The organism is Aliivibrio sp. S3MY1 (assembly GCF_028765575.1).
Lineage (GTDB): Bacteria > Pseudomonadota > Gammaproteobacteria > Enterobacterales > Vibrionaceae > Aliivibrio.
In genome coordinates this window covers 1-57,671 of sequence record NZ_JARACO010000017.1, presented here as the reverse complement: position 1 = coordinate 57,671, position 57,671 = coordinate 1, and the positions used below count along the sequence as shown (strand labels likewise).

General features: G+C 40.4%; 50 protein-coding genes, 6 tRNA genes and 1 rRNA gene (1 of these 57 running past the window's edge). 18 read left to right on the top strand and 39 right to left on the bottom strand.

The window, feature by feature from the left end:
- A protein-coding gene (gene recG / locus PVK62_RS12160; RefSeq protein WP_274444706.1) for an ATP-dependent DNA helicase RecG crosses the window boundary here: on the top strand, positions 1 to 1,337 show its 3' portion. The gene continues 745 nt to the left of window position 1, outside the view; 1,337 of the gene's 2,082 nt are visible here — the last part of the coding sequence; its start codon lies beyond the left edge, outside the window; it ends in the stop codon at positions 1,335 to 1,337.
- A gap of 93 nt (positions 1,338 to 1,430) precedes the next feature.
- Here recG and nfuA read toward each other — a convergent pair whose 3' ends face one another.
- The 15 genes from nfuA to gspC all read right to left on the bottom strand — a co-directional run bounded on the left by nfuA (position 1,431) and on the right by gspC (position 14,934).
- Positions 1,431 to 2,015 (bottom strand): Fe-S biogenesis protein NfuA, encoded by a 585-nt coding sequence (gene nfuA, locus PVK62_RS12155; RefSeq protein WP_045103146.1) that lies wholly within the window; start codon positions 2,013 to 2,015, stop codon positions 1,431 to 1,433.
- A 150-nt stretch (positions 2,016 to 2,165) separates the two neighbouring features.
- Positions 2,166 to 2,984 (bottom strand): 3'(2'),5'-bisphosphate nucleotidase CysQ, encoded by an 819-nt coding sequence (gene cysQ / locus PVK62_RS12150; protein ID WP_274444703.1) that lies wholly within the window; start codon positions 2,982 to 2,984, stop codon positions 2,166 to 2,168.
- 5 nt (positions 2,985 to 2,989) lie between these two features.
- Positions 2,990 to 3,541 (bottom strand): ADP compounds hydrolase NudE, encoded by a 552-nt coding sequence (gene nudE, locus PVK62_RS12145; protein ID WP_274444702.1) that lies wholly within the window; start codon positions 3,539 to 3,541, stop codon positions 2,990 to 2,992.
- A 9-nt stretch (positions 3,542 to 3,550) separates the two neighbouring features.
- Complete coding sequence (locus tag PVK62_RS12140) at positions 3,551 to 4,312, bottom strand: type II secretion system protein N (protein WP_274444701.1); 762 nt, start codon at positions 4,310 to 4,312, stop codon at positions 3,551 to 3,553.
- A 2-nt stretch (positions 4,313 to 4,314) separates the two neighbouring features.
- Complete coding sequence (locus PVK62_RS12135) at positions 4,315 to 4,800, bottom strand: type II secretion system protein M (RefSeq protein WP_274444700.1); 486 nt, start codon at positions 4,798 to 4,800, stop codon at positions 4,315 to 4,317.
- The gene (gspL, locus tag PVK62_RS12130; protein ID WP_274444699.1) at positions 4,800 to 6,062 is read right to left on the bottom strand and encodes a type II secretion system protein GspL; all 1,263 of its coding nucleotides are present in this window, start codon (positions 6,060 to 6,062) and stop codon (positions 4,800 to 4,802) included. The genes PVK62_RS12135 and gspL overlap by 1 nt, the downstream gene beginning before the upstream one ends.
- Complete coding sequence (gene gspK, locus PVK62_RS12125) at positions 6,031 to 7,071, bottom strand: type II secretion system minor pseudopilin GspK (protein ID WP_274444698.1); 1,041 nt, start codon at positions 7,069 to 7,071, stop codon at positions 6,031 to 6,033. The genes gspL and gspK overlap by 32 nt, the downstream gene beginning before the upstream one ends.
- 1 nt (position 7,072) lies before the next feature.
- The gene (gene gspJ, locus PVK62_RS12120; RefSeq protein WP_274444697.1) at positions 7,073 to 7,747 is read right to left on the bottom strand and encodes a type II secretion system minor pseudopilin GspJ; all 675 of its coding nucleotides are present in this window, start codon (positions 7,745 to 7,747) and stop codon (positions 7,073 to 7,075) included.
- A complete protein-coding gene (gspI, locus tag PVK62_RS12115) occupies positions 7,734 to 8,111 on the bottom strand; it encodes a type II secretion system minor pseudopilin GspI (RefSeq protein WP_274444695.1) in 378 nt (125 codons plus the stop codon). Before gspI ends, gspJ begins: the two co-directional genes overlap by 14 nt.
- Positions 8,101 to 8,703 (bottom strand): prepilin-type N-terminal cleavage/methylation domain-containing protein, encoded by a 603-nt coding sequence (locus tag PVK62_RS12110; RefSeq protein WP_443111775.1) that lies wholly within the window; start codon positions 8,701 to 8,703, stop codon positions 8,101 to 8,103. The genes gspI and PVK62_RS12110 overlap by 11 nt, the downstream gene beginning before the upstream one ends.
- Positions 8,704 to 8,728: 25 nt before the next feature.
- Positions 8,729 to 9,181 (bottom strand): type II secretion system major pseudopilin GspG, encoded by a 453-nt coding sequence (gene gspG / locus PVK62_RS12105; RefSeq protein WP_274444694.1) that lies wholly within the window; start codon positions 9,179 to 9,181, stop codon positions 8,729 to 8,731.
- Between the two features lie 64 nt (positions 9,182 to 9,245).
- Positions 9,246 to 10,463, bottom strand: a complete 1,218-nt coding sequence (gene gspF / locus PVK62_RS12100; protein WP_274444693.1) for a type II secretion system inner membrane protein GspF — start codon at positions 10,461 to 10,463, stop codon at positions 9,246 to 9,248.
- On the bottom strand, positions 10,464 to 11,963 hold the full coding sequence (gene gspE / locus PVK62_RS12095) for a type II secretion system ATPase GspE (protein WP_274444692.1): 1,500 nt from the start codon (positions 11,961 to 11,963) through the stop codon (positions 10,464 to 10,466).
- Positions 11,963 to 13,948: a type II secretion system secretin GspD gene (gene gspD / locus PVK62_RS12090; RefSeq protein WP_443111776.1), complete on the bottom strand. Its 1,986-nt coding sequence runs from the start codon at positions 13,946 to 13,948 to the stop codon at positions 11,963 to 11,965. The genes gspE and gspD overlap by 1 nt, the downstream gene beginning before the upstream one ends.
- Before the next feature lie 77 nt (positions 13,949 to 14,025).
- Positions 14,026 to 14,934 carry a type II secretion system protein GspC gene (gene gspC / locus PVK62_RS12085; RefSeq protein WP_443111774.1) on the bottom strand — a complete coding sequence of 303 codons (909 nt, stop codon included), beginning with the start codon at positions 14,932 to 14,934 and terminating at the stop codon, positions 14,026 to 14,028.
- 279 nt (positions 14,935 to 15,213) lie between these two features.
- Between gspC and hslR the strand changes: the two genes are divergently transcribed.
- The 4 genes from hslR (at position 15,214) to PVK62_RS12065 (ending at position 20,651) form a co-directional block, all read left to right on the top strand.
- Entirely contained in the window at positions 15,214 to 15,615 is a 402-nt protein-coding gene (gene hslR, locus PVK62_RS12080) for a ribosome-associated heat shock protein Hsp15 (RefSeq protein ID WP_274444688.1), read from the top strand.
- A 40-nt stretch (positions 15,616 to 15,655) separates the two neighbouring features.
- Positions 15,656 to 16,531 (top strand): Hsp33 family molecular chaperone HslO, encoded by an 876-nt coding sequence (gene hslO / locus PVK62_RS12075; RefSeq protein WP_274444686.1) that lies wholly within the window; start codon positions 15,656 to 15,658, stop codon positions 16,529 to 16,531.
- A 338-nt stretch (positions 16,532 to 16,869) separates the two neighbouring features.
- Positions 16,870 to 18,495: a phosphoenolpyruvate carboxykinase (ATP) gene (gene pckA, locus PVK62_RS12070; RefSeq protein ID WP_274444685.1), complete on the top strand. Its 1,626-nt coding sequence runs from the start codon at positions 16,870 to 16,872 to the stop codon at positions 18,493 to 18,495.
- A gap of 179 nt (positions 18,496 to 18,674) precedes the next feature.
- Positions 18,675 to 20,651 carry an AsmA family protein gene (locus PVK62_RS12065; protein WP_274444684.1) on the top strand — a complete coding sequence of 659 codons (1,977 nt, stop codon included), beginning with the start codon at positions 18,675 to 18,677 and terminating at the stop codon, positions 20,649 to 20,651.
- Positions 20,652 to 20,755: 104 nt separating this feature from the next.
- Here the strand turns inward: PVK62_RS12065 and PVK62_RS12060 are convergent, their stop codons facing one another.
- Entirely contained in the window at positions 20,756 to 21,979 is a 1,224-nt protein-coding gene (locus tag PVK62_RS12060; protein ID WP_274444683.1) for an EAL and HDOD domain-containing protein, read from the bottom strand.
- Between the two features lie 337 nt (positions 21,980 to 22,316).
- On the opposite strand from PVK62_RS12060, the gene PVK62_RS12055 reads away from it, so the two are divergent.
- Both PVK62_RS12055 and PVK62_RS12050 read left to right on the top strand, forming a co-directional pair.
- Positions 22,317 to 23,294: an alpha/beta fold hydrolase gene (locus PVK62_RS12055; protein ID WP_274444682.1), complete on the top strand. Its 978-nt coding sequence runs from the start codon at positions 22,317 to 22,319 to the stop codon at positions 23,292 to 23,294.
- Between the two features lie 121 nt (positions 23,295 to 23,415).
- Positions 23,416 to 24,213 carry a Cof-type HAD-IIB family hydrolase gene (locus PVK62_RS12050; protein ID WP_274444680.1) on the top strand — a complete coding sequence of 266 codons (798 nt, stop codon included), beginning with the start codon at positions 23,416 to 23,418 and terminating at the stop codon, positions 24,211 to 24,213.
- A gap of 170 nt (positions 24,214 to 24,383) precedes the next feature.
- Here PVK62_RS12050 and xerC read toward each other — a convergent pair whose 3' ends face one another.
- The 5 genes from xerC to lptM form a co-directional block, all read right to left on the bottom strand.
- On the bottom strand, positions 24,384 to 25,295 hold the full coding sequence (xerC, locus tag PVK62_RS12045) for a tyrosine recombinase XerC (protein ID WP_274444678.1): 912 nt from the start codon (positions 25,293 to 25,295) through the stop codon (positions 24,384 to 24,386).
- On the bottom strand, positions 25,288 to 25,989 hold the full coding sequence (locus PVK62_RS12040; protein ID WP_274444677.1) for a DUF484 family protein: 702 nt from the start codon (positions 25,987 to 25,989) through the stop codon (positions 25,288 to 25,290). Before PVK62_RS12040 ends, xerC begins: the two co-directional genes overlap by 8 nt.
- On the bottom strand, positions 25,986 to 26,816 hold the full coding sequence (dapF, locus tag PVK62_RS12035; protein WP_274444676.1) for a diaminopimelate epimerase: 831 nt from the start codon (positions 26,814 to 26,816) through the stop codon (positions 25,986 to 25,988). Before dapF ends, PVK62_RS12040 begins: the two co-directional genes overlap by 4 nt.
- 78 nt (positions 26,817 to 26,894) lie before the next feature.
- On the bottom strand, positions 26,895 to 28,148 hold the full coding sequence (gene lysA, locus PVK62_RS12030; protein WP_274444674.1) for a diaminopimelate decarboxylase: 1,254 nt from the start codon (positions 28,146 to 28,148) through the stop codon (positions 26,895 to 26,897).
- Between the two features lie 69 nt (positions 28,149 to 28,217).
- Entirely contained in the window at positions 28,218 to 28,337 is a 120-nt protein-coding gene (gene lptM, locus PVK62_RS12025) for an LPS translocon maturation chaperone LptM (RefSeq protein WP_080889821.1), read from the bottom strand.
- An 81-nt stretch (positions 28,338 to 28,418) separates the two neighbouring features.
- Here lptM and cyaY point away from each other — a divergent pair, with 81 nt between their 5' ends.
- Complete coding sequence (cyaY, locus tag PVK62_RS12020) at positions 28,419 to 28,733, top strand: iron donor protein CyaY (RefSeq protein ID WP_274444672.1); 315 nt, start codon at positions 28,419 to 28,421, stop codon at positions 28,731 to 28,733.
- A 154-nt stretch (positions 28,734 to 28,887) separates the two neighbouring features.
- Here the strand turns inward: cyaY and prlC are convergent, their stop codons facing one another.
- On the bottom strand, positions 28,888 to 30,930 hold the full coding sequence (prlC, locus tag PVK62_RS12015) for an oligopeptidase A (protein WP_274444671.1): 2,043 nt from the start codon (positions 30,928 to 30,930) through the stop codon (positions 28,888 to 28,890).
- A 152-nt stretch (positions 30,931 to 31,082) separates the two neighbouring features.
- Between prlC and PVK62_RS12010 the strand changes: the two genes are divergently transcribed.
- Positions 31,083 to 31,922 (top strand): 23S rRNA (adenine(2030)-N(6))-methyltransferase RlmJ, encoded by an 840-nt coding sequence (locus tag PVK62_RS12010; protein WP_274444670.1) that lies wholly within the window; start codon positions 31,083 to 31,085, stop codon positions 31,920 to 31,922.
- A gap of 224 nt (positions 31,923 to 32,146) precedes the next feature.
- The gene (gorA, locus tag PVK62_RS12005) at positions 32,147 to 33,502 is read left to right on the top strand and encodes a glutathione-disulfide reductase (protein ID WP_274444669.1); all 1,356 of its coding nucleotides are present in this window, start codon (positions 32,147 to 32,149) and stop codon (positions 33,500 to 33,502) included.
- 86 nt (positions 33,503 to 33,588) lie between these two features.
- On the opposite strand, the gene PVK62_RS12000 is transcribed toward gorA, so the two are convergent.
- The 3 genes from PVK62_RS12000 to PVK62_RS11990 all read right to left on the bottom strand — a co-directional run bounded on the left by PVK62_RS12000 (position 33,589) and on the right by PVK62_RS11990 (position 35,450).
- A complete protein-coding gene (locus PVK62_RS12000) occupies positions 33,589 to 34,176 on the bottom strand; it encodes a hypothetical protein (RefSeq protein WP_274444668.1) in 588 nt (195 codons plus the stop codon).
- A gap of 145 nt (positions 34,177 to 34,321) precedes the next feature.
- Entirely contained in the window at positions 34,322 to 34,585 is a 264-nt protein-coding gene (locus tag PVK62_RS11995) for a hypothetical protein (RefSeq protein ID WP_274444667.1), read from the bottom strand.
- Complete coding sequence (locus PVK62_RS11990; protein WP_274444666.1) at positions 34,569 to 35,450, bottom strand: SPOR domain-containing protein; 882 nt, start codon at positions 35,448 to 35,450, stop codon at positions 34,569 to 34,571. The genes PVK62_RS11995 and PVK62_RS11990 overlap by 17 nt, the downstream gene beginning before the upstream one ends.
- Before the next feature lie 186 nt (positions 35,451 to 35,636).
- Between PVK62_RS11990 and PVK62_RS11985 the strand changes: the two genes are divergently transcribed.
- Both PVK62_RS11985 and PVK62_RS11980 read left to right on the top strand, forming a co-directional pair.
- The gene (locus tag PVK62_RS11985) at positions 35,637 to 37,517 is read left to right on the top strand and encodes a DUF294 nucleotidyltransferase-like domain-containing protein (RefSeq protein ID WP_274444665.1); all 1,881 of its coding nucleotides are present in this window, start codon (positions 35,637 to 35,639) and stop codon (positions 37,515 to 37,517) included.
- 9 nt (positions 37,518 to 37,526) lie between these two features.
- Positions 37,527 to 38,243, top strand: a complete 717-nt coding sequence (locus PVK62_RS11980) for a 3'-5' exonuclease (protein ID WP_274444744.1) — start codon at positions 37,527 to 37,529, stop codon at positions 38,241 to 38,243.
- A gap of 57 nt (positions 38,244 to 38,300) precedes the next feature.
- Here the strand turns inward: PVK62_RS11980 and PVK62_RS11975 are convergent, their stop codons facing one another.
- The 10 genes from PVK62_RS11975 to PVK62_RS11930 form a co-directional block, all read right to left on the bottom strand.
- A complete protein-coding gene (locus PVK62_RS11975) occupies positions 38,301 to 39,887 on the bottom strand; it encodes a BCCT family transporter (protein ID WP_274444664.1) in 1,587 nt (528 codons plus the stop codon).
- A 238-nt stretch (positions 39,888 to 40,125) separates the two neighbouring features.
- A complete protein-coding gene (locus PVK62_RS11970; RefSeq protein ID WP_122036458.1) occupies positions 40,126 to 41,067 on the bottom strand; it encodes an ABC transporter permease in 942 nt (313 codons plus the stop codon).
- Between the two features lie 2 nt (positions 41,068 to 41,069).
- On the bottom strand, positions 41,070 to 42,047 hold the full coding sequence (locus PVK62_RS11965) for an ABC transporter permease (RefSeq protein ID WP_274444663.1): 978 nt from the start codon (positions 42,045 to 42,047) through the stop codon (positions 41,070 to 41,072).
- 142 nt (positions 42,048 to 42,189) lie between these two features.
- Positions 42,190 to 43,743 carry an ABC transporter substrate-binding protein gene (locus tag PVK62_RS11960; RefSeq protein ID WP_274444662.1) on the bottom strand — a complete coding sequence of 518 codons (1,554 nt, stop codon included), beginning with the start codon at positions 43,741 to 43,743 and terminating at the stop codon, positions 42,190 to 42,192.
- Positions 43,744 to 43,807: 64 nt separating this feature from the next.
- On the bottom strand, positions 43,808 to 45,523 hold the full coding sequence (locus tag PVK62_RS11955; protein WP_274444661.1) for a dipeptide ABC transporter ATP-binding protein: 1,716 nt from the start codon (positions 45,521 to 45,523) through the stop codon (positions 43,808 to 43,810).
- 546 nt (positions 45,524 to 46,069) lie between these two features.
- A tRNA-Pro gene (locus PVK62_RS11950) sits at positions 46,070 to 46,146 on the bottom strand.
- A gap of 71 nt (positions 46,147 to 46,217) precedes the next feature.
- Positions 46,218 to 46,293: transfer RNA gene (locus PVK62_RS11945), tRNA-His, on the bottom strand.
- A gap of 42 nt (positions 46,294 to 46,335) precedes the next feature.
- Positions 46,336 to 46,412, bottom strand: a tRNA-Pro gene (locus PVK62_RS11940).
- A gap of 84 nt (positions 46,413 to 46,496) precedes the next feature.
- Positions 46,497 to 46,572, bottom strand: a tRNA-His gene (locus PVK62_RS11935).
- A 34-nt stretch (positions 46,573 to 46,606) separates the two neighbouring features.
- Positions 46,607 to 46,683, bottom strand: a tRNA-Arg gene (locus PVK62_RS11930).
- Between the two features lie 279 nt (positions 46,684 to 46,962).
- On the opposite strand from PVK62_RS11930, the gene PVK62_RS11925 reads away from it, so the two are divergent.
- Positions 46,963 to 47,370 carry a c-type cytochrome gene (locus PVK62_RS11925; protein WP_274444660.1) on the top strand — a complete coding sequence of 136 codons (408 nt, stop codon included), beginning with the start codon at positions 46,963 to 46,965 and terminating at the stop codon, positions 47,368 to 47,370.
- A gap of 74 nt (positions 47,371 to 47,444) precedes the next feature.
- On the opposite strand, the gene rep is transcribed toward PVK62_RS11925, so the two are convergent.
- On the bottom strand, positions 47,445 to 49,460 hold the full coding sequence (gene rep / locus PVK62_RS11920) for a DNA helicase Rep (RefSeq protein ID WP_274444659.1): 2,016 nt from the start codon (positions 49,458 to 49,460) through the stop codon (positions 47,445 to 47,447).
- A gap of 186 nt (positions 49,461 to 49,646) precedes the next feature.
- Here rep and PVK62_RS11915 point away from each other — a divergent pair, with 186 nt between their 5' ends.
- The 4 genes from PVK62_RS11915 (at position 49,647) to ubiK (ending at position 54,781) form a co-directional block, all read left to right on the top strand.
- Positions 49,647 to 50,213, top strand: coding sequence for a TetR/AcrR family transcriptional regulator (locus tag PVK62_RS11915; RefSeq protein ID WP_274444658.1), 567 nt, complete (start codon positions 49,647 to 49,649; stop codon positions 50,211 to 50,213).
- Positions 50,214 to 50,231: 18 nt separating this feature from the next.
- A complete protein-coding gene (locus PVK62_RS11910) occupies positions 50,232 to 51,338 on the top strand; it encodes an efflux RND transporter periplasmic adaptor subunit (RefSeq protein WP_274444657.1) in 1,107 nt (368 codons plus the stop codon).
- Between the two features lie 11 nt (positions 51,339 to 51,349).
- A complete protein-coding gene (locus PVK62_RS11905; RefSeq protein ID WP_274444656.1) occupies positions 51,350 to 54,421 on the top strand; it encodes a multidrug efflux RND transporter permease subunit in 3,072 nt (1,023 codons plus the stop codon).
- A gap of 108 nt (positions 54,422 to 54,529) precedes the next feature.
- A complete protein-coding gene (gene ubiK / locus PVK62_RS11900) occupies positions 54,530 to 54,781 on the top strand; it encodes a ubiquinone biosynthesis accessory factor UbiK (protein ID WP_274444655.1) in 252 nt (83 codons plus the stop codon).
- 81 nt (positions 54,782 to 54,862) lie between these two features.
- Here the strand turns inward: ubiK and ilvC are convergent, their stop codons facing one another.
- Positions 54,863 to 56,347, bottom strand: a complete 1,485-nt coding sequence (gene ilvC, locus PVK62_RS11895) for a ketol-acid reductoisomerase (RefSeq protein ID WP_274444654.1) — start codon at positions 56,345 to 56,347, stop codon at positions 54,863 to 54,865.
- Between the two features lie 126 nt (positions 56,348 to 56,473).
- Between ilvC and ilvY the strand changes: the two genes are divergently transcribed.
- Positions 56,474 to 57,358, top strand: a complete 885-nt coding sequence (ilvY, locus tag PVK62_RS11890; RefSeq protein ID WP_274444653.1) for an HTH-type transcriptional activator IlvY — start codon at positions 56,474 to 56,476, stop codon at positions 57,356 to 57,358.
- Between the two features lie 49 nt (positions 57,359 to 57,407).
- Here the strand turns inward: ilvY and rrf are convergent.
- Together rrf and PVK62_RS11880 are read right to left on the bottom strand one after the other, a co-directional pair.
- Positions 57,408 to 57,523, bottom strand: a 5S ribosomal RNA gene (rrf, locus tag PVK62_RS11885).
- Between the two features lie 17 nt (positions 57,524 to 57,540).
- Positions 57,541 to 57,617, bottom strand: a tRNA-Thr gene (locus PVK62_RS11880).
- Positions 57,618 to 57,671: the final 54 nt, after the last annotated feature.

Sequence of the window (57,671 nt, the reverse complement as noted above, 5' to 3'; positions counted from 1 at the left end):
TCCCATTGGCTACTGTGACCAACCTAAAACAAAAATTATTAGACCAATTGCCTTTTACCCCAACGGGAGCTCAGCAACGTGTTGTGGCAGAGATAGAACAAGACTTAGCAAAACCGCATCCGATGATGCGATTGGTTCAAGGAGATGTCGGCTCAGGTAAAACTCTCGTTGCTGCCTTAGCTGCCGTACAAGCGATCGAGCACGGATATCAAGTGGTGCTAATGGCCCCAACCGAATTATTAGCAGAGCAACACGCAGTAAACTTTGGTAATTGGTTTGAAACCATGGGGATCCCTGTTGGCTGGTTAGCAGGAAAGCTCACCGGTAAAGCAAAAGAGAAGGAATTAGCTCGTATTGCCAGTGGTGAAGCCAAGATGATAGTGGGTACTCACGCCCTATTTCAGCAACATGTTGAGTTCAGCCACCTTGCTTTAGTTATTATTGATGAACAACACCGCTTTGGGGTTGATCAGCGTCTAGAGCTACGAGAGAAAGGTAAAAAAGACGGCGCTTACCCCCACCAGTTGATCATGACAGCAACACCGATTCCAAGAACCTTAGCAATGACAGCGTATGCAGATCTAGAAACCTCAGTCATCGATGAGCTTCCTCCTGGTCGAACACCAATTCAAACCATTGCTTTGCCGGATACAAGGCGTGATGAAATCGTCAATAAAGTAAGAAGCGCCTGTGTAAATGATGGACGTCAAGCCTACTGGGTTTGTACTTTAATTGATGACTCCGAAGTACTTGAAGCTCAAGCCGCCTCAGATACGGCTGATGCGTTACGACTACAGTTACCTGAGCTAAATATTGGCTTAGTTCATGGTCGAATGAAATCAAAAGAAAAGCAGCAAATAATGCAGGAGTTTAAAGAAGGGAAACTGCACTTGTTAGTAGCTACTACGGTTATTGAAGTAGGTGTTGATGTTCCTAACTCAAGCTTAATGATTATCGAGAACCCCGAACGTCTTGGTTTAGCCCAACTGCACCAACTACGTGGTCGAGTCGGTCGTGGCTCTGTCGCTAGTCACTGTGTGCTGCTGTATCACTCACCACTCTCCAAAACAGCTCAAAAGCGCTTGAGTGTTCTACGTGAAAGTAATGATGGCTTTGTGATTGCCCAACGAGATTTAGAGATCCGAGGCCCTGGTGAATTATTGGGGACAAAACAGACTGGATTGGCTGATTTTAAAATTGCAGATTTGGTTCGAGATCAGCATTTAATTCCTGAAGTACAACGCATTGCTCGTCATTTACATGACAATTACCCTCGCAATGCTAAAGCGATTATTCTGCGTTGGTTAGGTGAACGAGATATCTACTCAAATGCATAAAAAACATGCCTTTCATCCTAGATCCCAAGAATAACAGACACAAAAAAGGTGAGTACCTACTCACCTTTTTAACTCATTGATTAAGCTAATCTCTTAGTAGTAAGAGTGCTCACCACGATCATGCTCAGTTAAATCTTTAACTGCGGTTAGTTCACCTTCAAATTGAACTAGCAATTCTTTTTCGATGCCTTCTTTTAGGGTCACATCTACCATTGAACAACCATTACAACCACCACCGAACTGAACAATTGCAATGCCTGCTTCAGTGATTTCCATCAGACTAACGTGACCACCGTGACCAGCAAGCTGTGGGTTAACTTGAGTCTGAATTGCGTATTCAACACGTTCAAATAAAGGTGCATCATCGTTTACTTTACGCATTTTTGCATTTGGTGCTTTCAATGTTAATTGAGAGCCCATTTTGTCAGTAACGTAATCGATATCAGCATCTTCAAGGAAAGGTAAGCTCAACTCATCAACATACGCTGATAATTTCTCAAATTTCAGCTCAGTATCATTCGCTTCGATTGCTTCAGGCGGACAGTAAGATACGCCACACTCTGCGTTTTGAGTACCCGGATTAACCACGAATACACGGATGTTTGTCCCTTCTGGCTGCTGTGCTAGAAGTTTTGCAAAATGCTCTTGGGCACTTTCAGTAATATTGATTGAAGACACAAGTAATACCTGACTAAATTAGTATGATTAAGGATTGTACTCTGAAACACAATTTTTTTCGAGTAGAATTCCTTTCGAGTCGTTCTGTTTTCGCGCTAGCTTCTGACATTATAGCAATCTTAATAATCTATTTATCAAGATTAGATCTAATTATTTGCACGTTAATATTTCATTCCAAGGTAAGTTTTCATCACCTAACACAATAAAGTTAGGATTCTCTAATGACTCTCTTTCGTTATAAGAGAGCGCTTCAAGTTCTGTCGATAAAATACGACCACCCGCCTCTTGAACAATGCACTGTGTTGCCGCAGTATCCCACTCACCAGTCGGACCTAAACGTAAATAACAATCCACAGCCCCTTCAGCCACAAGACAGGCTTTTAATGCCGCAGAGCCAAGAGGGACTAAATTGTAATTCCATTCAGAACTCATACAGCGGGTAATATTATTAATGTTTTGGCGACGACTAATTGCGATGGCTATCGGCTGTTTTGCTTCTTCATGCTTAAGGGTGCTGATACGAACGCTTTCGTCCATATCTGGAATTTTCCACGCTCCTTTTCCTTCATAAGCATAATAGGTGACACCCGAAACCGGACCATAAACCACGCCCATCACTGGACGATTATTTTCAACCAAAGCGATAACTGTTGCAAAATCACCACTGCGAGCGATAAATTCTTGAGTTCCATCTAGAGGATCAACCAACCAATAGCGATCCCATTGTGCTCGTTTCGCTAAAGCAATATCCGCATCTTCTTCTGATAAGATAGGGATATTAGGCGTCAGTTGAGCCAATTTTTCCATGATCAACTTATGTGCCGCTAAATCAGCACTAGTCACTGGTGTTTCATCTGACTTAGTAAACTCTTCAAAATCACCCTTCTCATAAATATCGAGAATAAGCTGACCTGATGCACGTGCAATATTGATCACTTCAGGAAGCAGGTGCGAAAGTGTTGAATCCATCAATATTACTCCTTAGATAAAAATTGTTGAGTAAGCAAGAGTGCACAGATACTCCTTGCTTCTGAAAAATCAAGGTGGTGTAAAAGCTCAGAGGCTTGAGCTAAAGGCCATCGAACAATATCTAATGGTTCTGGTTCATCACCTTCCAATCTCTCAGGGTATAAACCTTGAGCAACAAATAACGTCATCTTACTTGAGAAATAAGACGGCGCGAGAACCAACTCTTTTAATCGGGTCAACTGCTCAGCACCAAAACCAATCTCTTCTTTTAATTCACGATTTGCCGCTTCTGCTGGCGATTCACCGTGATCGATCAAGCCTTTTGGGAACCCTAATTCATAGCTTTCAGTTCCCACTGCGTACTCTCGAACTAGCAGTAGATCACCCTGCTCGGTAACAGGTACCATCATAACGGCATGACGACCACTCGGTTTCATTCTTTCATAGGTACGCTCCACTCCGTTAGAGAAGCGTAAATCTACAGATTCAATACAAAACAACTTTGATTTTGCTTCAATGCGTTTATCTAAAATTGTCGGCAATTGTTTTTTAGCCATTGTATTTCCTTACAGACGTCCTGAATAAGTTACTTTATATTGCCCTTTTGCATCAGGCTTGCCTAGCCATTTTAGTTGGCTTCTTAAGCTAGATGGGAAATTTGCTTCAGGTTTGAACCAGCCACTAACCTGATAAGAACGATTTGGATTGAGCACCACATCAAACTGGCTGCCCACATCTTTTGATGATTGCTTACTGATCAAGGTTATCTTGTTATCAACACAAGTAACATCAGCAATGGCTGTATTCGGATCAATGTTACCTAAAGGAGAAATAATCTTACCCGCAGACCAAACCACCTCACCCGTAGCTTGTTTACACCAAGGTTGGCCTTGTTGAAAGTAACTAATATTGACTTCGACTTGCCCTTGTAAAGACACAGGTAATGCCATCGGCACTTTATTCATAATGCTAGCGACAGGAAGTGAGACCACCATATTTTCAGCATACGCCCCTTTGGATACGCTATAGCCGACCGTGCCTTTACCGCGCAACTCTAATTCGCTACCACGACCAAAACGCACCGCAAACACCGCATGCCCCTTTAGTATAGCCATTGGATCTATCTGCCATTGTAATTGTCCATAGTTCACGCGTTGCCACGATAATGAATCAACTTGGCCTTTCCACGGCGTTCCAGATAACCCAGTTAATGCCAACCCTCTGATAGCTGGAGCTTGCTCAACAACCCACTGAATTGGCATATGCAATAATGCACTGGCGGTAAAAAAGGCAGAGAAGACCGTTGCGATTAGTAATTTAAACTTCATGATCACTCTCTACTTAATTGAAGGCGGTTTACTTCAACCATACCTTCTACATCGGTTTTATTTAAATCTAAAAACTGAGCATGAATGCCTTGGGTATCTCTCAAATACGCCAACCAATTAATTAATGAATTAAAAGGCAGGGGTTTAACCCACACCTGCATTTGCTCACCACGAGGTTGCATACGGATCAACTCAATTTTAAATTGGCGAGTACTGCTTGGGATCACTTGATTTATAGGACGATTCGCTACTTGTGCTCCTCCAGATGAGCCACCTCGAAGTGTCACAATCGTATCGGCTTTCTTTTGCACCCAAGTTAATAAACTGCGTTCACTGTTAATCCGATTCTGCGCTAATTCTGCTCGATCATTTAATGGCTTAATACCCCCCCAATAAATAGCAGCAATCAATAACGCAACACTGCCACCACTCACCAAAATTCGTTCTCTTGGTGAGATACTTTGCCACCATGTCATAAAGGCTTTCATTATTTTCTCCTAATAACAATCGCACCAAATACTTGGTTTTGGTTTTTATTCAGTTGGCCTTGCTCAACCTCAAACTTAGCATTTAACTCTGAGGTCAACTTATCAAAATAAGGAAAATCTGACGCACTGGCTTGCAATCGCAGTTCACCTCGTTTGCCATCAAATTTTAGACTTTGTAATTTCACTTGAGGCACTTTTGCTAAGTATGGTGCAAGCTCTGCCATCCAAGCCAATAAATCATCCCCACCCGAACCACCTTGTAAGCGTGCTTCTTCGTTTTTCATTTGAGATTTTAAGTAACTCACCGTTGGTATCTTACGTTTACCAGGGAAGATATCTCTAAAAATTCGTTCGCTTTCAGTTCGAAGCGCAATACTGTGCTGCTCCAGTTTTTGTACTTCAGTAATATGCTGAGCAACAAAAGCCACCATCACTAAACCAAAGGCCAAAATTACTTTCTGCCAGATACGCCAATGCTTGCGCCATGAAGACTGAGGACGATACTTACCACTCAATACGTTCACTTTAGAGCTAAGAGCCCCTTCAGCCAGTAATTGCATCACTAACTCTGGCGCCTCTTTTATATGCTTGGTATTCGCAACGGTAATGTCACAAGGCGAATAACTATGAAGGACATAATTCTTTGAGCCTTCTACATCCTCTATTTCAGTATCTTGCTCTTCCGTATCGGCAACGGATTTAGCGCTATTGGTAACGAGCCCCTCCAATAGCATTGGTAGCCACTCAGATTCCGCAATCGCACCTTGATATTCACTAAAACGCAACAACCATTGTTGATTAAGCTCAACCATGGTCGTTCCATCTTGGTGAAAAGGCAACGCTAATACATCAGGTAAGAAACGTTTAGTTTGAATTCCAGCCTCATTAAGTTGCTCTAACCATTTCACCATTTTTTGATGTTCAACAATGGCAACCTGAGCCATTTTTTTGGTTTTATTCAAAATAACGATATGTAAATCATCGACATCTTGAGCTAAGTCATCTTCAACGATAAAAGGCAGCATCGACGAAAATTGTCGAGCGGCCCCTTCCGGTATCATCACTTCTCGCAATAACACATCACTGCCAGGCAAAAGAGCTGAGACGATACGCTGATCGCTGTATTGCGATAACGATGATAACTCTTCCACAGAGCTTAACTCTCCAGACGCTATCACTTCTTTATTTTCTGGTGACCAGACTATCCATTGAATGGGATCTGATGGCTGACTATTCAGCCTTAGTATCAGATGTTCGCTCATTCATTCCTCCATACTGGCGACGGACAACGTTCACCACCTTTTTATCACTACTGTGTAATAAAGAACGCACACGTACGCGCGAATCTTCTACTAATACTTGAGCATCTAACTCAAAAAACTGACTATCTATCGATAAATACGGTTTTGCTTGTTTGCGTGTATTGGCGTCAACTTGGCTTATTGCCCCTTCCACTAAAAAATCATCAACACTACTCCAACCATCAAAAGGTCTGTTCTCCAATACTTCCCGGGCATTATCTTCGCTCAATCCCGGAGAAAACAAAGCGACTAAAATGTTGGCATTTTCAGGCGCTAAGGTATTTACATTCAAATAAAAATTACTGCTTGGTATTGCACATACTAAAGGTGAAACGGCCTCAACGACTTGAGCTGTTACCCCATTAATGGCTCGCAGCTCACTGGCATCACCAATCCAACCATTTGGCGCTAAGTAGGCCGGTTTAAACGATTGATAAGTACTGTCTTCAACACCCGAGATTGATTGAGCGGTGTCGTTCTCATCCATGAATTCCCAAGTCGAATCCGCAATGACTTCTGCAAGGTAATTTTCAACCTCAACCGACTCTAATAAGTTCATCCATACTTTAACTAAAAATGGACGCTGAGATGGGTCACTACTCGGTTTCACACTGCTCAACGCATTCAAATTAAAACACGCCTGTTTATCTTTCACGCCACCAATGGCTTCGCCATAATCAAGTGGGTAGGTCGTTTCTTCTGTTGCCCATGCTTGGCTCAAATTAATGGTATCACCATCTTTATAGGCTTCTTCGATGCCCGCCTTGGCCAATGCTTCCACTCCTATTGAGTACCAATAAGCCTGTTGATGATTGACTTGATTCTGTGCCCGATGAAACTGAATAAATAAGCGTTCAGACATTTGAGCTGCGATGGTCACCATAATCGCGAGCAGTAACAAAACAACGATCAATGCAACACCTTGTTGCTTTTTTGAACGACACTCTAAGCGCTCTCTTTTATTTCCCATCTCACCCACCTTTATCTTGTGATGAGTCATCGCTTTGGCTTGAGTTTTCTTCGACTTTAAATCCTGAGGTTAAATAGATGCGTTCAACATCACCATAATCTTTAAAAGTAATAATAACCTTAGTGGCTTTCGGTAATTGATTTTTCACATCCCAAATTTTCACCCATTTTTTGCCATCATAAAATTCGAACTTAAGCGCTTCAACCCCATCAATTAACGGGGTAACAACAGGCTTTTGCCCTACAGGAGTATCCGGATAACGCCACCACAAACGCTCAATGACATTTTCAACGAGACGATAACCGACTTTAGTTATCTCTCCACGAGGAAAAGCTTGTTGTGGATTTTTCCATCCTAAACGTACAAATAAAATACCTTGAGATTCAGAGTCCAACAGATACTCATCCGCAGACAATAATTTATCTGTGGCTTTTTCACCATTTGTTCGAAATGGACGAGCTACAATTTGACGAAAATCGTTATCGAGAAAAACCAAGCTGCGTTGAAGTTGCTTAATACGCTCACTCTTTTCTAAGGATAATTCATTACTGCGCTGAACTTGGTTCACCACTTGATACGCTGAAAAACTCAAGGTGGCAAACACCGCAATGGCTACCATCACTTCAATCAGCGTAAACCCTTTGACTGAGCCGCGAGAAAAATTATGGCGCAACATACGTTCGTACCGTGATTAATGAGGATTTTTGATCTTTACTGGTCGATACCGACACATCCACTGACTTTAAAATATCAGAGGTTGTTTTTACCGGAGCGATGGTCCAATACCATGTTTGACCTGCCAACTCTGTTTCACCTTTTTTGGTCGATGTTGGTGGTTTATCTAACATCATCAATGCCATTTGATTATCTACCACCATTCCTGCGAACGTCTTTTCTTCTAAATAACCTAAGGTATTAATATGCTGAGTTACCGATCTTAAAACACTCAAGGCTGCGGTCGCAAAAATAGCAAGCGCCACCAGCACTTCCAATAAGGTCATTCCTTGCTTGGTTTTTCGTAAAGAAAAGTTACTCTTCATCTCGTTCATCTCCCGGAGCAAATAAACGGATCACACCAGACTCATCGGCTTTAACCTCCCACGTTTTATTATCAAGATTACCGTGCTCATTTTCAGGGAAAAAAGTCACCATAAAAGGCGTCACTTCGCCACTCGATAACACCATCACTTGCGGGGGTATTGGTTTTTTGTCTTCTTCGAGATCAGCAAACATCTCTTCATCAAATAAGGATCCCGGTTCAAATAAGCGATCATCATCAGCCCATGCTGAACCACCTAATTCCATCTCAAATTCTACGGATGAGTCATCCATTTTCACTTCAGTAAAAAAGCGGTTTTTCTCAAGAGGCTGCCAGCCATCTACCGTTAACGTCATAAAGCGATATTCTTGTCGCTCTTGATTAAAGTAAATGCCGTAATCCATCCCATTGAGCAAAGCATCTTCATTAAGAAGCTGAACTAACTGATAAAAACGTGAGGCTTGTTCTTCCATTTGGTCATCTTGACTGTCAGGAAGACTCGTTATTACTGCCATCGAACTGACCGATAGTAGTACCAATACCAACATAATTTCGATTAGGGTAAACCCAACCTCACGTTTTATCTTCATCATTGTTTTTATCTATACAATTTATGACTTATTGAAAGTCTTGCATGTTCCAGTTACCAATATCAGCATTTGCACCTTCACCGCCTTCTTGGCCATCTGCTCCTAATGAGAAGATATCAATTGTGCCGTTATCACCAGGACTTAAATATTGGTACTCATTGCCCCACGGGTCATTTGGTAAACGACGAATATAACCATTAGCGCGGTAGTTACGCGGTTCAGGACTTGATGTTGGCTTAGATACTAACGCCTCTAATCCTTGATCTGTGGTTGGATAAACACTGCTATCTAGCTTGTACATATCCAATGAATTTTCTAATGCCACGATATCAGTGATCGCTTTTTGTTGATCGGCTTTCTCTTTGTTACCAAGTAAATTTGGTACGACTACACTGGCTAAAACACCAAGAATAACGATAACAACCATCACTTCTAACAGGGTGAAACCACCTTGTTTACGTTGAGCTGAATTGACTTGCATGGAATGACTCCTGAGATTAAAAATTAATATATTAATAAAATGAAAAAAGGATAGTAACGACTCACTACCCGACTAAATTATTGAGTTCAATGATTGGCATTAATGTCGCGACAACAATGAAAAGCACGATACCGGCCATAAAAACAATCAGTAAAGGTTCAAAAATACCCAGAGCCATATTAACCAGAGATTCAAAGTCACGATCTTGGTTATCAGCCGAACGCGTTAGCATTTGCTCTAATTCACCACTTTGCTCACCACTGGCTATCATATGCAGCATCATTGGTGGAAACAATTTTGTTTGCTCTAACGAAATACGTAAACTCGCCCCTTCACGCACATTATCTGCCGCTTCTAATACCTGCAGCTTAAAGTATTGATTACTCATTACATCTGCTGCGACTTTCATCCCATCCAATAATGGAATCGCACTTGATGTACAGATCGATAACGTACGTGCAAAGCGCGAGGTATTTAATCCACGAACCACCTTGCCAATAACAGGTAATCGTAAGATTTTTTTATCCCACGCTAAACGAAAATGAGGCTTAGTCAGTAACCATTTTACACCAACAATCAATGATACAACGACAATGATAACAACAAGGCCCCAGTTCACTACGAAGTTACTGGCCGCTAATAATACCTCGGTGACAGTCGGTAAGCCTTGTCCCATTTGCACAAATTGATCGACAATTTTAGGAACGACCGTTGCAAGCAAAAAGGAAATCACCGCAATAGCAATTAACGTCAGCATGATAGGATAAATCATCGCTTGCTGTAATTTACTGCGCATCTTTTGACGATTTTCAGCATAATCAGCCAAACGGTTTAACACCGTATCCAAATGGCCTGATTTTTCACCAGCAGCCACCATTGAGCAAAACAGCTCATCAAAGACATGCGGGTAATCAGCAAAGCTTTCTGCTAGCGGATACCCTTCTATCACTTTAGAGCGAACGCCCATTATCATGCTGCGAATATGTGCTTTCTCACCTTGCTCTGCAACGGCTTTTAAACACTCTTCTAATGGCATTCCCGCTTGAACTAAGGTCGCCAATTGGCGAGTGATCAATGATAAATCATTAACACTAATCCCACGTTTGAAACTTAATCCTTGAGAAGCATTCTTTTGCTGCTTTGATTTAGTTTCAATTACTTCAACAGGAATAAGGCCTTGTTCTTTTAAGCGTTGGCGAACTTGGCGCGCATTATCGCCTTCCATGACCCCCTTTTTCTGCTTACCTGTTTTTTCTAGTGCTTTATATTCAAAGGCTGCCATTTACCCTTCCCGAGTGACTCGCATCACCTCTTCCAGTGTTGTGATCCCTTGCTGTACTTTTAATAAACCGTCTTGCTGAATCCCACGAGTGATACTACGAACTTCTTTTTCAATCTCTTGCTCGCCAGCTTCTTTGTGGATCAACTCTTGAACTTTCTCATTTACGACGAGTAACTCATGAATGCCGGTACGCCCACGATAGCCCTTGCCATTACAGTGTTCACAGCCCTTCGGTTTATAAAGAACCAAGCTATCTGAAGCAGATAAGTTAAAGAGTTTTTTCTGCTCGTCATCGGCTTGATAAGGCGTTTTACATTCCTTACATAAAGTTCGAACCAGACGTTGAGCAAGCACACCAAGTAGAGAGGATGAAATTAAGAAAGGTTCAATACCCATATCACGCAGACGAGTGATCGCCCCCACCGCCGTATTGGTGTGAAGTGTCGACATCACTAAGTGACCAGTAAGTGACGCTTGAACCGCGATTTCTGCGGTTTCTAAATCACGGATCTCACCAATCATTACTACATCTGGATCTTGACGAAGAATGGCACGTAATCCACGAGCAAACGTCATGTCTACTTTTGGGTTTACTTGAGTTTGACCAATGCCGTCAATATCAAATTCGATTGGATCTTCTACGGTTAAAATATTCGATTGAGAACTGTCTAACTCCCCTAAACCGGCATATAGCGTGGTCGATTTACCTGAACCTGTTGGGCCAGTAACCAAAATAATGCCATGCGGACGCTTGATGATGTGCTGAAAGTTTTTATGGTTTTCAGCCGACATGCCTAAGCTGTTTAAGTCCAAACGAGTCGCATTTTTATCTAATAAACGCATTACCACACGCTCACCATGGGAAGACGGCATAGTAGAGACACGAACATCAACGGCTCGGCCACCAATACGCAATGAAATTCGACCATCTTGTGGGACGCGTTTCTCCGCGATATCAAGTTTCGACATGACTTTTACGCGCGAAACTAACAGTGGTGCCAACTTACGGCTTGGACTCAATACATCACGCAAAATGCCATCGATACGGAAACGGATCGACAGGACTTTTTCAAAGGTCTCTATATGTATATCTGATGCGCCTTCTTTGATCGCCTCACCTAACATAGCATTGATCAATTTAATAATTGGCGCATCATCTTCTGATTCCAATAAATCATCATTATCGGGCAGCTCTTCTGCCAATGAGAAGAAATCATCATTATCAGCACCAATATCTTCCATCAACTGTTGCGCTTCTGATGAATTACGTTGGTATACTTGAGTGACCTTAGTATCAAACTCTTCTTTGGTTAATTGAATTAACGAAAAGCCGGAGTTGCATACTCGACGAATCTCACATAGCACCATTGGCGAAGGAACCACTGCATAATACAGTATCCAACCTTCAGAGCTTGTTTCTATAACAACCGAATGCCTTTTTGCAAAAGAAAAAGGCAAACGCAGCATTACTGGAGAATCAGGAAATAAGGGGCCTGCCATTATTTTTCCTTCTCTTCACTAAATTGTTCGTAGAACGCCTGGATCTCTGCCGGATGATTAATATCTTTACCAAATTTAGGTAATACCGGAATGTGGGCATCATCCATCAATTTCAAACCTTTCTCCGCGTTATACAATTGCTCTGCTCGAATGTAGTTATATTTACGTTGAGTGATCCCATCAGCCGTCATGCCATCACGAATAATGGTTGGCTTGATGAAGACCATCAAATTCTTCTTCTCAACTTGCGTACTGGTTGATTTAAATAGGTAGCCTAAGATAGGTATATCACCTAAGAAAGGAACTTTTGATTCACTCTCTAGTGCCCTCTCATCAACCAAACCACCAAGAACAAGCATCTTGCCATCTTCAACCATCACAGACGTATTTAGCTGGCGCTTAGCAAAACGCACATCCACGGCACCATTAGCACCCAATACGTTAGAGACTTCTTGCTCGATATCTAAACGAACTGAATTACCTTCATTGATTTGTGGTACAACTTTAAGCTTGATACCAACTTCTTTACGATCAACCGTTTGGAATGGATTATCATTATTTGAACCTGATGTCGCTCCCGTTAATACTGGAACTTCTTCACCGACAATAAATGACGCTTCACCATTATCCATTACGGTAATGCTCGGTGACGACAGAATATTACTGTTTGAATCTGTTGATACGGCAGTAATCAATGCAGCCCAATCCCCCATCATGACACTAACCGCCGCACCTTGAACGCCGCCTAATGCTGAAGCTAGCGCGGTATAATCACCTTCTTCTGTTATGTCTTTATAACCCGTTTGATTACCCGCTGAATCGTAAATTTTCTCAGTGGTTGTTGACCCTTTTGCCTCTTCCAACCCCACCATAGTGGCACCAATCGATGCACCTGTGTTGCTGTATTGGATCATCGCACCAGTTTCTAGATTACCCCATTGCACACCAAGGTTGATGCCATCACCTTCAGCAAGTTCAACAATCAATGCTTCAATTAATACTTGAGCACGACGAATATCTAGTTGAGCAATAACATCCTTCACCGCACGCATTACATCTGGCGGCGCAGTAATAACTAAGGCATTGGTGTCAGCATGAGCAGAGATCATCACATCACTACGATTATTCGCCCCCCCTTTTTGAGCACCTCCTTTGCCTGCCGTTAAGTTATCTGAAACTCCTTTTAATACATCAACTAAATCTTCTGCTTTGGCATAACGTAAATAAACAACTTGGTTATTACCTTTACTCGCCATTTCAACATCAAGTTGATTAATTAATTTTTTAAGGCGATTACGTACTTTTGGGTCTCCCGAAATAAGAATCGAGTTAGTACGCTCATCCGCAACCAATTTAGGCTGTAAAAAGGCAGGGGTATTTTTAGCTTCTGTGGTTTTATTTAGCGCATCGACAATCCGCACCATTTCTGCAGCGGATGCATTTTGTAAATCAACCACTTCAATTTCTTTATCGCCAGCTTGGTCAACACGTTCAATAATTTCAGCCAAGCGATTCACAACTGCCGCACGGCCCGTGATCATGATGATATTGGCAGGGTCATAATGAACAACGTTACCGGCACCCGCATTATCATTAAGTTGACGTAGCAGAGGAGATAACTCACGAACAGAGACATTACGTACCGCAATAACACGAGTAATTACCGCATCACCCGTAATGTTGTCTTTTGCACCAAGTACTGGAACGGCTGAGGTTTTTGCGTCTTTATCTTTAATGACTTTTAAAATACCACTGTCCATCTCTACAACAGCGTAACCATACACTTCAAGTACACTTAAAAAGAACTGATAGTATTGCTCTTCATTTAATAAGTCATAGCTACGAACATCCACTTTGCCACGAACAGAGGGATCTACAATAATGGTCTTTTCTAAGTTTCGACCCACAATATTGATGAACTCTTGAATATCAGTTCCTTTAAAGCTAGCACTAAAGTCATTTGCGATAGCCGATGTCCACATCATGCTGCCCGCAAGTAATAAGGATCCCTTGCCTATCCACTTTTTCACAATATACCCTTATTCATTTTCTTATTTACCCGTTATAAACCGATAAAAATGTCATGTAGTTGGCCGTTACGCTGAACGGTTAAATTAAGCTCTGTCATTTCTGACATATTTTTCCACAATGTACTCATTGCGGCAGGATCGGTTAAATCAATCCCATTTAAACTGGTCGCTATATCACCTGGCTTAAGGCCAACTGAATCAAATAATTTGCGATCTTTACCTGGATTAACACGATACCCTGTAATCTTTCCATTATCAGACACTTGAGAAAGACGAATGTATTTCAATACCGATTGCGGATTTTTAGCCATTTCTCTACGAATATTATCGAGTTCATCTTGATTAGAGTTTTGACGATTATTTCCCAACACGGTGCCAGTACTACCCGTACTATTTCTCTCCGTTGATATTTTAGTGTACTCAATACCTTCTAACATTAAGGTTTCATCACGACCATTATTAGAGATAATTATACGATCGACAATGATCGCTTTTACGGTTGCACGCGTTCCATCAATCGTCTCATCAATACCGTACGTATTCTGTTTTCCTCGATTCGCAATAACCGCTAAACTCAGTATAGGATTAGAACTGGAAACCACTCCTGCTAAGGTTAAATTTAAGCGAGTCTTAGGGGCATCTTTCACTTCAACTACTTTTGGTTTTTCGACTTTTTTCTCTGCATTAAAGCGCCCAAATACTTGGCCATTTAATAAACCAGATAAAGAGTCATCCCCGTTTTTCTTTTGTGTATTCGCGGCAACCACAGTTTTAGGCTGCCATTGAGAAACTGAAGCTTGAGGAGCAAGCATCGACCAAAAGAGAGAGCCAAAAATCCACGCAAAACAAGCAACCAACACAACAGTTAAACTTTTAGATATCGTAGATTGATATACCGACCAATATTGAGAAATTTTTTCTATTTTCATATTAGCTATCATTAGGCTCAGAGCTTCCTTTCTATGTTACAAAGTCAATTAAACAGTTGATGTCTGTATGAATTATAAAATATCGCGGCATAATTACCGAGAATAATGTCGTTTTATTGAATTACTCGCAGCCATATCACGAAATTAAAGAGGGTAACTCGTTATTAGAGCATTATTTCTCATTAATGACTCTAGTTGCTTATGAATTTTGATTAATTCTCCTCAAAAGATTGAAAAAAAAATTCCTGACACCATTAAATAAGCAGAGAAGTAAGACATTAGGTAGACATAATGAGTTCAAAATCTAATACCAACGATGGCATCAGACTCGATAAATGGCTCTGGGCTGCTCGTTTTTACAAGACTCGCTCTATTGCGAGAAACATGGTTGATGGCGGTAAAGTTCATTATAATGGCCAACGAGCTAAACCAAGTAAATTAGTAGAAGTTGGTGCAGAAGTTAAACTTCGCCAAGGCAACAATGAAGAAATCGTCGTGGTTATTGAAATTCTTTCAGATCAACGTCGCGGTGCCCCTGTTGCACAAACGCTTTATAAAGAAACGGAAAGTAGCATTAAGCAGCGTGAAGAGAATGCAAAATTACGCAAACTCAATTCACTTGGCAGTCCACATCCTGATAAACGTCCAGATAAAAAACAGCGACGTGATATCATGAGATTCAAGCAACAATAATCACCGACAACAACCCTTAATACAATTGCTGGAGTATTTCATGGCAAATAACATATTGCATCGTTACCTATTTGAAGATTTATCTGTTCGTGGTGAACTTGTTCAATTAGATGATGCTTACCAACAAATCATTTCTAGCAAGGAATACCCTAAAGCAGTACAAAACCTTTTGGGTGAGCTATTAGTTGCAACCACACTACTCACTGCAACATTAAAATTTGAAGGCTCAATTACCCTTCAACTTCAAGGTGACGGTCCTGTTTCTCTTGTGGTAATTAATGGCGATAACGATCAAAAAGTTCGTGGTGTCGCTCGCTTTGATGGCCAAATTTCTGATGATGCCACACTGCACCAATTAATGGGTAAAGGTTACCTAGTTATTACTATCGCACCAAAAGATGGTGAGCGCTACCAAGGGGTTGTTGCACTTGACGGTAAGGATTTAGCCGCTTGTTTTGAAGGTTACTTTGAGCGTTCTGAGCAATTAAAAACTCGCCTATGGTTACGCCTAGGTGAATTTGAAGGCAAACCTCATGCCGCGGGTATGCTACTGCAAGTTATGCCTGACGGTACTGGCTCTGCAGATGACTTCGAACATCTAGAACAACTGACTGATACCATTAAAAACGAAGAGCTATTTGGCCTAGAAGGCGAAGACGTTCTATACCGTTTATACAACCAAGATAAAGTGCAATTATTTGAACCTCAACATGTTGAGTTCTTCTGTGGTTGTTCTCGTGAGCGCAGCGCAGGTGCAATCGTTACGATTGAAAGAGCTGAAGTTGATGACATCGTAAAAACAGAAGGCAAAGTCTCTTTGCATTGTGATTACTGTGGTACAAGCTACGACTTTGACAGCATCGATGTGGCGAATATTTTTGAAGATGCGACAAAAGGTAATGATACTGTTCATTAATTTTCCATCTAGAATAAGTTACTTATTTTGTCGAAAAGCCAGCCATTAGGTTGGCTTTTTTTATAACTAAATTTGATATCAAACACCTTTTTAATTCCACTTATCCACACTTAATTTTGCTTAAATAATAATCAATCACATCTAGCGCAAACGATTTCTTTAAGAGTAGAATAGGACTATTGCTATTTTGTGATGGCGATTAAATAATCACTACTACTTTGTGGTTAATTTATGATTCATCTCCCTGTTTTCAATTTACCGCATTGTTAGCATGATTAGCAGAAGACAAATAATTAGAAATATTAGAAATCCCTACAAAATTCCTTTAAGGAGCTCCTATGACTGTTATGGAACATAAAAAGGCTGCACAGCTCGATCTTACTCAACATGGTCTAACTAATGTTACTGATGTTCTACGTAACCCAAGTTATGATCAATTGTTCGAAGAAGAAACACGTCCTGACCTAGAAGGTTATGAGCGTGGTGTAATGACAGAGCTTGGCTCAGTTGCGGTAGATACTGGTATTTTTACTGGCCGTTCACCAAAAGATAAATACATCGTAAAAGATGACACGACAAAAGAGACACTGTGGTGGTCTGATCAAGGTAAAAACGACAATAAAGCTATTACTCCAGCAGTTTGGGATGATCTAAAAGCCCTAGTCACAGAACAACTCTCTGGTAAGCGCCTATTTGTTATTGACGGTTATTGTGGTGCAAACCCTGATACTCGTTTGAGTGTTCGAGTGATTACGGAAGTGGCATGGCAAGCACATTTCGTAAAAAACATGTTCATTCGTCCAACAGAAGAAGAGCTAGCAACGTTTGAACCTGATTTTGTGGTAATGAACGGCGCGAAAGTCACAAACCCTAATTATGAAGCACAAGGCCTAAACTCTGAAAACTTTGTCGCCTTCAACCTAACAGAACGTGTTCAAATTATCGGTGGTACTTGGTACGGCGGTGAAATGAAAAAAGGCATGTTCGCAATGATGAACTATCTTCTTCCACTAAAAGGGATTGCATCAATGCACTGCTCTGCCAATGTAGGTAAAGAAGGTGATGTCGCGGTATTCTTTGGTTTATCAGGTACAGGTAAAACCACGCTTTCAACCGATCCAAAACGCCAACTCATTGGTGATGACGAACACGGTTGGGATAATGACGGTATCTTCAACTTTGAGGGGGGTTGTTACGCAAAAACAATTCGCCTATCTAAAGACGCTGAACCTGATATTTTCAACGCAATTCGCCGTGACGCTCTACTTGAGAACGTAACTGTTCGTAGTGACGGCACCATTGATTTCGATGATGGTTCTAAAACTGAAAACACTCGTGTTTCTTACCCAATTTATCACATCGATAATATTGTTAAGCCAGTATCAAAAGCAGGCCATGCAAATAAAGTTATTTTCTTAACCGCAGATGCATTTGGTGTTCTACCTCCTGTAGCAAAACTAACACCAGAACAAACTAAGTACCACTTCCTATCAGGCTTTACCGCTAAGTTAGCCGGTACTGAACGTGGTATTACTGAGCCGACACCAACGTTCTCAGCAGCATTTGGCGCGGCGTTCTTAACACTGCACCCAACACAATACGCCGAAGTTCTTGTAAAACGAATGGAAGCCGTTGGCGCAGAAGCCTACATTGTTAATACCGGTTGGAATGGCACAGGTAAACGTATCTCTATCCAAGATACTCGTGCAATTATTGATGCGATTTTAGATGGCTCAATCGACCACGCTAAAACCAAAAACATTCCAGTCTTTAACCTAGAAATACCAACATCACTACCAGGCGTTGATACCTCAATCTTAGATCCTCGCGATACTTACACTGACCCACTACAATGGGACAGCAAAGCAGAAGATCTAGCTCAACGCTTCATTAAAAACTTTGCTCAATACACTGATAATGACGAAGGTAAGGCGCTAGTTAAAGCTGGCCCTCAACTTAACTAGGTTATCTAGTAAATACATTTATAAATTCAAGCCTTTCCATTGTGAAGGGCTTTTTTATGCAATCAGTTCAAACAACAGTGCAAAACAGTGATTACCTCTAAGTAAACCGTCACAATAACTTGATTGCATTTGGTTTTTACTCCACTCTTTCTATTCCTATTTTTCTTTTGGAGTTAACAATGTACACCACACTGAAAAGCCTGGGTTGGCTTATCTCTTTTTGCCTGCTACTTGTGGTCGCATTTTTATCCCTTTTGCATACACCTTACGCACAGCCGGTATTAACCCCTCTTATCAATAAAATCACTAACCAAAAAATCACTTTTGGTGATATTGATTATTCGATTCAATCTCCTTTACATCTGACGCTCTCTGACGTCATCGTTGTTCAAGAAGATCACTCATTGCAGATCCAACAGCTTGGTTTCTGGCTTTCTCAACACCCAATACAAAAAGGAAAATTGGCTTTTGATAGCATCAAAATTGATGGCTTAAGTTTGCAAGACGGACTTCCAACAAATAAAGGGATGAATTGGTTCTCCATACAACAATTAAGCATTTCTAACTTAGATTTTGCTAATGAGGAGCTCGTGCTTCGTGACGCACAAATCCAACTCACCAATTGGTCAGTACAAGATAATACGGCAATTCCTTTTGAAGGCAGTTTTCAATTTTCAACACAGCAATTGTATTGGCAAGGCGAAGCACTTAATGATGTATTAATCGATGGCTATTACAGCGAAAATTACACCGCTTTACATGGTCTTTCTTTTATTTGGCGAGACAGTACGATTACCGCTCAAGCAGAACTAAAAGAAAATACCTTATGGGCTATCCCTCAATTTACGCTACGTAATTTTAATTTAGAATCTGATAATGCAGACATAATAGGAAAACCATTAAATTGGTTAAATCAACAAGGTTTCACCTACCAATTTGAGCGTATTGATTTACTAGACATTAATGTGGCATTGCCCCAATTTAGCGTGAATAATTTAAGTTTATCTGCTGAAAATGTACTGCTTCCTTATCATTTGTGGCAACAAAGCGAGGCTGCGATTTCCTTTAACGCAGATAGCGTGATTTGGAACCAACACCTTATTGAAAACCCAATTATTAATTTAACCCTTAATGGTAAAAAAGCAGACATCACTAACCTGTCTTTCGATATCTTTGATGGCAATATTCAGCTTTCAGGGCAGGTAGCTCCAAATGCCATTAACCTAAAAACCTTTACTGCAGAACAAGTGAAATGGATCATCACTGATGAGGAAACCCAAGCATTTAACCAATATATAAAGCAGTTAATCGAAGTAAAAGTAGCGAAAATAGATCTCAATAATACTCAGCTGATCCAATTAAATAGTCTTTACCCTTACCAATTATCAGGCGTAAATGTTGAAGGTAATGATCTCGATTTATTACGCGATACACAATGGGGGTTATGGGATGGTAAGCTTTCAATTAGCGCCTCTAATGCAAGCTTCAATTACTTGTTAAGTCAGCAATTATTGATAGAAATGAATACAGTAAATGGATTATGGTCAATCGAACGTGCGCTACTTCCTTTACCCGAAGGGCTTATTGGCTTTACTGGTAGCATTCAATTAATGCAAGACAGTCAACCTTGGCAACTTGAGGCGTATGGCGATGGGTTACCCGTTAGTTATCTTAGTCATTTTTTCTCAAACCCAATCCCTCTTGATGGGCTCGCTGAATTCACTTTTAATGGCAATGGATTAGCCGTCAATAGAGACAGCTTTAACTACAGTTTTAATGGTGAGCTGAATGTTAGCCCAAGAGAAATGATCACAACAAAGACAGCCAAAGAATTGTGGCAATATAAGTTAGGATTAATTCCAGAGAACGATCATCCTAACGCCTCCCTCGAGACGAAAGAAAAGAGCCAAGAAAAAACACCAGTGACGCAATATCCAATACATATTGATCCAATCACAGTTACAGCAAACCGTGGGCGCATTACTATTGAACCGATTATGATTACTGGGGAAGGTTTTAACTACAACATTGAAGGAGATTATGATTTAGTAAACCCAGAACAAGCAGAAGCCATCACTTCAATTACACAAGAGTGCCACCAAATAAAACAAAAACTGTTCTCTGAAGAAGTCCATATCATCAACTATTGTCAATAATCACAATCAGTACTTCTGACAATAAAAAGCCCCACTAAATACAGTCCTTACGACAGTAAGCGATGCACTTAATGGGGCTTTTTATTCTAGCTTAGATTCTATGGCTAGTTAGATTGGCATGAGATCATTCGATACCATTTCTCTGCATCTTGATACGTTTTCTCTACGGTTTTTGGAGAGAATCCAAGCAGTCGACTGGTTTGATCGATACTTTTCCAATCCCCTTTATCAATACTTTCATACAGCTCTAGCATAGAACCTAATAAGCCTTCTCTGAGCAGGATAGCTTGTTCTATTTCTCGAGCTAATGATAACTGCTCTAAAACATCATCAATCTTACGATCGAGCAAGGCATCAAGCAGAGAGAATAATCCAACAATAAATGCTTGTTGTCCTGGAGTACCATTTTGAATACGGCAAATCATCAACTCACAAAAACGCCCTTTAACTAAAGATTGTTTATACAATTCCTCGGGCTTATTGATCGCAGCATGTGCCGTAGCAACCAAGGTCACAAACATTTTTATTTGTTCTTCTCCAAGATAAACTAATGCTTGTTTAAATGATGAAATGGGATTTTCAAGTCGTACTGATGTTGTATTTACAAACTTCAATAGCTGGTAAGATAAAGAGACGTCTTGTGCAATCAACTGCTCTATTCGAGAGAAATCCACGTCTTCACAACACACTTCCTGATATAGCTGCATCGTAAGAAGTTCTTCTGGTTTTACAACGCGGTTTTTAATGATTTCCGGTTTACTAAAAAAGTAACCCTGATAAAAATGGAAACCGGCGTCAAATACCTGCTGAAACTCATCATTAGTCTCAATTCTTTCTGCTAAATAATGTCGCTTGCATCCCTGTCGCTTACGTTGTTTAACGTATTCACACGCCACATCAATGCCTAATTGCATAATGTCTAGCTTAACGATATGTGAATAAGGTAAAAAACGGTCCCATGCCGCATCTAAACTAAAATCATCCAACGCAATAATATACCCCATTCGATGCAAATGCTTAATCGCACTAAATAACTCATCATTAGGGGTACAGGTTTCTAATACTTCGACGACAATTTTTCGCTTAGGAAATGCCGTCGGAACCAAAGATATTAATGACTCTTGGGGGAAATTTATAAAACTACGAGGAGATTCTAGCGCAGGGTTACAACCTGTCGACATAAAGTTTTCAACTAGTAGACGACTCGTTGCTTGATTTGCTTCTATATTAGGAAACGCATTACTTTCACCGTCACGAAAAAGTAGTTCGTAGCCTATCGTTTGTTTCTTCCGACTCAGGATCGGTTGTCGGGCAACGTATGCATACATAACTTAAAAGCGATATCCTGTTACAAGTACAAATGTCATAAAGATAATTATCGGCATAATCATCATATTCTTAAGAAAAAGAACGACAAATGGTAATTTGATTTATATACATAATAATCGAATAGCATAAGAAAAAACATACATTTGCTTAATTAATATGCAAGAAATAGTCAGAATGTGCGATTACTTCTGTAGACGTTACATAACAGTTGCGAATAAGAGATTTCGTCCTTTTTCTTAAAGTAACAAAAGAAGGATAAACCTTGAATTCTTCAACTTAAGTTTTCTTGGTATATAATATCCACAACCCATTATTTACTGTCATGTTGTAAGCCTAATGAAAGAGACCGCCTTTACTCAAGAATCACATTACCTTGAAACCATGAAAAATCACGTTACTCCTTTTTGGGAAAAACGCCAACACGGATTTTATCAAGGTGAAAAAGCAACACAACTGCATTGGGTAAGTTTTACCAGTCCAGCCAACCGCAAAGCTATCATGGTCGTCAACGGACGCATTGAAAGTGTTCATAAATACCAAGAGCTATTTTATGACCTTTTCGGTCAGGGTTATGATATCTATTCCTTTGATCACCGAGGACAAGGCCTGTCTGATCGACTAACTGATAATCAAGATATTGGGCATATCGAAGACTTCAATGATTATATTCTCGATCTAAACAACATGACTCAATACCTAATTACACCTAAAGACTACCAAGATTGTTATTTACTTGGCCACTCTATGGGCGGCGCGATTGCCACTCAATATGTAGAGACTCACTCACACCCATATTCAGCAATGGCATTAAGCGCACCAATGCACGGTATTCATATTCAGCCTTGGTTAAAACCGATTGCAGGGCCAATAAGTCACTATTTAAGTCGTTGGACTTCACGGCCCTCTTACGCTTTAGGGCAAACTCCCTATCATGAAAAACCCTTTTTAGATAACACATTAACCACCTGTGAAGTTCGCTATCAATGGTTCCGTGAATTATACAACCTGAAGCCTGAGCTGCAGATCGGTGGACCAAGTAATCACTGGGTAAATCAAAGTTTAAAAGGGGCAAAACTCTGCGTCGAGCAAGCCGCTTCTTGCTCTGTGCCTACGTTATTACTTCAGGGGGAAAGCGACCGTATTGTGGATAATAATGCTCATGTCGATTTTCAAAAAAAAGCCCCGCATTGCCAATTAATCTCGATTAAAAAAGCGAAACATGAATTACTTTTTGAATCCGATAGTTGCCGCAATCAAGCGCTCTCTGAAATCCTTAATTTTTTCCAACAACATAACTCATCATCAGAAATATAATGCCTTACTAAAGTAAAAAGAGGAAAAGCAATATTGTTATCTTTACCCTCTTTTTTCTTTATAAAGTGGCGTAAACTAAACTCAGTTATTTTTTGAATCTATTCTTTATTTCTGAGGCTTTATGATTACTATCGTTGCATCTGATCTTGACGGCACACTACTGACTCCTGAACACAAAATTGCAGACTTCACTAAAAAAACACTACATAAACTGCACCAACAAGACCTGACCTTTATTTTTGCAACGGGCCGTCATCACATTGATGTCGGTAATATTCGTAAAGATGTCGGCATCCCGGCTTATATGATCACTTCTAACGGCGCTCGTGTTCATGATGCCGATGACAATCTTATTTACAGTAAAAACTTACCTGAACATTTAGTTCCACAAGTATTAAACCTGCTAAAAAATGATGACTCTTTATCTATTCATATGTACTCAGACGATAAATGGTTTATCCACCAAGAAAATGAAGAATTAAAAAAATTCCACGACAGTGGTTTTACTTACACTTTATTTGATGTTGAAAACCCACCGGTTGAAAACATGGCAAAAATTTTCGTAACCATGCCAGAGCATGAATATTTGGTGCAATATGAAACGAAGCTAAAAGCACAATTTGGCGATCAATTAATGGTCGCTTTCTCAACCCCTTGGTGCTTAGAGGTGATGGCCTCAGAAGTCTCTAAAGGCGCTGCATTAGAAGCCGTTGCTAAGTTACTTGGTAAAACATTAGATAACTGCATCGCGTTTGGTGATGGCATGAATGATTATGAAATGCTGCATATGGCTGGTAAAGGGATCGTGATGGGAACATCGCATGAGAAAGTAAAAAAAGCCCTGCCAAATAATGAAGTTATCGGCTCATCTGCCGACGAAGCCGTTGCTCATTACTTAGAAAACCTATTATTAAAATAAGCGTATAGACTATTTGGCCCACCATAGGCTAAATGGTTAACTGTTTTTTAAAAACAAATAGTTAGCTAAGTTCACAGTGAAAACAATCAAACCTAAAAAAGCCAGATACGTAATAATACGCATCTGGCTTTTTTATACTTGATATCAATCTAGATACTCAGTTGAACAACTTATTTTTTCTTCGCTCTTGGGTGCGCTTGGTCATACGCTTGAGCAAGATGTTGAAAATCTAAATGGGTATAAATTTGTGTAGTAGAAATATTTTCATGCCCAAGTAACTCTTGAACGGCACGTAAATTACCACTCGATTCAAGCATGTGAGTTGCAAATGAGTGACGTAATTTATGCGGGCTAATATGACTATTGACCCCTTGTTTCATTCCCCACTCAGCCATGCGTTTTTGCACATTTCGATGCGAAATACGAACGCCCAATTTAGAGACAAATAATCCAGGCTCTTCTGGTTTTGCTAATTGATTTCGAACTTGTAACCAATGTCCTAACCACTCTTTCGCTTGACCCGAAAAAGGCACTTTACGTTCTTTATCGCCTTTACCAATAACTCGTAATTCACCTTGGCGTAATTGAATATCACGAACATCAATGCCCACCAATTCAGCCAAACGTAAACCAGCACCATACATCAGTTCCATCATGGCACGATCACGAATCGATAATGGATCATCTTCCTTAACTTCAAGTAACTGACCCATCTCATCCACATCAATATTTTTTGGTAATGGACGAGATTTACGAGGCGCAGAAACCCCTTTAGCAGGGTTGGCCGTTAATATGTTACGCAATACAAGAAAATCAAAAAAACTGCGCAATGAAGATAATCGAGTGGATAAGCTACTCGCTTTCAATCCTTCTCGCATGCCTTTACTGGTAATTTGACGTACCCAACCCGCATCGACGTCTTGCCAAGACTCTACGCCTAACTCAACCAGTTGCTCAGCAATCGTGGTGAGTTGGCGCTTATAACTGCGTTGGGTATAGATACTTAAGCCTTTTTCATTACGTAAGAATTCATAAAAGGCGTCAAGATGTTTGGAATATTGGAGAGGAAGTACATCACTCATGAGAAGATTTCGACCATTGCATTAATAAATAATGAAAAACACTAACTAGCTGTTCTAAAAATAAGGTATCCATATTGGGTTCAAAATGCCGGCCATCACGACTAGCAAACGCCATTACCCCAATAGGTTGAGATTGACCTAATGGAAGGATAGCAAACGAGCCTAATTCAGCGCTTGAATGGTCAAGCCCGCCATAGGCCAATAAGCTATCACGCTCAGCCTTACGTAAGCGACCTAAATACGCAGAGTGTCCATTCAAAAACTTTTTAATAAAATTATCAAGTGCGGTTTTATCCACATGATACTTAGGATGTGAATGATCAATGATTTTAATATGCGCGGTTAGATCTAGAGAAAGTGCTTTTTGCTCGATAATTTTTGCCGCTTGAGAAAAATTCTCACACAGTAATAATTGTTTTTGTATATTAGCAAAATCATGAAACAGACGATCGTTTTTTGCGGCCAATGACATTAGTTGAGTAATTTCTTCTTCTAAGTCACCAATGCGAGCACGCAATTTACTGACTTGCACTTCAACTAAAGACACCACACCACGCTCAGGCGTATCGACTTTAATTCGCCCAAGTAACTCTGGATGCTGCTGAAAAAAATCAGGATGGTCCATTAAAAATTGAGCAACAACGTCTTCAGTTAGTTGAGTGGGTTGCGGCTCGATTAATGTTACATTATTCATATTGATAATTGACCATCATAAACATGGGTTGCAGGACCAGTCATAAACAACGGGTAACCAGGACCTTTCCATGAAATCTGTAAATCGCCGCCAGGCAGAGAAACGTTAACGTCTTCACCTAATAATTCTTGCATGATACCAATAGCAACCGCACCACATGCGCCACTTCCACACGCTTGAGTTTCACCAGCACCACGCTCATAAACACGTAGTTTCACTTCATTCGATGAAATAATTTCCATAAAACCGGCATTAACACGATCAGGAAAACGTTCGTGCCCTTCAACTAACGGACCATATTTATCAACGTCATAATTATCAACATCATCAACTACTGTGACACAATGTGGATTACCCATACTTACCGCACCACAGAAAAGTGTTTTATCTTCTGCTCGCAATAAATAGGTTTTCTCCGCTTGAGTGGCTTTAAATGGAATTCTATTTGGTTCAAACACTGGCTCACCCATGTTTACCGTTATTTGATCATCATCTTCCACTTTTAACGTCATTTTGCCTTTTTTGGTACTGACCGAAATACTGATTTTATTGGTTAAGCCTTTCATTCGAACAAAGCGTGCAAAACAGCGAGCGCCATTACCACATTGCTCTACCTCTGTACCATCTGCATTAAAAATACGATAGTGAAAATCAGTTTCAGGATCATAGGGCGCTTCAACCACCAATAGCTGGTCAAAACCAATACCACGATTACGATCCGCTAAGCGACGGATTAAATCTGGTGAAAAGAAAATATTTTGAGTTAAGCAGTCAACCACCATAAAGTCATTGCCAAGCCCGTGCATTTTAGAAAAATGAAAGTGCATAGTTGTTCTTCTTTTTTATATTTTAGGTTGAATACCAAAAGAGCAAGTAACGTTAAGCTGCTTGCTCTTTAATCTAAGTTAGTTTGGTAGAATGGATTCTAGCTCCCATAAAGAACTTAACTCTTCTCGTTTACGAACAAGATGAACTTGGTTCCCATCAACCATTATTTCTGCGGCGCGAGTACGCGTATTATAGTTTGATGACATCACAAAACCATAGGCTCCAGACGAACGAACCGCAAGCAAGTCATCAGCTTCGAGAACTAGATCACGGTCTTTACCTAAGAAGTCACCGGTTTCGCAAATAGGTCCAACTAAATCATAGCTTTGCGCTTCTCCTTCACGAGGAGCCACAGGCACGATATCTTGCCACGCTTGATATAGTGCTGGACGCATTAAGTCATTCATTGCCGCATCAATAATGGCAAAGTTTTTATGCTCGGTGTGCTTTAAGAATTCAACTTTAGTTACTAAAATACCGGCATTTGCTGCAATCGCACGACCTGGTTCAAAAATCAATTCAAGATCTTCACGGCCCACGAGACGGCTTAATAAAGCCGCTGCGTATTCTGATGGCTGTGGCGGTAACTCATCACGATAAACCACCCCTAAACCACCACCAACATCAAGGTGACGAATATTGACACCTTGCGCTTTTAAATCATCAATTAAGGTAAGAAGACGATCGGTGGCATCAATGAATGGCGTGATATCCGTTAACTGAGAACCAATATGGCAATCAATACCTTGAATATCTAAATTCGATAAGGTTTGTGCAAATTTGTATACTTCCGGCGCACGCTCAAAGGCGATACCAAATTTATTATCACGCAACCCTGTTGAAATATACGGGTGTGTTTTTGCATCCACATCGGGATTAATACGTAATGAAATAGGCGCTATAACTCCCATCTCAGCAGCAACGGTATTTAAGCGCTCAAGCTCTGGCTCTGATTCCACATTAAAACATTTAATATTAAGCTCTAACGCACGACGCATTTCATCAGCCGTTTTACCCACACCAGAGAAAACGACTTTTTTTGGGTCTCCACCGGCTGCCACAACGCGCTCAAGCTCACCTTGAGACACAATATCAAACCCTGAGCCTAGACGGGCAAGTGCATTCAACACACCAATATTTGAGTTTGCTTTAACGGCATAGCACACAAGGTGAGGTTGCTCACCAACAGAGCTATCAAATGCATTCCAATGACGCTCTAATGTTGCTCGAGAATACACGTACAATGGTGTGCCATACTGTTCTGCTAATTGTGCAACGGGTAACTCTTCAGCCCAAAGTTGTCCATCATCCTTATAATTGAAATAATCCAATGTCGTCTTCCTTGTCTAGTTCTGTGTTTATTAGCCAATGATTATTCAAATACACAGGCTACAAATAAATTATTCTGCTACTTCTGTTTTTGGTGCGTCATCTGCTGGCATGTACAACGATCCTGTTTGACCACAGCCAGCCAGTGTTAAGGCACTCAATAGCATTAACGCCATCACTCTTTTTTGCATAAGATTTTACCATTAGTGTTAATATCTGGTTATGCTCTCTATAATCGCACCACAGCCAAGAAAAGCAATAGGATAAATAAGATGAATAACACTGAATTTCACGAACTAGTCGATGAAAAACTGCAATTAATCGAAGATATGATTGATGAATCTGGTGCCGATATTGAGCCCGTTATCACGGGTAACGTATTAACACTAGAATTTGAAAACCGCAGCCAAATCGTAATTAGCAAACAAGAACCAATGCACGAAATTTGGTTAGCATCAAAATCTGGTGGCTTCCACTTTGCTTATACTGATGAGAAATGGACATGCTCTAAGACGGGTATGGAATTTATCGAGATGGTAAAAGAAGAATGCCAGAAGCACGCTGATGAAGAGATTGAGTGGGCTTAATTTCTCGATACGCTATCGCTAACTATAACGCTTCGCGTCTAGAAACGATAAGAGCAGAAAAACGGCAACTGGATAAATTACGTATCCATACGGACCATTTCCTGCTCTTATAGAAGCGAAGCGTCTAGTTTCTAGTTAGCGCTAGCGTATAGTTTTATTTACCAATTCCCGCATGACGCAGCATTGCATCCACTTGTGGCTCACGGCCACGGAAACGTTTGAACAATTCCATAGGCTCTTCACTACCACCCATCTCAAGAATATTATTCAAGAAACTTTGGCCTGTTTCTGTATTAAAAATACCTTCTTCTTCAAAACGAGAGAACGCATCCGCTGATAATACTTCTGCCCATAGGTAACTGTAATAACCCGCACCGTAACCACCGGCAAAAATATGACTAAAGCTGTGAGAGAAACGGTTCCACTCAACACTTGGTAATACCGCGACTTTCGCTTTTACTTCAGCCAGCGTTTCTAATACTTTTGCACCTAGATCAGGATCGTAATTTGTGTGCAGTGTGAAATCGAACATGCCAAATTCTAACTGACGCAAAATAAACATCGCTGATTGGAAGTTTTTCGCCGCCAGCATTTTATCTAGCATCTCTTTTGGTAGCGGCTCACCCGTTTCATAGTGACCAGAAATAAACGCCAACGCTTCTTCTTCATAACACCAGTTTTCTAAGAACTGGCTTGGCAATTCAACCGCATCCCAAGGCACGCCATTGATACCAGATACTGACGCCACATCAATTTGCGTTAGCATGTGGTGAATACCGTGACCAAATTCGTGGAATAAAGTAACTACTTCATCATGAGTAAACAGCGCTGGTTTGCCACCAACAGGCTTACTGAAGTTACACGTTAGATAGGCCACTGGCGTTTGCAGTTCGCCATTTTCAGTAATACGACGGACACGACACTCGTCCATCCATGCGCCACCACGTTTGTGCTCACGTGCGTATAAATCTAAGTAAAAACTACCACGCAAAGTATTGTTTGAATCAAAGATATCGAAGAAACGCACTGACTCGTGCCATACATCAACACCTTCACGCTCAACTACCGTCATACCAAACAAACGGTTTAAGACTTCAAATAGGCCAGAGACGGCTTTTGATTCAGGAAAATAAGGACGTAGCTCTTCATCAGAGATTTGGTACAGCTTTTGTTTTAGCTTTTCAGAATAATAAGTCACATCCCAAAGATCCAACTCATCAATATCAAACTCTTCTTTTACAAAAGCTTTTAACTCTTGTACTTCACGCTCACCTTGTGGTTTCGCCTTTGCTGCTAAGTCATTTAAAAAGCCCAGTACTTGCGTTGGGCTTTCCGCCATTTTGGTTGCTAGTGACTTTTCACTGTAAGAAGCAAAGCCCAATAAACGTGATACTTCATGGCGAAGTTGCAGCTCTTCAGAGATTAAATCGGTGTTATCCCATTTACCCGCGTTTGGACCACGATCCGAAGCACGAGTCACGAACGCTTCGTAAATTTCACGACGCAGTGGTTTATTATCAGCATAAGTCATGATTGGAATGTACGATGGCATTTCTAGTGTCAATAACCAACCGTCTAACTCTTTTGCTTCTGCCGCGGCTTTTGCTGCCGCCATGGCAGATTCTGGCAAACCTGATAATTCCGCTTCATCGGTAATGTGTTTTGACCAACCCATGGTTGCATCAAGCACGTTGTTGCTGAAGTTAGAACTTAATTCTGAGGTACGCTTACTGATATCACCGTAGCGTTTTTGTTGATCGGCAGGTAAACCAATGCCTGATAGTTCAAAATCACGCAGCTCATCAACAATTGTTTTTTGTTGAGCTTGAGACAGGGTTGCAAACGTCTCACTTTCTTTAATTGATTTATACGCTTCGTACAATCCTTTATGTTGACCAACCCACGTGCCGTATTCAGATAACGCAGGTAAACACGCTTCGTACGCTTCACGTAAGGCTTCACTGTTTTGTACTGAGTTCAAATGGCTCACTGGTGACCAAATACGACTAAGACGGTCATCGGTTTCAGCCAAAGGAATAATAATACTCTCCCAACTTGGGGCTGTATCAGACGCTAATACTTCTTCAATTTTTGCGCGACAATCGGCAATGGCTTGCTCTACCGCAGGCTGAATGTGCTCAGGCTTAATGTGAGAAAACAGCGGTAAATCAGTAAAGGTGAGTAACGGGTTAGACATATTCATTCCTTTTCTATTTTTCGTTTTTAGGATCGGCTTATCCCTTAAAGATGGTGCTTAATGGATAAAATTTCAATGGCTGATGCAAGAGTACACACATTGCGCGATAAACTTGGGTATAATCATGTGATTCCAATAGTGAGAGTTCATCCATGCTAAGTTATCGTCACAGTTTTCATGCAGGCAACCATGCCGATGTGGTTAAACACATTGTACAAAGCCTTATCCTTAATTCATTAACGCAAAAAGATAAGCCATTTGTTTATCACGACACCCACTCAGGGGTTGGTCGTTACGATTTAACGCATGAATGGTCTGAAAAAACAGGCGAATACAAGCAAGGTATCGCTCGTATTTGGGAGCAAACTGACCTTCCTGAAGAGATCGCCAGCTACCTAAATGCCATCACTGAATTAAACGACGGTGAAGAACTGCGTTACTACCCAGGTTCACCACGTGTTGGTCGTGCTCACTTGCGTCGTCAAGATCGCATGGTATTAACCGAGCTTCACCCTGCCGATCACCCTTTGCTTGAGCAAGAATTTCACCGTGATCGCCAAGTGTCTATTTATAAAGAAGACGGCTTTGCTCGACTAAAAGCAAGTCTTCCACCTAAAGAGCGCCGCGGATTAGTCTTAATCGACCCACCTTATGAGCTTGCAAAAGAATACCGTGATGTTGTTACTGCAATTGCTCAAAGCCATAAACGCTGGGCAACGGGAATTTATGCCATTTGGTATCCTGTGGTTAATCGCTGTGATATCGAAGATATGATCGAAGGATTAGAGGGGCTTGGTATCCGTAATATTCTACAAATTGAGTTAGGTGTTTCTGCGGATACTAACGAGCGTGGCATGACTGCATCTGGCATGATCGTGATTAACCCACCGTGGAAATTAGAAAGCCAAATGAAAGAAATTTTGCCTTTCTTAAAAGAGGCAATTGCACCAGCAACCGGTCACTTTAAAGTCGAGTGGATTGTTCCGGAATAAGCTCTAAAAGATCTAAGGGTTCAGATCGGTCGCAAGCTCTCTTAAAGAGTTCAGAATAGGTAGCGGGAGGCGCTCACTCTCAACAAACACCCCTGAACTCTGCAAGCGAAGCGATCTGAATTCTCATAGCTTTTGAAACCTCGTAGACCTTGAAAAAGAAAAATTTGGTCGCATTTCATACATAGTATGTAAAAAAGAATTAAAAATTTATTGGAGAGAAAGTAATGGCTACGCATTTTGATTATATCTGTATCGGCGGTGGTTCTGGCGGTATCGCATCTGCAAACCGTGCGGCTATGCACGGCGCAAAAGTTGCTCTTATTGAAGCACAAGATCTTGGCGGTACGTGTGTAAACGTAGGTTGTGTTCCTAAAAAAGTAATGTGGCACGGCGCTCAAGTTGCTGAAGCAATTAATTTATACGCTGAAGATTACGGCTTTGATGTTGAACTGAAAAAATTCAACTGGGGCAAAATGATTGAAAGCCGCCAAGCGTACATTGGTCGTATTCATGAATCTTACGATCGCGTTCTTGGTAACAATAAAATCAATGTAATTAAAGGCTTTGCAAAGTTTGTTGACGCAAAAACCGTTGAAGTAAACGGTGAACACTACACAGCAGATCATATCCTTATTGCTGTTGGTGGTCGTCCATCAATCCCAAATATTCCAGGTGCTGAGCACGGTATCGATTCAAATGGTTTCTTTGAGCTAATGGAGCAACCAAAACGTGTTGCTGTTATTGGTGCAGGTTACATCGCAGTTGAAATCGCGGGTGTTCTTCACTCTCTAGGTACTGAAACTCACCTGTTCTGCCGTAAAGAATCTCCTCTTCGTAGCTTTGATCCAATGATCATCGATACGCTGGTTGAAGTAATGAATACGGAAGGTCCAACACTTCATACTCACTCTGTACCAAAAGAAGTGGTTAAAGAAGAAGATGGTAGCCTGACGCTTCATCTAGAAAACGGGGAAACCCAAAACGTTGATACCCTAATTTGGGCAATTGGTCGTCACCCAGCAACGGATGCTATCAACCTAGAAAAAACGGGCGTAGCGACTAACGATCGCGGTTACATCAAAGTCGATGAATACCAAGAAACTAACGTGAAAGGCATCTACTGTGTAGGTGACATCATGGAAGGCGGCATTGAGCTAACTCCTATCGCAGTTAAAGCGGGGCGTTTACTGTCTGAGCGTCTATTCAACGGTCAAACCAACGCAAAAATGGACTACACATTAGTTCCTACTGTTGTGTTTAGCCACCCACCAATTGGCACGATTGGTCTCACTGAACAAGAAGCTGACGAGCAATACGGCAAAGACAACGTAAAAGTGTACACATCAGGCTTCACCGCGATGTACACAGCAGTAACTAAGCACCGTCAACCTTGTAAGATGAAACTGGTTTGTGCGGGCGAAGATGAAAAAGTCGTAGGCCTACACGGTATTGGTTTCACGGTTGATGAAATGATCCAAGGTTTTGCAGTAGCAATGAAGATGGGCGCAACTAAGGCTGATTTCGATGCCGTTGTCGCTATTCACCCAACAGGTTCTGAAGAATTTGTTACGATGAGATAGTTTATTTTTAGACTGTTTTAATGATAAAAACGCCGCCAATAGTTAATATTGGCGGCGTTTTTTTGTTCTCTCATTCGAATTATAACTTAATGCGAATGATCATGATGGTGATGACCACAACCACAAGTCGGTGCCGCGATCACACTTTGTAGGGGGTGAAACTCCATTTTCTCTTGCAGAGCTTCTGGTGTCAGTGAATTAATTAGTTGCATATTTTCCATATTTACTGCATTCACATCGCCTAATTCACGTTGCGCTTTAGTCACTTCAATAAATTGACGACTCAATACTTCTGGCAATGTAAATTCACGAATCGCACACAATAAATTAGTTGCAGTATCTACCGCAATCATAGATACAGAGAGTGTTTTCTCTTCTGTCAGGGTGAAATAATCTTCAGGAATAGCCGCTGAATTTAACTGCATTTCAAACGCTAGCTCACCAAAGCTTGCCACAACTAAACAGCCACCATTGTCAGAAGTAATCACACCAAATTGCGCGCCTGTTTGACCTAAAATAGCTTGTTCGTCAGCGGTGATATTACCAAGACCAACATAAAGCATATTTGGTAGATCATTACGGAACAACTCAAGCATTGCACCATCACCTTCTTGGAACGGGTGATCTGTAAACGTTTGTCCAACTTGAAATTGCGGAGTGTTGTGTTCAGCCATAATGATTACCTTCTATGCATTAACTCGATTGATGGGACTAAGTGTAAGCTTTATTTGAAAAATGACTATCCCTGTAAAAAGCAAATGACTATTACGTGAGTGTAATAATTAAAATCCCAACTCTGCGTTAGGATTTAATGAAAAGTTACCCGCGCGGCTTAAACTCCAACACCGGCGCTTTCTCACCGTCATTGACATCTTTTGGATTATTAATAACCAAAAAATCCAATGCGCGTCCGGTTGGGCTTAATAACGCTAACTCTTCTTTATGTTCATCTTCTAAACAGATATTTAGCGTTATGTTTGATAATGCTTTAACCCCAAACTCTTCTTCTAAGGTTTCTAATGCTTCTTGTAGATTTTCCGCCAGAGACTTACTGTCCCAACGACCTTTAAATTGGATTTCCAACGACTTTATCCTCTGCTTTTTTCGTACACATCACATTGAGCATGGATGCATTTTTTAATTGTCTTGTGGTACCGTCTTTAAAGAGACCTAAATTATCAGCGCCCCAATAAGGTAATAATATTGGCCACTTATCTTCTTTCATGATGTTGGAATCAATCAATATTTGCCATTGTTCTTTTGATACTAAATTCATATCTATACGCTGACAAATCTCTTGGCTGCCTTTTGAGCTTGCTCGCAGCCAAGGTTGAGAATCTTCCATATAAAAACCATAATCATCACTTTGAATAAATGGCACTGCAAATTGCTCGCCATTAATAATGACTTGTTTGCGAATAGTAACAGGATCAGGTGTTGGCTCAACGGCTATTTTAGGTAATTCACTTTTTTCAGCTTTAAACTCCATCTTAGGCAGCGAAGCAAGAGCAACTTCTCTTAATGCTGATTGTCTAAATAGTGGGTCTTTTTGTAATGCTTTTAGTTGATTTTTAGCCTCCGAAAAATCGTTATATGGGCCGATTAAACAACGCTTACCTTCACTTTCTTTTTTCATGTTTATTGGTGCGTCAACTTTCGATTGAATTCGTTTCACTTTATCAACACCGAGTGGTTTACTAAATACACCACATTGGATCCAAAACTCACTCTCACCTTGTGCCAATTTTGCATCTTGATTGCCCCAAAGTGCCTCTCCAATAGGGCAAGAATCAGGTAAATAACCCGATGCTGAACAAACAGATGTGAGCGCACTATTGTTATTCTCAAGATACTGAGTTAACTCATCAGCCGCCTTGGCTTGTGATATTGTCGCCAATAACATTAACGGCATTACTAGCGTATTTGTTTTTTTAACGATTGCCATCATGGAAGTACCTTAAAAAAATATATCTATTAATGTTAGCAAAAAGTCAGTTGAAAATCTGAGATTCCACTGTGTTTTTTTGTCTATAAATTACGCTTATTTTCAAAATATAAAAACAATTCAGATAGATATAGTCATGATGATAAACTACACTGAATCCTTACTTTCTACATTACTATCGAGCCCTGCATGGAAGTTGAACTGTTAGAAATCCAACACTTTTTATCCCAATACCCTCCTTTTAATTTGCTACCTGAAGAAGCAATAAAAGAAACGGCACAAAGTGTCGAAATTTCTTATTATCGAGCAGAAAGTATGGTGATTGGTTTTGGTGATGAGATCAAAGATTTATACATGGTTCGCAGTGGCATTATCGAAGTCTACCGTCGAAACGGTGAGCTCTATAATCGATTAGATGAGGGCAGTATCTTTGGTCAAATGGGACTATTGATGAATAATAAAGTACGTTTTCCTGCCAAGGCTTTAAACGATTCTTTATTATATTGTATTCCTGAATCAGTATTTGATGATTTTTGCGAGCGTTATGATGAATTCTCAGACTTTGTTGAAGTAGAAGATGCAACTCGCCTAAAACAAGCGGTAGAAAGTAATCATGATGATGCGAATGATCTAACCACCTCGAAAGTAAAAACCTTACTGACTCGTGAAGCGGTCATGATCACTAAATACGAAACCATTCAATCCGCCGCAAAAACAATGGCTGAAGAGAATGTTTCTGCGGTGTTAATTACCGATCCTGAAATCAATACCGACGAAGAAGATAATGACTTTGTAGGCATCATTACCGACCGAGATTTATGCACCAAGGTACTGGCGTGTGGTTTGGATTCTGAAACCCCGGTATCTGAAGTGATGTCGACAGAGCTTATTTCACTAGACCACAACGCTTACGTATTTGAAGCGATGTTGATGATGCTTCGATATAACGTACATCACTTACCTGTATTGAGAAATAAACAACCAATCGGTGTTCTAGAGGTTTCTGATATCGTACGTTACGAATCTCAAAATAGTCTGTTATTTGTAAGCAGCATCTTCCAACAGCAAACCATTGAAGATTTAGTTATTCTCTCAAGCCAACTAAAAGACTGCTTTCTACGGATGGTAAATGAAGACGCTAACTCACACATGGTTGGTAGTGCAATGTCTGAGATTGGGCGAAGCTTTAAACAGCGACTATTAGAATTAGCAGAAGAAGAGCTCGGTTCACCACCAGTGCCTTATTGTTTCTTAGCGCTTGGTTCTATGGCTCGTGATGAACAATTAATTGTTACCGACCAAGATAACGCGATTATTTTAGACAATGACTTCAACGAAAAAGAACATGGTGAGTACTTCAAAGCCTTATCCGCCTTTGTCTGTGATGGTTTAGCGGCATGTGGTTATACTTATTGTACTGGCGACATTATGGCAACCAATCCTGAGTGGCGTAAAACCCAATCAGAATGGGAGGAGTGCTTTGCTGATTGGATCGATAACCCTGATCCTCAAGCGTTATTAAACAGCTCTATTTTCTTTGATTTAAATGGCGTTTATGGTCGTACAAAATGGGCAGAGCAACTTAATGGCTTTATTGTCCGTCGAGCGAAAAAGAATACTCGTTTCTTAGCTTGTTTGGCGAGAAATGGATTGCGCAGAACACCACCATTAGGATTTTTTAAAGACTTTGTGATGGAAAAAGATGGTCGCCATAATAATTCTATCAATCTAAAACGTCGTGGTACTGCTCCGCTAGCGGATTTAATCCGTGTTCATGCATTGGCTATTGGTTCTCAAGCTCAAAACTCATTTGAACGTTTAGATGACATTATCGAAGCGGGTATTTTGCCAAAATCAAAAGGCAGCGATTTACACCATGCAATGGAATTAATCTCATTGGTACGCCTTCGTCACCAAGCGCTAGATGTAGAAGCAGGGATTGAACCTGATAATAATATCGAGCCAGAGAATATGTCTGATTTTGAACGTCGAAATCTAAAAGATGCATTCCAGGTACTGAGTAATGCTCAAAACTTTTTAAAATATCGCTACAGCGCGAATAAATTTTAGGAGCTAATGATGTTTCCCCATTCTCCTCAAGAAATTTTAAATTGGGCCTCTTTTTTTAAGCATAAATTCAAGATCAGCAAAGATAAAAGACTTAAGAACTTCTATCAGTCTGGTACGTATGAAGAGGAAACCCCACTCAGTGACATTGATTTTGTTGCGTTAGATTTTGAAACAACAGGATTAGATGCGAATCAAAACAGTATTATTAGTATAGGTTTGGTTCCTTTTACTTTAAAGCGTATTCGTTGCCGTGAGTCTCAACATTGGTTTGTAAAAGCACAAGACAGTTTAGAAGAAAACTCAGTGGTTATTCATGGTATCACCCATACCGATCTACAAGGGGCTCCTGATTTACGTCGCATCTTAGAGAAGGTATTAGACTCTTTAGCTGGTAAGGTAGTTGTGGTTCATTATCGTAGAATCGAACGTGATTTCTTTGATATAAACCTACGAAATTTGATTGGTGAAGGCATTGTCTTTCCAGTTATAGATACAATGCAAATAGAGGGTGATTACCAACAAGAGCAATCAAAGGGCCTAATTAATTGGCTTAAAGGAAAGCGTCCAGAGTCAATACGCTTAGCCACAACTCGTTTACGCTATGGCTTACCGGCTTATCCTCCTCACCATGCATTAACAGATGCGATTGCGACGGCTGAACTATTTCAGGCTCAAGTCCATCACCACTTTTCACCAAACGACCCAATCAAGAAGCTGTGGTTATAAACACAAAAAAGCCGATGAAGATAATGACTCTTCATCGGCTTTTTATTTATCTTCTACTTAGTGTGAAGAACTATTATGTTTCTCTGTTCTCATGCCCATCAGTAAGCTAATACACATGACTAATAAAATAATGGTGAACGGTAGAGCGGTTGATATCGCACCAGCTTGTAATGCTTGAATAGCTTGAGTACCACCAACCCATAGCAGAGCTACCGCAATAGCACCTTCCATGAAGGCCCAGAATACACGCTGTGGAATTGGTGCATCCACTTTCCCCCCCGCTGTAATACTATCGATAACAAGTGAACCTGAATCTGATGACGTAATAAAAAACACCAGAACAAGAACAACAGCAATCATCGAAAGAATATTACCCATAGGCAGTGCATCAAACATTTGGAACATAGCTAAAGATACATCAGTTAAGCCCTCAGAGCCCAATGTGCCTATATTATTCACAACTTGATCAATCGCGACGCCACCAAAGATAGACATCCATAACACCGTAAATATCGTTGGTACAATCAATACAGCAGTCAAGAATTCACGAACAGTACGACCACGAGAGACACGTGCGATAAACATACCTACAAATGGAGACCATGAAATCCACCACGCCCAGTAGAACACAGTCCAACCGTGCATCCACGCTTCATCTTCACGACCATGAGGATTACTCAATGGAATAATATTTTCCACATAACCTATGATGGTTGTTGGGATCGTACCCATAGAAACGGCAAACGTAACCAAAGCAACAAACGCGACCAATACAATCGCAATGACCATATTGATGTTACTGATCACTTTTACGCCACCATCAATACCGCGCATTACTGAAATAACCGCTAATAAAGTAACGACAAAAATAATCGCAACTTGAAGTCCTAAACCGCCATCAATGCCAAATACATGGTGGAAACCACTTGCTGCTTGTTGGGCACCTAGACCTAATGATGTAGCTAAACCAAATAAGGTCGCTAACACAGCTAAGATATCAACAATGTGGCCTGGAATACCCCACGTTTTATCACCAAGAATGGGGTAGAAGATTGAACGCATTGAAAGTGGTAAACCTTTGTTATAAGCAAAGAATGCTAACGACAAAGCAACAACACCATAAATAGCCCAAGGGTGAAGCCCCCAGTGGAACATGGTTGCACCTAATGCAAGCTTGGCCGCTTCTGGTGTATTTGCTTCAACACCTAATGGCGTTTCAAACCAACCAGTAAAGTAAGCAACAGGCTCTGCAACTCCCCAGAACATAAGACCAATACCCATGCCCGCTGCAAATAGCATAGAGAGCCAAGATACCATCGAATAATCAGGTTTTGCTTTATCCCCGCCAAGACGGATTTTACCAAATGGCGACACAATTAATGCTAAACAGAAAATAACAAAGATATTGGCTGACCACATGAATAAACCATCAAACGCATTAATGATTTTCCATTTAAAACCATCTAGAACGATTTTTGCTGATTCAGGATCCGTTATTGCAACAGCAACTAAGAAGAGGGCTATCAGGCCTGCGCTGATGCCGAAGACGGGATTATGTACATCGAATCCCCATTTTTGAACGTTATCCTGCCCAACAGTATAATCCGTATTATCTATACTGTACTTGTCCTTATTTCTACTCATTATTCCTCACTTCGAACCGAAGTTCTCTGTTTTGGTTTAATTCAAATACTCACTTTAAAATATTTAAACACACTCTATGATCCTAACAACTGAGTAAATAATTGCCAGTAAAAGCGACAAATCAGTCAGAAAAAACAACTAAATAAGCCTAATAATCTTCTCTGCAATACATAAACAGTATTTTACAAGTATAAAAAAGCGATGAGATAAACACCGCTTTTCTATCTATTTTTACTTATTAACCCTTATAAATTTTTGGATTAAATACGTCTCTTAACCAATCTCCAAGCAGGTTAATTACCAAGACTAGAGTAACCAAAACTAAGCCTGGGAATGCCGTGATCCACCACGAACCAGAGAAAATATAGTTAAAGCCAATACTGATTAACGAACCTAAAGAGGGTTGGTCTACCGGTAGGCCTAAACCTAAGAAAGAGAGTGCCGCTTCTGACATGATCGCATTGGCAATCTGTACTGTTGAAATAACCAAAATGGGTGATAGACAGTTAGGTAAAATATGACGGAACATGATGCGTGGAGAGCGAAACCCCATCACCTTTGCCGCTTCGACATATTCTTTCTTCTTCTCTGCCAGTACTGACGCACGGATCGTACGCGCATATTGTGGCCATTCGGCAACACCAATGATCACAACCAACATGATCACTGCATATTGACTGAAGAACTCAGTACCAAAGCTTGCTTTAAAGATCGCAGAAACAATGATCGCAACCATCATAGTCGAGAATGATAACTGCACATCTGCAAATCGCATTAAGAAGCTATCAATTTTCCCACCAAAGTAACCAGCCGATAAGCCAATAACAATGCCGAGAGTCAGCTGTACTGCAACTGCTAGGAAACCAATCGTTAAAGATAAACGCGAGCCATAAAGAATGGTTGATAGTACATCTCGACCTTGGTCATCCGTTCCCAGAAGGAAACGCTCGTCTCCCTCTTCCATCCAAGATGGAGGCAACTCTGAATCCATAATGTCTATCGAGCTCAGATCATACGGATTACTTGGTGCAAGTACTGGAGATAAAAGCGCACCTAAAAGAAACACCATAAAAACAGCAAAGCTGAACATTGCTACTTTATCGCGTAAAAAGTAATACAAAAAATCTGATGATTTAAATCGTTCCCAACGTGTTGGAACGTGGTTAGTCGTTACATCCATGATTACGCTCCTTTCCCTGTGATATCTACGGTTGGGTTAATTAGTCCATATAACAAATCGACAATGGTATTCGTTACCACAAAAATTAGACCTACAAAGATAACGTAAGCGGTTATCAATGGCGTATCAACACGGTTAATTGCTTCTAAGAATAAGAATCCTGTTCCCGGCCACTGGAATACTGTTTCAGTCAAAATGGTATAAGCAACCATGGTACCAATCTGAACACCACCTACCGTTAGTACCGGTAGCATGGTATTTTTAAGTGCATGTTGATAATAAATTTTGTTGGTTGCGATGCCTTTCGCTTTTGAAAACTTAATGTATTCCGAGCTCAGCACTTCTAACATTTCAGAACGAACCAAACGAATAAACAGAGGTAGCATGATTGAAGCTAATGAAATACAAGGCAATACTAAATGAGCCAATCCATCAAGAGTAAAGAACCCTGACTCCCAACCTAATAAATTATAAGTATCACCTCGCCCATAAGACGGTAGCCAATTTAATTCAATGGAGAAAACATACATCAGCATAATTGCGGTCAAAAAGACGGGCACCGAAATACCAATACTACTGAATGCCATGATAGCTTTTGTGAAAAAACTTTTGGGATGAATCGCTGAATAAACCCCCAGAGGTATAGAAAGAAATACAATAATAATTGCGGCCCCTAATACTAGTTCTAAGGTTGCAACAAGCTTATCAAGAATGACTTCTACCGCTGGTTTTTTGAAGAAATAAGACGTGCCCAAGTCACCTTGAACCGCATTAGTAATAAAACGTGTGTACTTTGTGATGAATGGGTCGTTTAACCCTAAATCATCTCTCAGAGCTTGACGCTCTGCTTCTGAAACTGATTGCCCAACCAATTCACGTAACGGGTCACCCAAATTATCTTGAATGGAAAACGCAACCAGACTGATCACAAACATCACTATCAGTGCCTGAAACAGGCGCTTGACCAGAAACGTAAACATTCCTTGTCCCCTTCTTAATCCTAAAAATGATATAGAAAATATATCCATATCTAACAAGTTGTTGGTATTGCTTTTTTATCAATGAATCTCTTATGGCAAATAAAGGTTGCCCTGAATATCAGGACACCCTGTTTACAGGCAGTTACTTAACGACTAAATCGCCAAAATATGGGTATTCCATTGCATTTACGATTGGTTTGATATCAATGTTAGATTTCGCACCCCATGCAAGGTTTTGCCAATGTAGTGGAACAAACGCCGCATCGTTATACAGCGTGTCTTCTACTGTTTTTAGCATTTGGCTACGTTTCGCAGGATCCGTTTCCACATTTGCCGCTTCAACTAAACGGTCAATTTCAGGGTTTGAGTAATGACCACAGTTGTACTGGCCTTTACCTGTCTCTTCATTACGAGTCATTGTTAGGAACTCAGAGAAGTTTGCTGAATCTTCTGTATCTGAATGCCAACCGATCATCATCATGTCCGCAGAACATAGATCAAATTCAGGCCAGTATTGCGCTTTAGGTAAGGTTTTTAGATCAACCTTAATACCAATTTTTGATAGCATTGCCGCAGCCGCTTGTGCCACTTTTGCATCATTAACATAACGGTTATTTGGTGCCATCATGCTAAGTTTGAAGCCTTTCTCGTAACCTGCTTCTTTCATTAGCTGTTTTGCTTTTTTAAGATCGTAACGTGGTACTAGATCAGCATCGTAGCCAGAATAACCAGATGGACCTTGTTGACCTGCTGCTGTAGCAAATCCTTTCATTATCTTCTTAACAATACCTTCATTATTGATTGCATGAACGATTGCCTGACGAACACGAACATCTTTAAGCGCTTCATTGCTGTTTTGGTTCATTTGGAAGGTAATGATACGAGTACCTGGTAGCGTAACTAAATCGATACCTTTGGTATTTTTCACTCGTTTGTGATCATTTGGAGCCACTGGAGCGATAATATCTACATCACCTGAAAGTAAAGCAGCAACACGTGTGGCATTTTCTTTGATTGGAACAAGAGTTAATTCATCTACGTTACCTGGAGAATTTTTATCCCAGTAACCATCAAAGCGATCAAAGACAACTTTTACGCCTTGCTCACGAGATTTAACGACAAATGGACCGGTACCAGAGATGTGCGTTGAAGCAAATGAATTACCGTGTTTTACGATTTCAGATTTATCTTTACCCTCTTCTGTTTTGCCAGAATAGAACTTACTGTCCATTGGGAAAAGATAGGTTGCTGTCTGTAAAACTAACGGATAAGCACCTTTAGAAACAAGTTCAACAGTGTAATCATCAATTTTAACTAGTTTTTCATACGGTTCGAAAATCGCTTTAAAATCAGGAGAGTCTTTTAAACGATCAAATGTCCACACCACATCATCAGCCGTCATTTCATTACCTGAATGAAATTTCACGCCTTTACGTAGATTAAAACGGAAGGTTTTGTCATCAATACGTTCCCACTTTTCAGCAAGACGTGGTTCAAAGTCAAATGACTGCGTATAACGAACTAGAGGATCAAACACCATATGAGAAAGTTGTAGTGTACCGCCAGACAATTGCTCATGTGGATCAAGTGATACTGGATCGGCATCATAAGCAACGGTAATGTCAGCGGCGGCTGCACTAAAACTTAGGCCTGCAGCCATAAGCGCGATAGCCAATTTGGTCTTTATGGTTTTCATTGCATAACTCCTTATGCGGGAATATATCCCTAGTTTGTTGTATTTGTACTTATTATTTGACGGTTTATACCGCTGTTATATTTTCTCTTAAACCTTTAAATTCTGGCATAAGGGAAATTAATTGCTTGCTGTATTCATTCTGAGGGTTGGTATAAAGATTTTCAGTTGGAGCCACTTCTAGCAACTTACCCATCTGCATCACACCAACTCGATCACACATCTGACGAATAACAGGTAAATCATGACTGATAAACAACATGGTTAAATTTAACTCACTTTGTAAATCTTTTAATAAGTTGAGGATTTGTGCTTGAACCGATACATCTAATGCAGAGGTTGGCTCATCACAAATTAAGAGACGTGGGCGCGTTGCTAGTGCACGAGCAATCGAAATGCGCTGACGTTGACCACCAGAAAACTCATGCGGATACTTCAATGCCGCCATTCTCCCCAACCCGACGTGATCGAGAAGATCATTCACGATCTGTTGCGTTTCAGCTTCTGAGCCTGTTAGTTTATGAAAACGGATAGGCTCTGCGATGATATCGAAGATTTTCATACGCGGATTCATCGAAGTGTATGGGTTTTGGAAAACCATTTGCATTTGACGGCGCATCGGACGACGTTCTTTCTCTGATTTCAATGCGGTCAAATCAATGCCTTCAAAGGTAACCGTTCCTTCATTTGGCGGATATAAACCAGCAATAACACGAGCAATGGTTGATTTGCCAGATCCAGACTCTCCGACAAGACCAAACGTTTCGCCTTCATGGATCTCAAAGCTAACATTGTTTGAGGCTTGAACGTATTCACGGCGACTTTCAAACATAGAGTCTTTCGTTACAAAACGAAGGCTAACGTTATCTACTTTTAATAATGGGCCTGAATATTCACGATGATCTTGGCTTTGTCCTAACCAGTGCGTCTTTACATCGATACATTCATGCTCAACGGCTTCTTCAATGTAACTTACCAGTGGAAAACGATCTAATTTAATATCTGAACGTGGTACTGCTGAAATTAGACTACGAGTATAAGAATGATCAGGATCTCCCAATACTCTTTCGGTTTTACCAAACTCGACAAGATCACCACGGAACATTACCGCGACTTTATCAGTGACGTTCGAGACGACTCCCATATCATGAGTCACTAACATGCAGCCGACATTTTTCTCAATGCAGAGATCTCGAATAAGGGTTAGGATTTGATCTTGAATAGAAACATCCAGTGCCGTCGTTGGTTCATCAGCAATGATAAGATCCGGTTCACCAGCTAAAGCGATAGCGATAACTACACGCTGACGCATGCCCCCGGAAAATTGATGTGGGTATTGCTTAAGACGATTTTCAGGTTGCGGTATACCTACTTGCTTCATTAGAGATAAAGCACGCTCATAGGCCTCTGCAGCTGATACTTTTAAATTCGCGTGGATGGTTTCTGTTATTTGCTGTTCGACAGTAAATAGAGGATTTAGGGATGTCATCGGATCTTGGAAGATGAATCCGATTTTAGAACCTCTAACTTTACGCATCGCTTCTGTTGATAGGCCAGAGATTTTCTCTCCATCTAGAAAAACCTCTCCACTAGCAATAATGCCAGGAGGGCTTAATAGATCAATAACAGCATTACCTACCGTTGATTTACCCGCTCCAGATTCACCAACAACCCCTACAATCTCACCACGCTCTATTGAAAACGATAATGATTTAACAGCAGCATGTACTCCATGACGAGATGGGTATTCGATGCGTAAATTTTTAACTTCTAAAAGTGACATTATCAGACTCCGACTACTCGGCAGCATCCTGCCCTGTCTGTACATTGATTCCATTCGAAACAGCAAAATACTGCAACATGATTAGGACACCAATGTAGTCAATTATTCACATAAAAGCAACAAACAAAGAGTATAAAACTGATATATGCCATTATCCTGCATAAACAGTCAGGCTAGCAGCTATTAACAGAAATCTATGACTAAAAACAAGATTCAAACAAAACAGTTAGTTAGTGGCAAAAAAAATAATTAATAGCCTAACTTTCAACACCGCCTAATTTAGATAAATAAACATAAATATATTTAACATTTAAAATAACGTTTTAATTGGGATAAATGATGAAATACAGCGTTTACGTAAGAGATCTAATAAAAAACTAGTGTAAACAATCAAAATAAACATAAAAAAAAGTGATAGAAACTTGAGATAAAAAATGAAATTCTAGAATAGATCACCATGTGAAATAGTGATTTTGTGATGAAGATTAGAATAATATAAAGCAGAAATGAAAAAAGCCTCGTCATTTCTGACGAGGCTTTTAAATGTGGTCGGTGAAGAGGGATTCGAACCCCCGACCCTCTGGTCCCAAACCAGATGCGCTACCAAGCTGCGCTATTCACCGAGTTTTTATTTGATTCCTGGGATGTTACTTGAATCAAAAGGGAAACTGTTTTTACAGTTACCAAAAATTAATGGGGTGGCTAACGAGATTCGAACTCGCGACCACCGGAATCACAATCCAGGGCTCTACCAACTGAGCTATAGCCACCACTAACTTTTTATATAACCGCTATTGCGATTATTGAAATAGTGGTCGGTGAAGAGGGATTCGAACCCCCGACCCTCTGGTCCCAAACCAGATGCGCTACCAAGCTGCGCTATTCACCGACGAATTTTGTTTCGATTCTTGGGATGTTTCTTGAATCAAAACTGGAAACCTTATTTACTACGTAAAATCAGTTACCAAAATAATGGGGTGGCTAACGAGATTCGAACTCGCGACCACCGGAATCACAATCCAGGGCTCTACCAACTGAGCTATAGCCACCACTATTTTTTGCGCCTTTAATTTATATTCCGGATGGCACGCCCGAAAGGATTCGAACCTTCGACCTTTGGCTCCGGAGGCCAACGCTCTATCCAACTGAGCTACGGGCGTATACCCTATCGGCGGAGAAGAATAATACGGATATGAGCCACCTTCGTCTAGTGTTTTTTTTACTTTTTTTATCGTTTGGTCTCTTTTTCGACAATTCCTTGCTATTTATCCTCATTTTCTTTGAGCTTAGTGGTTTATTGCAACAATTTAAGCAGATATAATTACTCGATATTTACATGAAATTAACGAAACTATTTTCTAAGTACGTTTTTTATCTCTGTAAATACAATAAAATGGGCTTTAGCCAATAATAATAACTGGGAGTGTAAAGTGAGCTTTATGGAAAAATCTATTCGCAACATCATTATTGCAACGGTTGCAGCATTAACGTTTTCAACTACCTCTTTTGCAGCAGGTAATTCTGAGGATGCAATTGCTGAACGAATTAAACCCGTTGGCCAAGTTTATCTAGCAAGTGATGTCGCTGTTGTAGAAGAACCAACAGGACCTCGCTCAGGAGACCAAGTTTACAATACTTTTTGTATTGCTTGTCACTCCACAGGTGCGGCAGGGGCTCCAAAAACACAAAATGCAGCAGATTGGGCTCCTCGTATCGCTAAAGGTATGGATGTACTAAATAATCATGCACTAAATGGCTTTAATGCTATGCCTGCTCGTGGTTCTTGTATGGACTGTTCTGATGATGAAGTACTTGCAGCGGTTGAGCATCTTATTAAAGGGCTATGATTTAATTATTATCCCCTTTTAGCTCAATCATAAAAAATGCCCACTGTATTATCAGTGGGCATTTTTATATCTGTTTACTTCTTCAGCATGGCCCTAAGGTTAGCAATATTGGCTTTCCCTCTTTCCATCCTTTCTTCTTGAGTGGGTTTTGGCTTTTTCATTTCCCAATCCAAATCATCATGTGGCAGCTCTTCAAGAAAACGACTTGGCTCAGGACGAATTAACTCTCCATACTGACGGCGCTCTTTACATAGGGTAAACGTCAACTCTTTCTGTGCTCGCGTTATTCCTACATAAGTCAAACGACGCTCTTCTTCTACATTATCTTCATCAATGCTCACTTGGTGAGGTAAAATCCCCTCTTCTGCACCAATTAAGTAAACATAAGGGAATTCTAAGCCTTTTGAAGCATGCAAGGTCATTAACTGTACCTGATCGGCACCATCCTCATCTTCTCCTCGCTCCATCATGTCACGCAAAGTAAGGCGCTGAACCACTTCTTTTAATGTCTTTTCTTCTTTGTCATAGTTATCGCCCTCAAGATCAGCAACAATCCATGAATATAAGTCCGAGACATTTTTCATCCTCATCTCTGCCGCTTTTGAACTGGTAGATGTTTCATATAACCAATCTTCGTAATGAATATCTTTCACTAACGAACGAACCGCTTCAACCGTGTTACCACGCTCAGCGTTTTCTGAAATAGACACAACCCAATGGGAGAAACGGCGTAAAGATTCTAGCCCTCGTCCCGATAGCGTTTGCTCTAGCCCCATTTCAAAACTGGCTTCAAATAAACTTTTACCTCGCATATTGGCATAGGTACCGAGCTTTTCTAATGTTACCGGGCCAATTTCACGACGTGGAGTGTTCACTACACGTAAAAAGGCATTGTCATCATCGGGATTTGTCAGCAATCGAAGATAAGCCATGATGTCTTTTATTTCAGCACGGGAGAAGAACGATGTCCCTCCGGAGATCTTATAAGGTACTCGGTTTTGCATCAGGGATTTTTCAATCAAACGAGATTGATGATTACCGCGGTATAACACGGCGTAATCTTTATAATCTGTTCGGTTTAAAAAGCGATGTGCAATGATCTCTCCGACAACTCGCTCGGCTTCATGCTCATCATCTTTTGCTGTTAGTACCTTAATTTGTTCACCGTCTGGAATTTCTGAAAACAGACGCTTTTCAAATACGTGAGGGTTATTGGCAATTAATATATTAGCCGCACGTAAAATTCGACTGGTAGAACGGTAATTCTGCTCTAGTTTTATCACTCGTAAAGCAGGGTAGTCTTCACTCAGCAGAACAAGATTTTGAGGTTTTGCCCCACGCCATGAATAAATAGACTGATCATCATCACCCACCACGGTTAGTCGCCCTCTTTCACCAACTAATAGCTTAACTAGCTCATATTGGCTGGTGTTCGTATCTTGGTATTCATCCACTAAAAGATAGCGGATCTTCATCTGCCAGCGTTCACGCACGTCTTGATTGTTGCGGAGTAATAATACCGGCAATGAAATAAGATCATCAAAATCAAGGGCGTTATAGGCTTTCATTTGAGTAAGATACATTTCATAACAAAAGGCGAATAGCTGATCTTGCTCAGAGCGAGCAAAGCCTTTGACTTGGGTTGGTGTCAGCATCTCATTTTTCCAGTTTGAGATACTGCTCAATAACTGACGTAATAAGTCTTTATCACCATCGATCTGCTTTTCTGTTAATTCTTTTAGTAAAGCGAGCTGATCCTGATCATCAAATAAAGAGAACCCAGATTTTAAGCCTAATAGTTTATATTCTCGACGAATAATATCTAGGCCTAACGAGTGAAAAGTAGAGACCATTAAACCACGCGCCTCTTGCTTATTCAGTGTTTGCCCTACACGCTCTTTCATTTCACGAGCGGCTTTATTGGTAAATGTAACAGCGGCAATATTTCTGGCTTTATAGCCACATTGCTGTACGAGGTAAGCTATTTTGTTGGTGATCACACGTGTCTTACCAGACCCTGCACCTGCCAATACTAAACATGGTCCAGAGACAAACTTTACTGCTTCATCTTGTTGTGGATTAAGTCTCATGAATCACCTATAAAATCAATAATGAATATTTGTGCCTATAATAAAGCTGTCGATGATGGAATACCATGTAAACCATCGATGAAAAAGTGTGATCTTTACGTTTCTTGACACAAAAATAGATTACATTTTATTCATCGTAGCCTAAAATAATGAATGAACGTTCATTCATTTCATAAGGACGCATTTATGAAGGAAAAGCGTCAGCTCATTCTTGAATCTGCTGAGCAATTATTGGCTACCGATGGATTTCGTGGCTTATCTATGAAAAAAGTAGCGACTCAGGCAGGCGTTGCTGCCGGCACGATATATCGCTATTTTGATGATAAAGAAGCCTTAATCGAAGAAATAAAACTGAATATCATGCAGCGTGTTGCATTTGCCATCCAAGAGAATGTGCAAGATTCAGATCCCATTAAAGTTCGATTTCGTACTATGTGGTTAAACATTTGGTACTTTGCTATTTCAGAGAAGAATACTTTTTTGAATCGCAATCAATACGACTCTCTCCCTTCTACTGACCTAGTGAAATTTAAGGAACTAGAGGAAAAAATGTTTGCCCAAGTAAATCGACTCTTTATCGATGGACTTGAACAGGGTGTATTTAAACCTCTTAGCGTAGAAATATTAACAGGCCTTAGCTTAGAAGCGAGTGTTTGTTTAGCTCGAAAACATGCCCAAGGTTTTTTTACTTTAACAAACGATGATCTCGATGCGGCAATTGAAGCCAGTTGGGACGCTATTATTAAACACTAATTTGGAGTTCTAATCAGAATGAAAAAGTGGACTTTCTTTATGTTACTTCTTGCACTGCTTCTTTTCGGTAGTGTGATTGGTTTTAACATGTTTAAACAACAAAAAATCGCTGAATATATGGCTAACCGACCAGAACCTGAATTCCCTGTTACGGTTGAAACCATTGCCTCATCTCATTGGACTCCAACCATTGAAGCTATTGGTTTTATTGAACCTAACCAAGGCGTTACCTTAACAACTGAAGTTAACGGTATTATTGATAAAATTTCATTTGATTCTGGTAGCCAAGTTAAAGAAGGTCAATTATTGATCTCTCTTGATTCTAAAGTAGAAAAAGCTAACTTGAAGAGTACTCAAGCTCGCTTACCCGCAGCGGAAGCAAAATATAAGCGTTATAAGGGCTTATATAAGAAAGGTTCTATTTCAAAAGAAGCGTACGATGAGGCAGAAGCAAACTACTTCTCTCTTGCTGCTGATATTGAAGGAATGAAAGCATCTATCGATCGTCGAGAGATCAAAGCCCCTTTTAGTGGTGTTATCGGTATTCGTAATGTTTACCTAGGTCAATACCTACAGCCAAGCACTGATATCGTTCGTCTAGAAGATACGAGTGTAATGCGCTTACGCTTTACTGTTCCTCAAACTGATATCTCGCGCATCAATATTGGACAAGAGATCGATATCTCAATTGATTCTTATCCTGCGGACATCTTTAAAGGGTCGATTAGCGCTATTGAACCTGCGGTAAATATCCAAAGTGGCTTAATCGAGGTTCAAGCTGATATCCCTAATAATGGTGGCAAATTACGTAGCGGTATGTTCGCTCGTGCTGAAATCATTCTACCTACACTAGAAAACCAAGTTGTTATCCCTCAAACATCAATCACCTATACTCTTTATGGCGATAATGTTTATCTTGTTACAGAAAAAGATGGTGTAAAACGCGTTCAACAGCACGTTGTAAAAGTAGGTGAGCGTTCAGAAGCAATTGCTCATATCCTTGAGGGTGTTAAGGCTGGCGATATGGTTGTAACCACAGGTCAGGTTCGTCTAAGTAATGATGCGAAAGTTCGCATTGTGCAAAGCGATGCAACAACACCACCTGCTGAAACACCAATGCTGTAACCGGAGGAACTATGCGCTTTACTGATGTTTTTATTAAACGTCCAGTTTTAGCGGTATCGATCAGCTTTTTGATTGCTTTGCTTGGGATCCAAGCAATTTTCAAAATGCAGGTTCGTGAATACCCTGAAATGACGAATACCGTTGTAACGGTAACAACTAGCTACTACGGGGCGAGTGCTGACCTTATCCAAGGTTTTATTACTCAACCCTTAGAGCAAGCCGTGGCTCAAGCCGATAACATCGACTTTATGACGTCACAATCAGTAATGGGGAAATCTACCATTACTGTAACCATGAAGTTGAATACTGACCCAAATGCAGCCCTGTCTGATATTTTGGCTAAGACAAACTCTGTTCGCTCTCAGTTACCAAAAGAATCTGAAGATCCAACAGTAACCATGTCTACAGGCTCAACAACTGCGGTACTTTATATTGGTTTTACTAGTGATGAATTAGTATCAAGCCAGATTACCGACTACTTAGAGCGAGTTGTTAACCCTCAACTATTTACTGTTAATGGTGTTTCAAAAGTAGATCTTTATGGTGGCATGAAGTACGCGTTACGTATCTGGCTAGATCCAGCACGTATGGCTGCTATTGATATGACGGCAACGGATGTTATGGGCGTTTTAAGTGCTAATAACTTCCAATCTGCCGCAGGTCAAGCTACCGGTGAGTTTGTTCTTTATAACGGCAGTGCTGATACTCAAGTTTCTAATGTTGAAGAATTAGAAAATCTTGTTATTAGAACGAGTAATGGTGAAATTGTTCGCCTGAGCGATATCGCAAAAGTGTCTCTTGAAAAGAGCCATGACGTTTACCGTGCAAGTGCTAACGGACAAGAAGCCGTTGTTGCAGCAATTAATGCCGCTCCAAGTGCCAACCCGATTAATATTGCCGCTGATGTTCTTGATCTTCTTCCTCAATTAGAGAAGAACTTGCCAAGTAATATCAAAATGAACATCATGTATGATTCTACGATTGCGATTAATGAGTCCATTCATGAAGTAATCAAAACCATCATTGAAGCTGCATTAATTGTACTGGTTGTAATTACCTTATTCTTAGGTTCATTCCGAGCGGTAATCATTCCAATCGTTACTATTCCATTATCACTTGTTGGTGTGGCAATGGTTATGCAAGCGATGGGTTTCTCATGGAACTTGATGACACTACTCGCAATGGTACTCGCCATCGGCTTAGTTGTAGATGATGCTATCGTTGTTTTAGAAAACGTCGACCGTCATATTAAGTTAGGTGAAACCCCTTTCAGAGCAGCAATTATAGGTACTCGTGAAATTGCGATTCCTGTTATAGCAATGACATTAACACTTGGTGCGGTATATGCTCCAATTGCAATGATGGGTGGTATTACAGGCTCTCTATTTAAAGAATTTGCATTAACCCTAGCTGGCGCCGTATTTGTTTCTGGTATCGTAGCATTAACACTGTCACCTATGATGTGTTCTAAAATGCTAGTTGCAAATGAAGAACCAAATCGTTTTGAGAAAAAAGTACATCATATCTTAGACAACATGAGTGATCGTTATGAGCGTATGTTAAATAGCATCATGACTCGTCGCCCTGTAATTATTGGTTTTGCTGTTATTGTTTTTGCTTCCCTTCCATTGTTATTTAAGTTCATTCCAAGTGAACTCGCACCATCGGAAGATAAAGGGGTAATTATGTTGATGGGTACAGCACCTTCAACGGCAAATCTTGATTACATGCAGAACACAATGAATGATGTAAATAAGATCTTATCAAATCAACCAGAAGTTGGATTTGCTCAAGTATTTACCGGTGTTCCTAATGCGAACCAAGCCTTTGGTATCGCATCAATGGTTCCTTGGAGTGAGCGAACAACAAGCCAAGCTGAAGTAACTAAACGTGTTGGTGAATTAGTTCAAGATATTCCTGGCATGGCTGTAACTGCTTTCCAAATGCCTGAACTTCCAGGTGCTGGCTCTGGTCTTCCAATTCAATTTGTTATTACAACACCAAATAGTTTTGAAAGTTTATTCCAAATAGCAACTGAAGTACTAACTAGTGTTAAAGGTAGCCCACTGTTTGTCTATTCTGATCTTGATTTGAATTTTGATTCAGCAACAATGAAAATCAATATCGATAAAGATAAAGCAGGCGCTTACGGTATTACCATGCAAGATATTGGTATTACACTAAGCACGATGATGGCTGATGGTTACGTAAACCGAATCGACCTTAGCGGACGTTCGTATGAGGTTATTCCTCAAGTAGAGCGTAAGTATCGTCTAAACCCTGAATCAATGAATCACTATTACGTTCGTTCAACCAGTGGTGAAGCTGTTCCTCTAGGAAGCCTAATATCTATCGATGTTGTTGCTGAACCTAGATCACTGCCTCACTTCAACCAATTGAACTCCGCGACCATTGGTGCAGTACCTTCTCCGGGTATCGCTATGGGTGATGCGATTGTATGGTTTGAAAATTTGGCGACTAACACACTACCAAGTGGCTATAACCATGACTATATGGGTGAAGCTCGTCAGTACGTAACTGAGGGTAGCGCTTTATATGCTACGTTTGGATTAGCACTCGCGATCATCTTCTTGGTTCTTGCTATTCAATTTGAATCAGTACGAGATCCATTAGTTATCATGGTATCTGTTCCGCTAGCAATTTGTGGTGCTTTAATCGCGCTTGCTTGGGGCGCTGCAACAATGAATATCTACTCTCAAGTAGGTTTGATCACGCTTGTCGGCTTGATTACTAAGCATGGTATTCTTATTTGTGAGGTAGCGAAAGAAGAGCAACTTCATCACCTCAAGAATCGCATGGAAGCCGTAACCGAAGCTGCTAAAGTTCGTCTACGTCCTATCCTAATGACCACTGCGGCGATGATTGCAGGTCTTGTTCCTCTAATGTATGCAAGTGGTGCAGGTGCGGCTCAACGCTTTAGTATTGGTATTGTAATCGTAGCGGGTCTAGCGATTGGTACGTTATTTACACTGTTCGTACTGCCGGTAATTTATAGCTACTTAGCAAGTGAACACAAACCATTACCTATTTTTGAAGAAGGTAAAGAGATTAAAGAATCTTAATGGTTGTTTGCTATTAAAGGCTACTTCGGTAGCCTTTTTTTTATTTCGATAGCGACAATTGGCAAGGCTTTACTTAGAATAAAGAAAATATTCAATTAAGGGTAAATAATGTTTGATCCAAAGAAATTAGAACAAGTAGCAAAACAAATTCATGATTCAATGCCGAAACCAGTAAAAGAGTTGGGTAGCGATGTTGAGCAAAAAGTTCGCCAAGTTATTCAAGGCCAATTAAATAAGCTCGATGTTGTAGGTAGAGAGGAATTTGATGTTCAAACTCAAGTTCTGTTACGCACTCGCCAAAAACTAACGGCAATGGAACAAAAAATGGCTGAATTAGAAGAGAAACTATCAGAAAAGTAATTCGGTAGAAGCATAATTTACGCATAAAAAAATGGCTTAATCATCACTGGTTAAGCCATTTTTATATTCATTTGGTATTAATTAGCCACCAACTGCAATACGCTTCATATCACTCATATAGCTGCGTAGCTCTTCACCAATATATTCTACCGGGTGGTTACGAATTGCTTCATTGACAGCGATTAACGTTGCATTATCAACTTGATTTGATGTTTCGCCTAAACCACGACCAATTACGTTAGTCTCAACTGATGGCATAAACTTCTCACGAAGTAGTGGCGTTGCTACATTAGCAAATAAATAGTTACCATATTCAGCCGTATCAGAAATTACTACATTCATTTCATACAAGCGCTTACGAGCAACTGTATTTGCAATTAGTGGTAACTCATGCAGTGATTCGTAGTATGCAGACTCATCAACAATACCTGATGAAGTCATTGCTTCAAAGGCTAATTCAACACCAGCACGAACCATAGCAACAAGTAGAATGCCGTTATCAAAATATTCTTGCTCTGAAATCTCTATGTCTGACTCAGGGTAATTTTCAAATGCAGTTTGACCTGTCTCTTCACGCCATCCTAATAGGTTCACATCATCATTCGCCCAATCCTCCATCATGGTACGAGAGAATTCACCTTGAATAATGTCATCCATATGCTTGTTATATAGAGGACGCATTAACTCTTTTAGCTCTTCAGATAATTCGAATGCCTTCACTTTTGCAGGATTAGATAGACGATCCATCATGTGGGTAACACCACCGAACTTAAGTGCTTCGGTAATTGTTTCCCAACCAAACTGTAGCAATTTACCGGCATAACCCGGTTCAATGCCATCAGCGATCATTTTCTCATAAGATACAATTGAACCCGCTTGTAGCATGCCACAAAGAATTGTTTGCTCGCCCATTAAATCAGATTTAACTTCAGCGACAAAAGAAGACTCAAGACAACCAGCTCTGTGGCCACCAGTACCCGCAGCCCATGCTTTTGCTATATCCCAGCCTTCACCTTTTGGATCATTTTCAGGGTGAACAGCAATCAATGTAGGAACACCAAAACCACGCTTATATTCTTCACGTACTTCTGTACCAGGACATTTAGGAGCAACCATAACAACTGTTATATCTTTACGGATCTGCATCCCTTCTTCTACAACATTAAAGCCATGAGAGTAACCAAGCGCAGCACCTTCTTTCATTAGTGGCATTACCGTTTCAACAACATTTGTATGTTGCTTATCTGGCGTTAGGTTAACAACAAGATCTGCTTGAGGAATTAATTTCTCATAGCTAGCAACTTCAAAGCCATTTTCTTTGGCATTTTTATACGACTGACGCTGTTCATCAATCGCCGCTTGACGTAGTGCATATGCTACATCTAAGCCTGAGTCACGCATATTAAGACCTTGATTAAGACCCTGAGCACCACAGCCTACAATAACCACCTTCTTTCCTTTAAGGTAATCAGCTTCTGTTGCAAATTCCTCACGATCCATAAAGCGACAACGACCAAGTTGATCCAACTGCTCGCGTAAATTCAATGTGTTAAAGTAATTAGCCATGATAAAACTCCATAAATATCATTTAATCCATTAGGATGATCTTGTGTATAAAAAGATAATAACGAAAGATTAACATTGTCAAAAGTGATATATTAGCAACACATGATTGCAATATAGGCAACATAAATGAACATAAAACTTCTACAAACTTTCCTGCATCTTTGTGAAAGCCATAGCTTTACTCAAACATCAAAAGCGATGCATTTAAGTCCCTCAGCTTTAAGTCGACAAATTCAAAAATTAGAAGATGACGTTGGACATCCACTTTTTATTAGAGATAATCGAAGTGTTGAACTAACAACAGCGGCTAAGCAACTTATACCTATAGCCTTGAATATATGTGCGGAATGGAGTGGTTACAAAGCAAGCTCTAATACTGTGAATAATGCACTTAAGGGGCAGCTTAATTTATTTTGCTCAGTGACGGCAAGCTACAGTCATTTACCTCAATTATTAAACGACTTTAAAGTTAACTACCCCCATATAGATATTAAATTATCTACCGGCGATCCAGCTCAGGCGATCAATAAGATTGAAACATCAGAAGTCGATATTGCAATATCAGCTCTTCCAGAAACCCTATCAAATAAACTCGCCTTTGAAATTATCAGTGAAATCCCACTTTCGATCATTGCTCCAATTGGTAACAATCACTTCATCAGTGAAATTAATAAAGAAAATACAAATTGGAAATCATTGCCTTTTATTTTGCCTGAATCAGGGACTGCGAGGAATAGAGCAAATCAATGGTTTAAGGAACAGAAAATCAAACCCACAATTTACGCTCAAGTATCAGGGCATGAAGCAATTGTAAGTATGGTGGCGTTAGGCTGCGGTATAGGTATTGCACCAGATGTAGTAATCAATAACAGCCCAGTTAAAGATAAAGTTCAACGCCTAAATATATCGCCTATATCGCCTTTTAAATTAGGATTATGTTGTAAAAAATCAAAACTAAACGACTCTGTCATTCAGGCTCTTTGGCAAGTAGCAGAAAATACATTTATTTAGCGATTAAAACGAAAAAAGGCTTCCCAATGGGAAGCCTTTTAAAATTTGAGCCTAGCGATGTCCTACTCTCACATGGGGAAACCCCACACTACCATCGGCGCTATTATGTTTCACTTCTGAGTTCGGCATGGGATCAGGTGGGTCCATAATGCTATGGTCGCTAAGCAAAATCTGTCAGTAAATGGTGCTGATACCCAGACTCGAACTGGGGACCTCACCCTTACCAAGGGTGCGCTCTACCGGGCTGAGCTATATCAGCAATAAACTATTTACTTTTGTAATCGAAAAAAGCCATCCTTTGGATGGCTTTTTA

Excerpts from the sequence above, each read along its gene's own strand:
- hslR (WP_274444688.1), top strand. The coding sequence starts at position 15,214 with ATGAGTTCAAAATCTAATACCAACGATGGCATCAGACTCGATAAATGG.
- gspG (WP_274444694.1), bottom strand. The coding sequence starts at position 9,181 with ATGCAAGTCAATTCAGCTCAACGTAAACAAGGTGGTTTCACCCTGTTA.
- ilvY (WP_274444653.1), top strand. The coding sequence starts at position 56,474 with ATGAACATAAAACTTCTACAAACTTTCCTGCATCTTTGTGAAAGCCAT.
- PVK62_RS11975 (WP_274444664.1), bottom strand. The coding sequence starts at position 39,887 with ATGAGTAGAAATAAGGACAAGTACAGTATAGATAATACGGATTATACT.
- PVK62_RS11915 (WP_274444658.1), top strand. The coding sequence starts at position 49,647 with ATGAAGGAAAAGCGTCAGCTCATTCTTGAATCTGCTGAGCAATTATTG.
- gspL (WP_274444699.1), bottom strand. The coding sequence starts at position 6,062 with ATGAGCGAACATCTGATACTAAGGCTGAATAGTCAGCCATCAGATCCC.
- hslO (WP_274444686.1), top strand. The coding sequence starts at position 15,656 with ATGGCAAATAACATATTGCATCGTTACCTATTTGAAGATTTATCTGTT.
- PVK62_RS11925 (WP_274444660.1), top strand. The coding sequence starts at position 46,963 with ATGGAAAAATCTATTCGCAACATCATTATTGCAACGGTTGCAGCATTA.
- cyaY (WP_274444672.1), top strand. The coding sequence starts at position 28,419 with ATGAATAACACTGAATTTCACGAACTAGTCGATGAAAAACTGCAATTA.
- gspE (WP_274444692.1), bottom strand. The coding sequence starts at position 11,963 with ATGGCAGGCCCCTTATTTCCTGATTCTCCAGTAATGCTGCGTTTGCCT.
- nudE (WP_274444702.1), bottom strand. The coding sequence starts at position 3,541 with ATGGCTAAAAAACAATTGCCGACAATTTTAGATAAACGCATTGAAGCA.
- PVK62_RS11970 (WP_122036458.1), bottom strand. The coding sequence starts at position 41,067 with ATGGATGTAACGACTAACCACGTTCCAACACGTTGGGAACGATTTAAA.
- PVK62_RS12110 (WP_443111775.1), bottom strand. The coding sequence starts at position 8,703 with ATGATGAAGATAAAACGTGAGGTTGGGTTTACCCTAATCGAAATTATG.
- PVK62_RS11905 (WP_274444656.1), top strand. The coding sequence starts at position 51,350 with ATGCGCTTTACTGATGTTTTTATTAAACGTCCAGTTTTAGCGGTATCG.
- cysQ (WP_274444703.1), bottom strand. The coding sequence starts at position 2,984 with ATGGATTCAACACTTTCGCACCTGCTTCCTGAAGTGATCAATATTGCA.
- gspD (WP_443111776.1), bottom strand. The coding sequence starts at position 13,948 with ATGATGTGGACATCGGCTATCGCAAATGACTTTAGTGCTAGCTTTAAA.
- xerC (WP_274444678.1), bottom strand. The coding sequence starts at position 25,295 with ATGAGTGATGTACTTCCTCTCCAATATTCCAAACATCTTGACGCCTTT.
- gspF (WP_274444693.1), bottom strand. The coding sequence starts at position 10,463 with ATGGCAGCCTTTGAATATAAAGCACTAGAAAAAACAGGTAAGCAGAAA.
- ubiK (WP_274444655.1), top strand. The coding sequence starts at position 54,530 with ATGTTTGATCCAAAGAAATTAGAACAAGTAGCAAAACAAATTCATGAT.
- PVK62_RS12140 (WP_274444701.1), bottom strand. The coding sequence starts at position 4,312 with ATGAAGTTTAAATTACTAATCGCAACGGTCTTCTCTGCCTTTTTTACC.
- PVK62_RS12055 (WP_274444682.1), top strand. The coding sequence starts at position 22,317 with ATGAAAGAGACCGCCTTTACTCAAGAATCACATTACCTTGAAACCATG.
- PVK62_RS11990 (WP_274444666.1), bottom strand. The coding sequence starts at position 35,450 with ATGATGGCAATCGTTAAAAAAACAAATACGCTAGTAATGCCGTTAATG.
- dapF (WP_274444676.1), bottom strand. The coding sequence starts at position 26,816 with ATGCACTTTCATTTTTCTAAAATGCACGGGCTTGGCAATGACTTTATG.
- PVK62_RS12010 (WP_274444670.1), top strand. The coding sequence starts at position 31,083 with ATGCTAAGTTATCGTCACAGTTTTCATGCAGGCAACCATGCCGATGTG.
- PVK62_RS11955 (WP_274444661.1), bottom strand. The coding sequence starts at position 45,523 with ATGTCACTTTTAGAAGTTAAAAATTTACGCATCGAATACCCATCTCGT.
- PVK62_RS12135 (WP_274444700.1), bottom strand. The coding sequence starts at position 4,800 with ATGAAAGCCTTTATGACATGGTGGCAAAGTATCTCACCAAGAGAACGA.
- gorA (WP_274444669.1), top strand. The coding sequence starts at position 32,147 with ATGGCTACGCATTTTGATTATATCTGTATCGGCGGTGGTTCTGGCGGT.
- PVK62_RS11980 (WP_274444744.1), top strand. The coding sequence starts at position 37,527 with ATGTTTCCCCATTCTCCTCAAGAAATTTTAAATTGGGCCTCTTTTTTT.
- gspK (WP_274444698.1), bottom strand. The coding sequence starts at position 7,071 with ATGGGAAATAAAAGAGAGCGCTTAGAGTGTCGTTCAAAAAAGCAACAA.
- gspI (WP_274444695.1), bottom strand. The coding sequence starts at position 8,111 with ATGAAGAGTAACTTTTCTTTACGAAAAACCAAGCAAGGAATGACCTTA.
- lptM (WP_080889821.1), bottom strand. The coding sequence starts at position 28,337 with ATGCAAAAAAGAGTGATGGCGTTAATGCTATTGAGTGCCTTAACACTG.
- PVK62_RS11985 (WP_274444665.1), top strand. The coding sequence starts at position 35,637 with ATGGAAGTTGAACTGTTAGAAATCCAACACTTTTTATCCCAATACCCT.
- PVK62_RS12050 (WP_274444680.1), top strand. The coding sequence starts at position 23,416 with ATGATTACTATCGTTGCATCTGATCTTGACGGCACACTACTGACTCCT.
- PVK62_RS12065 (WP_274444684.1), top strand. The coding sequence starts at position 18,675 with ATGTACACCACACTGAAAAGCCTGGGTTGGCTTATCTCTTTTTGCCTG.
- PVK62_RS11965 (WP_274444663.1), bottom strand. The coding sequence starts at position 42,047 with ATGTTTACGTTTCTGGTCAAGCGCCTGTTTCAGGCACTGATAGTGATG.
- prlC (WP_274444671.1), bottom strand. The coding sequence starts at position 30,930 with ATGTCTAACCCGTTACTCACCTTTACTGATTTACCGCTGTTTTCTCAC.
- PVK62_RS11910 (WP_274444657.1), top strand. The coding sequence starts at position 50,232 with ATGAAAAAGTGGACTTTCTTTATGTTACTTCTTGCACTGCTTCTTTTC.
- rep (WP_274444659.1), bottom strand. The coding sequence starts at position 49,460 with ATGAGACTTAATCCACAACAAGATGAAGCAGTAAAGTTTGTCTCTGGA.
- gspC (WP_443111774.1), bottom strand. The coding sequence starts at position 14,934 with ATGATAGCTAATATGAAAATAGAAAAAATTTCTCAATATTGGTCGGTA.
- pckA (WP_274444685.1), top strand. The coding sequence starts at position 16,870 with ATGACTGTTATGGAACATAAAAAGGCTGCACAGCTCGATCTTACTCAA.
- ilvC (WP_274444654.1), bottom strand. The coding sequence starts at position 56,347 with ATGGCTAATTACTTTAACACATTGAATTTACGCGAGCAGTTGGATCAA.
- PVK62_RS11960 (WP_274444662.1), bottom strand. The coding sequence starts at position 43,743 with ATGAAAACCATAAAGACCAAATTGGCTATCGCGCTTATGGCTGCAGGC.
- PVK62_RS12040 (WP_274444677.1), bottom strand. The coding sequence starts at position 25,989 with ATGAATAATGTAACATTAATCGAGCCGCAACCCACTCAACTAACTGAA.
- PVK62_RS12000 (WP_274444668.1), bottom strand. The coding sequence starts at position 34,176 with ATGGCTGAACACAACACTCCGCAATTTCAAGTTGGACAAACGTTTACA.
- PVK62_RS12060 (WP_274444683.1), bottom strand. The coding sequence starts at position 21,979 with ATGTATGCATACGTTGCCCGACAACCGATCCTGAGTCGGAAGAAACAA.
- gspJ (WP_274444697.1), bottom strand. The coding sequence starts at position 7,747 with ATGTTGCGCCATAATTTTTCTCGCGGCTCAGTCAAAGGGTTTACGCTG.